Source organism: Pseudomonas sp. SZ40 (assembly GCF_052958135.1).
The window spans coordinates 1-57143 of the sequence record NZ_JBQWIF010000021.1 but is presented as its reverse complement, the minus strand read 5'-3'; the positions used below and the strand labels follow the sequence as shown (position 1 = coordinate 57143).

Below are 57143 nucleotides of genomic sequence, written 5' to 3'. Positions count from 1 at the left end.
AGTTGGCCATCATCCACCACAGGCAGGTGACGAAGGCGGCCACTGGTCATCAGCTCCATGCAGCGTCGGCTGTCTTCCCCGCTGGTCACGGTGATCACCTTGCTGGTCATGATGTCACTGACCTTGAGATTGTTCGGCGAACGCTCCTGCACGGCCACCTTGCGCACATAGTCGCGCTCGCTGACGATACCGGCCAGGCGCTCGCCCTCGAGCACCACGAGGGCACCGATCCCCTTCTCGGCCATCAGCTTCACCGCTACGAATACACTGCTGTCTGGGGCGACGCTGTATACGTTGGAAATGGGTTTGCTTTTCAGCACTTCGGCCACGGTCTTTTTCATGCGCGTTCTTCCTGTCCCGGTCGATTGGCGATCCGTTTCAGAATAGCCAAAGCGCAGGCTTCTGTGCGAGGGGCATATCGGGCGCGTCGCCGCCAGCATCGTCGGCGTCGTTGCAACGGGCTCAGCGCGCGAAGCGCACACTCACTTCCACGCCATCGGCGACATTGGCGATACTCAGCGTCGCGTCATGCAGATCGACCACTTCCTGCACGAAGTTGAGCCCCAGGCCGGTGCTCTTGCGTCCGGTAGCTGGCCGCGCCAGGGAGTAGAAGCGCTCGGTCAGGCGCGGCAGCGCGTAGTCGGGAATCGCCGGCCCCTGATTGAACAGACGCAGCAACAGGTGGTTATCATCGCTTTCGCTGAAAAAGCGGATCAACCCGCCCACCGGTGTGAAGTCCAGGGCATTGTCGAGCAGATTGGCCAACGCCTGACGCAGCAGGAAACGCTCGCCCAGCACCGCGTGGCTGGTCGCCACAAGGTTATCCACACGCAGGGCGCTGCGTTCCACACGCGCCATCTGCGCCTGCACGAGACTGTCGATCAGCGGCTGCAGCGGTACCGCCACGCGCTCCTCCAGGCCCTGGCGCTGTTCGACCTGAGCCAGATGCAGCAGGCGCTCGATGAGGTTCTGCAACCGCTCGCTTTCCTCCGCGATATTGGCCACGAAACGCTGACGCTGGGCTTCGGGCATATCGGCCTCCAGCAACTCGGCGGCCCCGCGAATCGCCGCCAGGGGGCTTTTCAGCTCATGGGTAAGGGTGTGCACGTAGCGCTCGACGTAGGCCTTGCCCTCCAGCTCGGTGCGCATGCGCTCGACCGCCTGGGCCAACTGCCCGAGCTCACCGCCACTAACCTGGGGCAGCTCCGCTCTCTGCCCCTCGCTGACAGCCTGTGCATAACGGGTCAGGCGCCGCAGCGAGCCGCTGAGCCACCAGCTGAGCAGACCGCCGATCAGCAAACCCAGGCCGATCAGCCCCGCGCCCAGCCAGCCAAGGCGCCGCTGCGAGCGCTCGATATAGGGCTGCAGCGTGCGATTCGGCTTGGCCACCGACACCACGCCGAGAATACGTCCGCCGTCGATGATGGGCGCCGCCACATACATCACCGAAGAATCCGGATCGCTGGGGTCTTCACGGGTCGAGCGCACGCCGTAGCGCCCCTGCAGCGTCAGGTAGACGTCGTTCCAGCGCGAGTAGTCCTGGCCCACTGCCAAGGCGCTGGAGTCGAGCAGCACGACACCGCGATCGTCGGTGACGTAGATGCGATGGTTGACCTGGTTCTTCGGCACCCCCCAGATCTGCGCCTGGGGCTGACGCAGTCCATAGGCCTTGAGCAGTTCGGGCAGTCGCCCCTGGGTCAGATGACCTGATTTGACATCCTCGCGGAGGATCTCGGCCAGCAGGTGCGCGGTATCGACCAGGGTTTCCTCGGTGGACTGACGCACACCCGGACGGATTTCCTCCATCACCGTGCTCAGCACGAACCAGCCGGACAAACCCACGAACAGGAAATACACCAGGAAGATACGTACCCCGAGCGGCATCAGCGAAACTCCTGAGAGATGAGCATCGGCCTACTCCAGCTTCAGGCTGTAGCCCAGGCCACGGTGGGTCTGGATCGGCTCGGCCTGGGGCGCGACCTGGCGCAGCTTGGCACGCAGGCTCTTGATGTGGCTGTCGATATTGCGCTCGTAACCGACATCCGCCGCGACGCCCAGGGCATCGAGCAACTGCTCGCGGCTAAAGACGCGTTCCGGTTGACCGAGCAGGCATTGCAGCAGCTGAAACTCCAAACGGGTCAGACTCAGGGTATGGCCGTGATAATCGATGCGCACCCGCTCGCTGTCGAGTCGGAACGGCCCATCGACGGCTCTGCCGGCGACCTCGCGAGGGCCGACACGTTTGAGGATGGCTTTGACACGGGCCGCCACTTCACGGGGGCTGAAGGGCTTGACCACATAATCGTCCGCGCCGATTTCCAGGCCCACCACGCGGTCGATCTCATCGTTGCGCGCGGTGAGGAACATCACCGGCACTTCGGAAAAGCGCCGCAGTCGTTTGCAGGCTTCGAAACCGCTGATATCCGGTAGCCCAACATCGAGAATCACCAGATCGAAGGCTTCACGCTCCAACAGCGTCAGCGCTTCATCGGCCAGGGTCGACCAGCGTGTAGCGAAACCCTCGGCTTGCAGGGCGTACACCAGGGTATCGGCAATCGCGGCTTCATCTTCGACGATCAGGATGGTCGCCATGGTGGCATCCTTGCAGCACTCGGGCTGCGGAGCCTGCGCGAGGCCACCGCCCTCGTCAATAGTCAGCACCTCCAACGGCTATGCACAAAAGACGTGGATCAATCTGTGGATAAGCTCGGCATGAAGCGCTGAAGCCCTCGGATACCGGGCGCCACGGCCAAGCGATCATTATTTGATCAATGACTTACCCACAGACCTGATTCTGCCAAACCTTTGTAAACAAAGCATTTTAGTCAACAGATTAATGCATCTTCGGCATCATGGATCGGTGCACAATTTACGTGGACGAAGCTGTGGATAATCTTTGTATGAACAGCGCGACACCAAGTGATACGTGGCCTGCCAGGCATCGTACATTTTATGACCAGCCCCGGTAAGCCCATGAAAATGGTTGAAAAATCCGAACGACAGGTTCGCGTGGCGTCAACAGATGCCAAAGCATGATTCATCTATGCACAGTTGTGGTGGAGTAATCTGTGGATAAGCTCGGGATGACAGGTGGCAGGGCTAGCCGGGTGGGGCCTGCAGAGAGCTGTGCAATTTTCGAACAGGCTTTCCAAAAGCCTTTGAATTCGGTGTATTCGCTTGACATGAGGTGTTCGAACAGGGGTCGAAACTGCGGCTGACCAGGCTGTTCTCTGTACACAGTTACCGTGGAAGAACCTGTGGACAACCCTGGGAATAGTCGCTGCAGGCCATGCGTGGCATGGCCTGCAGAGAACCGCTCACTTTTTGAGCGGCGCGGCCGCGATGCGATCAATCCACCCGGAAACGCCCGGTGTTCTGCGCCAGGCTTTCACTGCCCCGGCGCAGTTGCTCGCTGGCGTTACTGACCATGCGCGCCCCGTCGAGCAGAGCGGTAGCCGCGTGGTCGACCTGTTGGATGTTGTGGCTGACCTCATCCGCGGTAGCGGCCTGCTGCTCGGCAGCCGTAGCGATCTGCGCCAAACGATCACTGACCCGCTGCACCGACTCGACGATGCCATCGAGATCCGCGCTCATCGCCAGTACGTTGCCCACATCGCCTTCGGCCTGTTGCATGGCCTGCTCCATTTCGGTGACCGACTGGCCGACCACCTTGTGCAGATCACCCACCGTCTGAGCGATTTCCGCCGTGGAATTCTGCGTCCGTTGCGACAATGAACGAACCTCATCGGCGACCACGGCAAAGCCACGCCCCTGCTCACCCGCCCGCGCCGCCTCGATGGCGGCGTTGAGCGCCAGCAGGTTGGTCTGCTCGGCGATGCCCTTGATCACGTCGACCACCCGAGTGATCTGCTCGGTCTGCTTGCGCAGTTGCTGCAGGGTCGTGGCGCTGCCCGCCAGACGGCCACTGAGCTCACGCATGCTGGCGCTGGTGCGGGCACTGCGCAGGTTGCTCTGGTTGGCGATCTCACGGGTCTGACCGGCTTCCTGAGCGGCCTGTTCGCAACTCTGCGCCACACTCTGGGCGGTAGCTGCCATCTGCGTGGCCGCCGTGGCGATCTGGCTCATCTGCGCCTGCTGCTGTTCGACCGCTGCCAGGGAGCTGCTGGCCTGGTTGCCGAGGCCCTGAACCGTCTGGTCAAGCTGCTGACCTTCGCGGCCAACGCCCTGCATGGAGTCGCGCAACTGGGCGACCGCACTATTGAGCGCCGTGGAGATCGCCGCCAGATCGTCGGCGCCGTGTACCTGCATGCGAACCCGCAGATCACCGTCGCGCAGACCCTCGGTAGCCTGGATGATGCCGGTGGTGCTGCGGCGGATCGAGGCGTTCAGGCACAGCAGCAGATACAGCGCCAGAATGGTCAGCGCGGCGAAGATCAGCACGGTTTGCAGCATGTCCTGCCGGGCCTGGTCTCGGTAATCGCCAAGGCTGGCGTTGAACTGTTCGAACACCGCCTGACGCAGCCCCAGCAGTTGTTCCTGCAACGTCTGCACGTGCTGCACGAACTGAGCAGGCTGCATCACCATGGGGCTGGCCTCGAACATGTCACGGTCGACCTCGCCGAGGAAGCCCTGCAGGCCCTGTTCGGCTTGCGCGAAAGGCTGTTGCAGGCGGACCATGGCGGCTGCCGAGGTGCGCTCCAACGCGGTGCGCGCCTTGGCCATCTGCGCACCAGATTGTTCCAGCGAGCGGCGCAGGTCACGCACGGCTACCCGGTTCTGCAAGGTGAAATGCTGGGCGACCAGCGACCCGTAGCCCTGACTGGCGAAACTGCCGAGGTTCTCCGCCAGGCGTGGAAGCGTTAGCGTCAGTTGCTCCATCATCAGATAGGTATCGAGGTACGGATCGAGTATCAAGCCGCTATCGGTAGCGACCAGCTCACGTAGCACCACCAGGCGCGAGAGGGTGTTCTGGTAACGCTCCAGCGCGTCGAGCAGTGCCATTTTACCCAGCACGGCCAGATCCAACTCACCAAGCGATACCCGCAACGCATCGAGCTGGCGCTCGGTTTCGTCGCTCAGAGGAGTCAGTTTCAGTTGCTCGGTGGCTGCAGCCAGCGCCTCGCCGAGCTTGCTGCCGCGCTCACGCAGCAGGCCTTCGGCAGCCTTTTCGTTGCCCTTCCAGCGGGCCAGCAGAAAGCGCTGTTCGAGCAGCTCCTGCTCCACGGCACCCAGAGCGTGAACGCCCTGCATACCGTCAAACTCGCGGTTCAGGATCTCGATACGCTCCAGATTGCTGCTCAGCATTACCCAGAGCGCATAGCCCAGGGGAATGACGAACAGCACGAACAGCAACTGGAACTTGCGGGCGAAACTGACGCGTTCCAGCACGCGCACACCCGGCTTGAGCAATCCCCACATAACCCACCTCGAAACAGGTACCACAGACACACAACGCCGTGGCAATGTGCCATTTCGAGGCAAGAATCACACCGGATAGCCAATATTGGAAGTGCAGACTAGCGATTCAGCACTTGGGCCGCTCGACGGTATAGCGGCTGGCAGGATCGATGGCAGCGTCCAGCTTGCGAATGGCACTCGCGCCGATCAGCAGTGGATAGTCGAAGTGGCTGCGATCGGTCAGGTTGACCTCGATGGTGCGCCGCTCTTCGCCCAGGCAGATATCCATGTCGACCACGGGCCGCGCGGAGTAGGAAGGCTCATCGGAACTGCCCTCTTCTGCGCGATTCTTGATTTCGGTGACGCGGGCCAGGGGCTTCTCGAAGACCTGATCATTGGCATCGTCGATGGCCAGGCGGAAACGCACCCAGTCTTCGCCATCACGCTGGAACTGCTCGATATCGCGAGCCGACAATGAGGCGGTCATCGCCCCGGTGTCCATCTTGGCCTTGAGAGTCTGGCCGATCTGCGGCAGTTGGATGTATTCGTAGCGACCGTACAGGGTCGGCTGATTGGCCATTGCCGGCAGAGTAATGACAGCAGCCAGCAGGGCTAGAACGGTTTTCACGCCAGAGAGTCCTTATGCTGAATGGAGAGCATTGGGACTGGTTCAGGAGCGGATGGTTCTAAAAACCTGACAGACAATCATTGCCCAAAACGGTGCCCAAGGCCCGCGACGAGGCGATAGCGGACTCTCGATCTGGTGGGCTGAAGCCCACCCTACAGCCCCAGACAATCGTTGTACGGTAGCGGCGCCGTGGGGCCGGAACATGGCGATAGCGGACCTTCGATTTGGTGGGCTAAAGCCCACCCTACAGCTAGATGCGCGGCTGTAGGGTGGGCTTTAGCCCACCAATTGGCCCCCGACTACGAACGGCTGCTTTCGCCTTAAAACGCCCCTGCCCGTCGCGCTACAGCACCTGACGCAAAAAAGCCTGCGCGCGTGGGTCCTTCGGTTGTGCGAAGAACTCTACGGGCGGTGCGTCTTCCAGCAATTTGCCGTGATCGAAGAACAGCACGCGGTCCGCCACTTCACGGGCGAAGCCCATTTCGTGGGTGACGCAGACCATGGTCATGCCTTCGACGGCCAGTTGCTTCATCACGTCGAGCACCTCACCGACCATTTCCGGGTCGAGGGCCGAGGTTGGCTCGTCGAACAGCATCACCTTGGGGTCCATGCACAGGGCCCGGGCGATGGCCACACGTTGCTGCTGACCGCCGGACAGCCGCGACGGAAACTCGCCAGCCTTCTGGCCGATACCCACCTTGTCCAGCAACGCACGGGCCTTGGCCTCGCGCTCGGCCTTGCCGCGCTTGCGTACCACTTTCTGCGCCAGGCAGAGGTTTTCCAGTACGGTCATGTGCGGGAACAGGTTGAAGTGCTGGAACACCATGCCGACTTCCCGGCGGTAGGCGTTGATATCGGTTTTCGGGTTGGCCAGGTCGAGGCCGTCGATACTCACCGAACCGTCGTCGAGCTCCTCCAGGCCGTTGAGGCAGCGCAGGAAAGTCGACTTGCCGGAGCCGGACGGGCCAATCACCACCAGCACTTCACCGCGCGCCACCTGGGTGGTCACACCGTCGACGGCGCGAACCTGTTGACCGCGGGCGTCGAATACCTTGATCAGATCACGGACTTCAATCACTTTGCGCGAGCCTCCGTTCCAGGCGATTGGCGATCTGCGACAACGGCAGGTTGATCACCAGATAGAGTGCGGCCACGCAGAACCAGATCTCGAACGTGGAGAACGAGGTGGTAATGGCTTCTCGACCGCTCTTGGTCAGTTCGGTAATGGCAATCACCGAGACCAGCGAGGTGTCCTTGACCAGGCTGATGAACTGCCCGGCCAGTGGTGGCAGCACCCGTTTGAAGGCCTGCGGCAGGATCACGTGGCGCATCGATTGCGCCGCGCTCAGCCCGAGAGAGCGTGCCGCCTCGTCCTGACCGCGAACGATGGACTGCACGCCGGCACGCACGATCTCGCCCACGTAGGCGCCGGTGAACAGCGCCAGCGCCGCTACCCCGGCGAATTCGCGAGACAGGTTGAGTACCGTGCCGATGAAGAAATAGAAGATGAAAATCTGCACCAGCAGCGGCGTTCCGCGTACCAGCTCGACGTAGACCGTCGACAGGTGACGCAGCGTCGGGTTGGCCGAGAGTCGGCACAGGCCGGTGACCAGCCCGATCAACAGGCCAAACACGCCCGCCGCCACGGATATCCACAGCGTCGTCCAGAGGCCCCAGAGCAAGGGGCCGGCGGCCCAGTGACGATTGACGCCGATGACATCGCCCTCGGCGACATCGTCACCTTCACTGAACTGCAGGCTGTCGCTTGCCACGCTCAGTTGCTGCTGCTCACCGCTTTCGCCAAGCAGCGTGACCAGTGCCTCGTCACCCTGCCGGCTGACGCTCTCGACGCGGCTGTAGTCAGCCGCCCGTTGCGCCTCTTCAGCGTGATAGGCGAAGTACTGGGGAACGCGATTCCAGCGCCACTCATAGGAAATCAGCGAGGTGGAATACCAGATAAGCACGGCGCCCACGACCAGGATCAGACCGGTCAGCAGGTGCCAGGGCCACTGGGCTTTCTTCTGTTTAGCCACGGCGAGTGTCTACCCATTGAGTTGCAAACATGACAGCGCGCGGACGAGCCGCGCGCTGGGTACAGCGGAGCAGAGCGGTAGGCCCTATTCCATATCCTTGAGCCAGTTGGTGCTCTTGAACCACTTGGCATGGATACGATCGTAGGTGCCGTCTTCGCGGATCTGGTGCAGCCAGTTGTTGATCCAGTTGATGCTGTCGTAGTCACCCTTCTTCAGGCCGAAGGCCAGAGGCTCGAAGGTGAAGGGCTCGTCGAGGAACACCAGCTTGCCAGCGCCGGCCTTGTTCACCGCGACGACGTTGTACGGCGCGTCGTAGATGAAGGCATCGGCCTTGCCGTTGACCACGTCCATCACCGCTTCCTGCTCGTTGTCGAAACCGCTGTACTTGGCCTGGGCGATCAGCTTCTTGGCGACCATCTCACCGGTGGTACCGATCTTCGAGGTGATGCGGTAGTCGGCGCTGTTCAGGTCCTTGTAGCTCTTGACCTTGTCTGCCAGCTCCTTGCGAATCAGCAGGGTCTGACCGACCACGATGAAGGGCTCGGAGAAGTTGATGCGCAGGTTGCGCTCCTGAGTCAGGGTCATGCCCGAGCCGATCATGTCGAACTTGTCGGTCAGCAGTGCCGGGATGATGCCGTCATAGGAGGTCGACACCAGCTCAAGCTTGACGCCCATGGCCTTGGTCATGGCCTTGAGCAGGTCGACTTCGAAGCCGATGATCTCGCCACGCTTGTTGGTCATTTCGAAGGGCATGTAGGTCGGGTCCATACCGACGCGCAGGGTTCCGCGCTTGACCGCGTCATCGATGACGCCAGCCTGGGCGAGGCCGGTGAAGGCGCAGACGGATAACAACAGTGAGGCGACAAGCTTTTTCATTCTTGCTCCTGAGGGGCAGACAGTCATGAGCGCCCGAATAGCATCACGCACCGTGCTGGTGCAGGTGCAGGTGATAGGCCATGGGCGGAAAGGCGGCGCGGCATGCTAACCGTGATCGAAGCAGATAGCGAGATATCAACGCCTGATCAGCGACAAACAGTACCAGCCAGAGGCGTACGGGAGAGCAAGAAGCAGGCCAGGCGTCAGGTTTCCAGCAGAAAGGTCACTGGCCCATCGTTGATCAGATGCACCTGCATGTCCGCGCCGAAACGCCCGCTGGCGACCTGAGGATGCTGCGCGCGGGCCTGCTCGAGCAGATGAGCGAACAGCGCCTCACCCTGGGCAGGTGGCGCGGCGGTGGAAAAGCCCGGGCGCAGTCCGCTGCGGGTATCGGCAGCCAGGGTGAACTGTGACACCAGCAGCAGACCGCCACCGACATCCTTGAGCGACAGGTTCATCTTGCCCGCTTCGTCGCTGAACACCCGGTAGTTGAGCAACTTGTGCAGCAGCTTGGCGCAACTGGCCTCGCTGTCCTGCGGCTCGACGCCAACCAGCACCAGCAGGCCCTGATCGATGGCACCGACGGTGTCTCCGGCGACGTCGACCCTGGCGCTGACGACGCGCTGCAGCAGCGCCTTCACGCTTCGTCCGGTGCCAGGTCGAGCAGGCGATGAGCGATTTCGTCGGCGGCGCGCACCAGTGCATCGGCGATGCCCGGCTCGGCAGCGGCATGGCCTGCCTCGCGGATGATCTGCAGCTCGCTGTTGGGCCACGCCTGGTGCAGCGCCCAGGCGTTGTCCAGGGGGCAGATCACGTCATAACGGCCATGCACGATGATGCCCGGCAGGTGGGCGATCTTCGGCATGTCGCGCAGCAACTGGTTGGGTTCGAGGAAGGCATCGTTGACGAAATAGTGGCATTCGATCCGTGCGATCGACAGCGCACGCAGGCTTTCGGCGAAACGGTCGACCACCTGCGGGTTGGGCCGCAGCGTGGCGGTGCGCCCTTCCCAGCACGACCAGGCCTTGGCCGCGTGCATCTGCGCGATCTGGTCGGCGCCGGTCAGGCGTTTGTAGAACGCCTGCATGAGGTCGCCCTGCTCTTCGGCTGGAATCGGCGCCAGGTAATCCTGCCAGTAATCGGGGAACAGCCGGCTGGCGCCCTCCTGGTAGAACCATTTGAACTCTTGCGGCCGGCACAGGAAGATGCCCCGCAGGATCAGCGCGTGTACGCGGTCCGGGTGGGTCTGGGCATAGGCCAGCGACAGGGTCGAGCCCCAGGAACCGCCGAACAGCACCCATTTGTCGATGCCCAGGTGCTCACGGATACGCTCCATGTCGGCCACCAGATCCCAGGTGGTGTTGTTTTCCAGGCTGGCGTGGGGCGTCGAGCGGCCACAGCCGCGCTGATCGAAGGTGACGATGCGATACAGGTTGGGATCGAAGTAGCAGCGGCTCGCCGCATCGCAACCGGCGCCAGGGCCGCCATGCACGAACAGCACCGGCAGACCATCCGCCGAGCCGCTCTCATCGACATAGAGAACGTGCGGGGCGTCTACCGCCAACTCGTGACGGGCGTACGGTTTGATCTCCGGATACAGCGTCTGCATGGTGCGCTCCTGAGGAAGATTTGAGATAGGCTCGGGCCGCCCGCACGTCGAATGGGCTGTTGCGCTCGTCCGGGCATCATAACCATGAAAAAGGAATTCAGCATGTCGATCCGGAAATTTGCCCTGCCCCTGCTGTTCGCCATCCTGTTGGCGGGGTGCCGCGAGGACGATGACCCGCAGGCAGCGCTCGAGGCGGCCGTGCAGCAGTTGCAGGACAATCTGCAGGCGAAGAAGACCGCTGCCGTACTCGATCAACTGCACGGCGAGTTTCTCGCCCAGCAGGTCAATGATCGCGACTGGGCAAAACGCACCATGACGCTGCTGTTCCTGCGCCATAACAACGTCAAGGTAATCGCCCTGGGCAAGGACAGCCGAGTCGACGCTACCTACCGCGACAAGGGCTACACCGACGCGCAGGTGGCACTGACCGGCGCCGAGGGCCTGATTCCCGACAGCGCACGGCATTTCAGCGTGAAGCTCGAATGGTGGCAGGACGATGGAGAATGGAAGCTGGCACGGCTGGAATGGGATTGAGGCGTCGTCGGCATATAAGCCGAGATCGTTTGGAGGGCGAGGCAACGCTCTACAACTGCGCGGCCTGACAGGCCAATGCACGGCGCCGCTTCACCCACCCTGCAGTGACGGCGCACGACCGATTGATGCGTCGCGCCGCCGGCGCAGGGTGGGTCAAGGCGTGATCGATCTGGTGGGATCGCTCGATACACATCGCCGCGGCCCACCCTCTGCGGATGAACGACCTCTCAACGTGCCGGTTTGGCACCTTCGCGCCAGATCAGCTCGTCGGTGTCGTACCCCTGGGCGCGGGCCACCGAAAGGATTTCATCGCGAACTTCATCGGAGATTTTCGGGGTGCGCGAGAGCAGCCACAGGTACTTGCGGTTCGGATGGCCGACCAGCGCGGTCTGGTACTCGTCATCCAGATCCAGCACCCAATACTCGCCCTTGCTCACGCCCGGCAGCAGACGGCTGAACCAGTTGTCGAAGGTGACCCAGAGCTTGTCGGTCTTGCCCTCGACCTGAGGTACGGCGCGACCTTCGACCTGCTGCCACTCACCATCGGCATTGCGGCAACGGTTGGTCACCGACACGCTGCCATCATCCTGCAGGCCGTAGCGCGCTTCGGACTCCACGCAATTGCGCTGGAAGAACATCGGCAGGCGCGCCACCTCGTACCAGGTGCCCTGATAACGCTCGAGATCGACCGACTCGACGGTTTTCGGTGGCGCCACGCCAGTGCCGGAATTGGCACAGCCGACCAACAATGCGGCGCCCAGCGCCAGGCAACTCATCGCAAGCTTGTTCATCACTTCAACCCTTTGGCAGAGAACATCATCACCTTGTCACCGGCGTACTGAACGCTGATGAAGCTCACCTGGTCGCCCCAGGTGCAGCTGGACATGCCGAGCGCGCCGGAACACTCCGTGGCGGTACCGAGCAGGTCTTCGACTTCTGCCTTGGTCATGCCCGAGTAGAGTTTGGCGTAATTGTCCTGATTGACCTTGCCGCAGGCCGCCAGAACGACGCAGGTCGCCAGCAGCACGAGAGAACGCAAGCGCATGAGGGGTAACTCCAGTAGTCCAGTTGTCACATGCCGGTTCGACGTCAGAAGCTCGAGCCCGGTTCCAGCAGAAAGCGCAACTCGGCATCGGTACTGCTGCGCCCGAGGGTTTCGTTGCGATGGGGGAAGCGCCCGAAGCGCTCGATGATGCGCAGATGCCGTTCAGCGTAGTCGAGAAAGCCGGCGAACAGCTCACGCTCGGCGTCCGCTGCAGACTCGCTCAGTTCGCCGAACAGTTGCATGGCGCGCAGCTGCTGAGGAACGCTTTCGGCATGTTCGAACACCAGGTAGATGAATACCCGCTGGATCGCCGGCAACTGCCGATCCCAGCCGAGGGTGACGCCTTCTTCGACCAGCGGTTGCGCCAGCGCATCGCCGGCAAAGGCCAGAGGCGTGTCGCGATAGATCATGCGTGGCAGCTGGTCGAGCAACAGTACCTTGGCCAGCCAACCGCGAGGATCGGCCGACCACTCCTGCAGCCCGCCAGCGAGCGCCTGTTCGACCAAGGCGCCAAAGCGCTCACGCGCCTCGGCATCCTGCTCGTCACGCTTGCCGAACCACAGCCCGTCGCGTGCGGCGGCAGCTTCCACAGCCGAAGTGGAAGAGCCGAACCACCAGTCCAGCAAGGACTCCCAGGGCTGCATCTGCATCGATCAGCCCTTGTGGTAGCCGGTGACGCGCTCGACTTCTTCCTTGGAACCCAGGAAGACCGGCACCCGCTGGTGCAGGGACGTCGGCTGGATGTCGAGGATGCGTTGTACGCCATCGGTGGAGGCACCACCGGCCTGTTCGATGATGAAGGACATCGGGTTGGCTTCGTACATCAGGCGCAGCTTGCCGGCCTTGCCAGGCTCGCGGTCATCGCGCGGGTACATGAACAGGCCGCCGCGGGTCAGGATGCGGTGCACGTCGGCAACCATCGAGGCGATCCAGCGCATGTTGTAGTTCTTGTTCAGCGGGCCTTCCTTGCCAGCCAGCAGTTCGTCCACATAACGCTGTACCGGGGCTTCCCAGTGACGCTGGTTGGACATGTTGATGGCGAATTCGGCAGTGGTTTCCGGCACGCTGATGTTGTCGTGGGTGAGCACGAAGCTGCCCAGTTCGCGATCCAGGGTGAAGCCTTTCACGCCGTTGCCCAGGGTCAGGATCAGCATGGTCTGCGGGCCATAGATGGCGTAACCGGCAGCGACCTGCTGAGTGCCCGGCTGGTGGAAGGCCTTTTCGTCGAGGCTTTCGTTCTGGCTCAGGTATTCGTTCGGGCAACGCAGTACCGAGAAGATGGTGCCGACCGACACGTTGACGTCGATGTTCGATGAACCATCCAGCGGGTCGAACACCAGCAGGTAGGCACCTTTCGGGTACTTGCCGGGGATCTGATAGGCGTTGTCCATTTCCTCGGAAGCCATGCCGGCCAGGTGGCCGCCCCACTCGTTGGCTTCGAGCAGAATGTCGTTGGAGATCACGTCGAGCTTCTTCTGCACTTCGCCCTGTACGTTTTCGGTGCCCATGCTGCCGAGCACGCCGCCGAGGGCGCCCTTGGAGACCGCATGGCTGATTTCCTTGCACGCACGCGCCACTACTTCGATCAGGAAGCGCAGATCGGCCGGGGTATTTTGACTACGGGTCTGCTCGATGAGGTAGCGACTGAGGGTAACGCGGGACATGAAGGACTCCGAGATGGAAGGTAATCGGAAGGAGTTTAACCCTTTCCAGGAACGGGCGCCTCAGCAGCTGGCGACACGGCGCGCGGCAGCAGGCTGCATACACGGTTACGCCCACCACGTTTGGCTTCGTACAGGGCGGCATCGGCGGCCCGCAGCAAATCGTCGAGCACCAGGCCCTGATCGGGCCACAGCGCAAGACCGGCCGACAGGGTTACCTGACGCACGCCACTACGGGTTTCGATCGGCTTTTGTGCCAGCCCCTGGCAGATGGCTTCGAGGCGTTTGCTCGCTTCGAGCGCATCGGCACCGGGGAGAATCAGCAGGAACTCTTCGCCGCCGATACGAAAGACCGTATCGGAACTGCGCAAGTTCACCAGCAGATGCTGCGCCACGCTCTTGAGCACATCGTCGCCGTCGAGATGGCCGTGCTCGTCGTTGAGCTGCTTGAAGTGATCCAGATCGATCAGCGCCAGCGACAAGGGACCGTTTTCGCGTCTGACGCGGGCCAGCTCGCGGCCGAACAGCTCATCCAGATAGCGTCGGTTGTAGAGGCCGGTCAGCGGGTCGCAGAGCGCCTGCTCACGCAACTGCTCGTGCAGGCTGGTGATGGTACGCAGGCGCTCCTCGCTGAGCGCCAGCGCCTCGGCCAGGCTCAGCTTGCTGAGCTGGCGCTGGGTGACGTCACGCAAATAGAGCATCTGCCCCAGCACCAGGGTGCCCTGGCGAGTGAGCCGCTCGATCGCGCGCATGCGCACCTCGAAATAGCGCTCGGAGCTGGTGAGCATGAGCAGTTGATCCTGCTGGGTGTCCTGCTCCAGCAGCAGAGCCTGCAGCTCACTGCCGAACACGGGCCATTCCTGCAGCCTACGGCCCTGCCAATCGGGGTCGAAGCCACCCAGCTTCAGGGCGGCCTGGTTCGCCTCAAGCACCCGCCACTGGGTATCGACCACCAGCACCGGGTCGGGCAGCGCCTCCAGTAGCAGGTGCCGCGCCACTGGCAGCAGATCGAACAGGCGCACGCCGAGAATCAACCAGGAGAACGCCACCAGCGTGAAGACGAAACTGAATGGCGTGGGATCGACGCCGAACACCACCAGGCCAAAGCCCACGTAGGCGATGTTCGCCGACCAGGGCACTGCGGTAACCAGCACGAAGGCCAGGTAGTGGCGCCTGTGCACGCCATGGCTGGTGAGCGCCGCGCGCAGCACCACGCCAAGGCTGAAGCTCATGAACAAGTAGACGTACACCGCCGTGGCATAGAACAGCGGGCCATGCTGATAACGAATCGGCGCGCCCGGTTCGGCAGATATCGGCCCGGTTTCAGCGCCATAGAAGAGGCCGTGCCACGGGTTGCTGAGCACCACCAACCAGATCAGCACCGGCGCGACGATCAGACCAAGCACCGAGCGCCGAGGCAGCGGCTTGCGCACGCTGCTCACGTACTGCCAGAGAAATACCGCCCAGAAGGTTGGCACCGAGACGATCCCCGGCCAGGACATGGTGGCCCAGAACAGTTTGCAATCGGACGCCGCTGCAGCGACCTCGAGGCCAGCCATGGCCATCCACCACATGCTCGCCAGGTGCATCAGGATGAACGTGTCGCGGCCTGGGAAATCCCGTTGATGGATCACCCAGCGGGCGAGCAGCACACCGCCGATACAGACCACCAGCGTGAGCAGCACGGCAGCGTCGAATTGCCAGGCGGACTTGATACAGGCGTTCATGCCTTGCCCCCGCCTGCCACGCAGGGGCGAACGACGATTCGAAACGAAGGGCCTGGGCGGCGCGATAGGGGGGCAAGCAAGGAAGACGTTTCCATTCCAACACGGCTCGGGATAGAGGCCAGCGCACAGGGCCTGACGCCGCGCCGCCGATCCGAAAGGCGAGCCTCTGGGGCGGCAGATCGGTACGGCGGAACGCGCGCGCTAAGATACTGCAAATCACCTGCTTTTCAGGAGGTTTTTATCGCCTTGCCCACCTGAAAATGTGCGCATGGACTCACCAGCCGGCGGATGCCTGTTCACAAATTCGCCAACATCGTTATTATCGCGCGCCGCCAACCACGCGAAACCTCCCGAGATGAAAAGCAATCTGATCGCCGCTGCGGAAATAGACCGCCTCGATACCTGGGCGCGCTATACCGCCGACATGTGCCACAGCTGCATTTCCAGCTGCTGTCAGTTGCCGGTCGAGGTACGCATCGCCGACCTGATCCGCATTGGCGTGGTCGACGAATTCGAGCGCGGCGATCCGCCGAAGAACATCGCCAAGCGCCTGCAGAAGGACGGTCTGGTCGAGCGTTTCAGCCAGAAGACCGGGATCTTCACCCTGACGCGCATGAGCAACAACGATTGCTACTACCTGGACCGCAAGAGCCGGCTGTGCACCATCTACGAACGCCGTCCGGATACCTGCCGCAATCACCCGAAGATCGGCCCGCGCCCGGGCTACTGCGCGTGGCGACCGAAGTAGGCCTGCAACTTCCGGTTACCCGCCTGCTTGAACACCCCGGCGCACTGGCGCCTCGAATCCTCCACAGCCGGCTCGCACCGCCACCCGGAGGATTCGCATGCACCACCGCCCACTCCTATATCCCGCGCTCGTCACCCTTGCCCTGCTGACCAGCCCTGCGTCGGCCGACGGCCAGCGACCCGGCTGGCAAGAGCCGCTACTGGAGCGCTTGCAGACGGTGGCGGCCAAGCAGGACGGCGAACTCGGCGTTTACGTGAAGGATCTGCACAGCAACCTCGCCGTGACGCTGCATGCCGAAGAACTCTGGTACATGGCCTCGGGCATCAAGGTGCCGGTGGCCATTGCCGTGCTGAGGGGCGTGGAACGTGGCGACTGGAACCTCGACAGCCGCCTGGCACTCGCCGCCGATGACTTCGTCGACGGCGCCGGCAGCACCAATCAGTACGGACCAGGCGAACGCCTGAGCGTAGGCTTTCTGCTCGAGCAGATGATCATTTACAGCGACAACACCGCCACCGACCGCCTGATTCGTCTGGCTGGCCTGGATGCGGTGAACGCACTGGTCGGCGAACTGGTGTCCGAGGGCTTCGAGCCCATCACCACGCTGGGCGATGTGCGTCGGCATATCTACCGCGAGTTGCACCCTTCAGCGGAGCACCTTGGCGGTCGCGACCTGCTGCGCCTGCGCCAGGCCCGCAAGGATGGCGAGCGACTGGACAGGCTAGCGTCGCTGCTCGGCGTGCCACGCAAGGAGCTGGCGCCCATCAGCCTGAGTACCGCCTACGCCAACTACTACCGCAGCAACCTCAATGCCGCGCGGCTCAGCGCCTATGGCGAGTTGCTCGAGCGATTGGCCGACGGCCAGGCATTGGGTGCCGAACAAACCAGGTACCTGCTCGGCGTCATGGGTCGGGTGAAGACCGGCAGCAAACGCATCGTCGCCGGCCTGCCGGACGATGCCCGTTTCGCTCACAAGACCGGCACCCAGCGCGAGCGCATCTGCGATTCAGGGTTGATCGAGACGCCCGCTCGCGGTTCGGCCCAACCGGTGTTGATCGTCGCCTGCGTACAAGGCGAACCCTCCCTGGCCAAGGCCGAGCGCAGCTTGCGCCAGGTTGGCGAAGCGCTGACCGCGTCCGGCGTGCTGCAACGTGACGCACTCAATTGAGGATATTCCCGTGAAGGTATGGCTGGCTGGTACTGCTCTGCTCGGTTGCGCGGCCGTTTCCCTGTGGCTGTGGGCCGCCCCGCAACACGACGAACGCTTCGACGCGCTGCAGCAGCGCCTCGGCGAGCTCGACGAGGCCTCCCCCGGGCGGCTCGGCGTCTACCTGTTACGCCCTGCCGATGGTAGCCAGCTGAACTACCATGCCGATCGCGCCTGGTACCTGGCTTCGGCCACCAAGGCTGCGATAGCCATTGCCGTGCTGCAGGAAGTCGATGCGGGAAACCTGCAGCTCGACCAGCAGATAACCCTGGAAGAAAGTGACCGCGTGGATGGTTCCGGCGGCCTGGTCTGGGAGGATGCGGGTGCCCGCTACAGCGTGCGCGAGCTGATCCGCGAAATGCTTCAGGAAAGCGACAATACCGCCGCGGACATGTTGATTCGGGTGATCGGCGAGGACCTGCTCAACCGTCGCATCAACGACGCGTCGGGCGGTGATTTCGGCCAGATCACCACGCTGCTGCGGGTACGCCACGAACTGTACGGACAACTGCACCCGGACGCCCGCTCACTGGAAAACCGCAAGATCGTCGAAATCGCCGCGGCACCGTTAGGCCCCCAGCGCGTCCAGGCGGTAGCCAATGTGCTAGACCTGCAAACCGATCAGCTCGAGATCAGTGACCTCGATGAAGCCTATAGCCGCTACTACGATAGCGGCCTGAACAGCGCCACCCTGGTCGCCTACGGTCAGTTGCTGGGCAAGCTGGCGACAGGCGACCTGCTGAACGGCGACAGTTCGGCGCTGCTGTACGACATCATGGGGCTGGGTGGTTACGACGCCTACCGCCTGGAGGCTGGCCTGAACGAGGACCTGCCCTTCATACAGAAAACCGGCACCCAGCAGCACCGCGCGTGCCACATGGGCATCGCCAATCCGCAGGATGAAAGGGCTCTGGTCATCGTCGCCTGCGCCGAGGATCTCGACGAGAACGACGAGGCCGGCACGCTGTTCGAGCAGGTCGGAGAGGCGATTGATGAACTGCTGCTGAACGCCGCGCCAGCCCGAGCCTGAGCACCGCGCCCCACAGGGCGCAAGCCATCCTGCCTTGCGCTCCTGGTATGCCGGTCAGGAGCGCTTTGCGGGCGCGCGCAACAGGCTGGACGCCATGAGCACCAGCACGCCGACGCCAACCAGCAACACAGCCCACAGGCCGATGCGCTTCCAGTCGACCCCTGGCTTCGCCGGGGCGGCTGCGGGCGCTACCTCGACGTCCGCGATCGCGCCGCTGATGGTGGCCTGGCCCATGCCCTCCAGGCGCTGCGAGTCGAAACCGGGTACCAGGGTGGTGACCGGCAGGCTGCCGGCCTGGGCATCCACCCGGCCAAGGGCCAACTGATAGGGTGGATTGCCACGGGCCAGAAACAGCAGCTCGGTAGCGCGCATGGCCACGCTCAGACGCGGCTCGCTTTGCCCCAGGCCACCGCCGCGGCTGTCGACCTGCAAGCGCAACTGGCTGACCGGCAATTGCGGCAACTCGACCTGATCCTGCACCACCTCGTGACCATCGATGGGCAAACGGTAAAGAACCGAGCGGGCCAGCGGCGTCCATGGCGCAGCGCTGTCCCTGCGCCCCTGCAGCGACACTGGAGCCAGGCTGTTGGCCTGCTCGACCTCGATACGCAGACGCTCGAGGGGCAAGGCCAGCGGCAATGTCCAGGTAACGCCCTGCTCACCCGCCTGCCCTTGCAGCGCTGCGGACCAGATCAGCGTTGCCGGTTCGGCAGTGCTGCGCGTGCCGCTGACGCTGGCAGCGCCGAGGCTCACCGCCTGCTCCGGCGCCAGCCAGAGCAGGCGCAGGTAGCGCGCCCGGGTGGGCGGCAATTCCACTTCGCTCTTGTCGATGCGTTCGCCATTGAAACTCAGCTGGGCGATCTGCCCCTCTCCCAGTGGCCGCCAGTGGTCCAGATCATCGCTGGCCTCGATGCTGAAGCGCTGAAAACCTTCGCTCTCGGCACTCCACTGCAGATGCAGGCGCTGCAGCGGAAAGTCCGTGGCACTGGCATCCAGCAACCAGCCTCGCAATACCTCGGCAGTGGCAGAGGACTCGGCGCCCGCGTTGAGCTCGATGATCGAGCCATCATCGCCACGCTGCACGCGCAACGTCGGCACGGCGTCGCGGCGCCCTGCCGGACCATGCAGCGGAAACAGGCGCAGATCGGCACGCTGCTGGCTCTCGGCGAAGCGCTGCGCACCGGGAATCAGGCTGTAGGCCAGACGCTCACCTGCGCCATTGAACACGCGCAGGTCGCGAAAGTCGGCATACCTGGCGGCGAAATGAGCCTCCATCGGCAACTGCACCCGATACCAGGGCCCCTCTCCGCTCAGGGTAAGTGGCACGGTCACGGCATAATCGCCGGGGGTTTCTCTGACCTCGGCGGCCACTGCAGCCAGGCTCAGGCTCAGCGCGAGCAGCGCAACTGCGCGACGCAGGCTCATGCCGACACCTCCGCTGCACGCTGCTGGCGGGGCGGCAGCGGGGCGAAATAGCCCACCACCAACAACAGTACGCCGACGCCGATGAAGGAGATGATCCGCTCCAGGCTGCCGCTGTTGCCCAGATCGACGAAGAACAGCTTCACGACCACCACCGCGATCAGCGCCGCTCCCGTCATCCACAGATCACGACGAGCGCGCAGGTGTCCGAAGATGGTCAGGCTCAGGGCGATCAGTGTCCAGACGATGGACAGGCCGGCCTGCACCAGGCGCGAATCGATCAAGGCATCCATCTGGAACGGCACCTGCCCCCAATGGAATGCGGTGCGACAGACCATCATGGTCAACAGCGCGAACAACGAGGCGCCGATCACCGCCTGGGCCGCCAATTGCATCTGCCGCGAGTCGACAGGCAACGCGGCCAACCCGTCCCGGGCCCAACGCTGTACGGCGAAGAGCACGAACAGCATGCCCATTTCCAGGGGGTTGAGCAGCGGCACGTAGGGCAGCGGTTCCGCAGAACCGTCACTGAGCAGATTGACCAGCCAGTACCAGCCCAGCAGAAGGACTGCCACCGGTATGGCCGCATAGCTGCGGTACTCCTGTGGATAAGCCGCTACCGGCCAGGGCAACGCGCGGCGCAGGCTCATCAGCATCAGGAAGGCACAGGGCACCAGTACCCAGCCCAGCCAGCGCCAGGCGTTGTAGTGTTCGGCCAGGGCAGAGAACAGGAAGCGCAGTTCCAGCGCCAGTATGCCCAGCAACAACCAGCAACCGAGCACGTGGCCGATCCGGATCAATGCCTCCGGAGCCAGCCCCTGAACGCGGCGCAGCATCAGGAAATGCAGGGCGAACAGCGCTGGCCAGGCAAGCCAGCCGAGCGCCGCCAACGGGTGATAGCCAAGGTGCCAGGAGAGCAGCACGACACCGAATCCCAACGGCACCAGCGCCAGGCTGAACACCGCCAGTGCTGGCCAGCGCTGACGCACGGCGAACAGGGCGGTAACGGCCAGGCTGACCACGGCAACCAGCAGGAATCCGTGCCCCTGCAGGTCGTCCGGTACGAAACGCGAAACTTCGCTCAGCGCTGCCATTAACCACCAGGCCGCGCACCAGAGCAACGCCACGTGCGACAACTCCTGCAAGTCCAGCGGCAGAAGATCGGAGCGGATCACACGCGCCGCGAGGTGCAGGCGCCAGGCGCAGAACAGGCCCGCCAAGGCCAGCAGCGCAGGCGCCCAGAACGTCAAATGGGGCAGCGGTCGCAGGGCCTCGGCGACCACGCTCTGACCGAGGCCGTCACTGAAGGTCAGGTAGACAATCCCACCAAGCACCTGCACGACGAAGGCACTGATCAGCACGCTGCGCGCCCCCAGATACAGCCCGGCGAGCAGCGTCGCCACGCCCGCCACGGCCCAGGCGGCGGCAGTGCCGTAGGGGCCGAAGCACAGAGGCCCCATCAGGTAGAGAAATGCCAGACCGACGCAGGCCAGCACCGGTTGCAGCTGACGCTCGCGATCCGCCAGCCGATCGCCTGCACCACGCACCTGCAGGAAGCTGAACAGCAGGGCCACACCGAGCATCAGCGCGCCAAGTGCCGAGCCTTCGAGCAAGGTCTCATCGCCGAAGCGCAGGCCCCACAGGTACGCCACTGCAGCGCCCACCTGCAGCAGCAGGGCGAACAGACGCGCGAACAGCCGTTGCTGACGCACTGCCAGCCAGTACAGGCCAGCGCCCTCGACCGCCCAGGCCGCGGACGTCCAGCGCGCATCCAGACCCAGTGGAATGGCCAGGGTGGCGAAGATCACGCCCAGCGCCAGGCAGGTTTCCATCAACAGCACGGCACGCCCTGGCGCACGCGCAACCAGTACCCGGGCCAGCAGCATGTACAGCAGGCCCATGGCCAGGGCGCTGAAAGCAGGACCGAAAGGCAGGTGCTGAACCACCGCGTATTGCAGACCGAAGCCCACCAGCGGCGTACCGAACAGCACGCTGCCATCGACGTAACCGGCCTGACACGCCGACCACTTGAGCAGCGCCTCGCGGGAGTCGTTTTCCGGCTCGGTCGGTGCCTCGAGCAGGCACCGCCGGGCGAACAGCAGGCCGATGGCGACGTACATCAGGAAGAACAGCAGCAGGAACGCCTGGGTGCTGGGCCACAGGTCCGTGGTGTAGGAGCGCAGGCCCCAGGCCAGGCCGATACCGAAGGTGCCGACGAAACCGATCAGATTGAGCTCGCGCCAGGCCTTGAACCAGGCGATGGCGAAGATCCCGGCGTTGAGCAGGGCGAAATAGCTGAACAGGGCGACGTGACTACCACCACCACTGGAGGCCAGGATCGGTGCGGCGAAACCGCCCAGCGCCGCCGCCGCGGCCAGGCCACGGGCGTCCTGCAGGATGGCCAGCACGGCCGAGCAGAGGGTCACCACCACCAGCAGCACCATGGCCACCTGCGGGGAAAGCAGAGGATGCAAACGCATGGCCGCGAATACCGTCAGGTACAACACGGCGATCCCCCCGCCCTGCATCAGCAAGGCATAGGCAGGTCGCCGCTGACGCAACCACCAGCCCAGTGCCAGCAGCGCGATCGCCGCCAGCGCCACTGCTGCGTAGCGCAACTCGATGGCCACCACCACCCGCTCCGAGGCGTAGCGCAGCAGGAAAGCCAGGCCCAGGAACAGCAGCACCAGCCCCACGCGCAATACGGTGTTGCCGCCGAGCAGCCAGTCTCGCGCCGCAGTGATGCCACGTTCGAGCCAGGTCGGCGCCGGCGGCTCGGCGCCCTGCCCGGCAGCCGGTAGAGGCGTCGCGACAAGTAGCTCCAAGGTGGGCTGCGGGCTCACCTGTGCAGGTGGTGCAGCCGGCTTGGCAGCATGCAGTACCAGGTCGAGTTCCCACTCACGCTCGACGGTCGGCGCGACAGGCGCCGCAGCGGCAGACTCCACAGGAGTCCGGACTGGCGCTACGTCGGGCTGTTCGGGCAGCGTATCGGTGCGCGGCTGCGCAGCGCCCTGCTCCAGGCGCAGGAGGCGCTCGTGCAGGTCGCCGGTGCCATGGTTGAAGCGGGCAATCAGCTCCGCCAGAGATTTACGCAGCGCCTCATGCTGAAGCTTCAGCGCATGCAGCGCGAGCGCCTGCCCTGCCGCCAGCCCAAGCAGGGCACCCAGCGCCGCCCCGGCCATCGCTTCGCCATTCGTCGCGCCCAGCAACAGCGCGCCGAGCACCAGTCCGACCAGCATGAAAATCCACTGCATGCACTCGCATCCTTGAAGAGAAAACCATCCATGCCGGGCGCAGGCCTGACAGACCCCGCAGTATATGGGCTTCACACGTTCAGATGATGGCGTCGCTCACAATTGTGGACGACGGCAATGGAACGGCAAAACCCGGCAATTTTTCGCACCGATACTGACAACGTGAAAGGTGACTTGTCATGGCAGCGGGCAAGATTTCCGGGTGCGCCTGCCGTTTCCAGCGCGATCACCGCCCACAAAAAAGCCCCCGCAGGCTCACGCCGGCGGGGGCTCTCTAGTCAGCTAGAACCGGATCAGTTCTTGGCTTTCTTGGCAGCGCGGGTACGCTCGCCTTCGTCGAGGATCTTCTTGCGAAGACGGATCGACTTCGGCGTCACTTCGCACAGCTCGTCGTCCTGGATGAATTCCAGAGCCTGCTCCAGAGTGAAGCGGACCGGCGGAACCAGAGCGATGGTTTCGTCCTTACCCGAAGCACGCATGTTGTCGAGCTTCTTGCCTTTGGTTGGGTTGACGCCCAGGTCGTTGTCGCGGCTGTTCAGACCGATGATCTGACCGTTGTAGATCTCCTGGCCGTGCTCGACGAACAGCTTGCCGCGCGCCTGCAGGGTTTCCAGGGAGTAGGTCAGCGCCTTGCCGGTATCGATCGACACCAGTACGCCGTTCTGACGGCCGGACATGTGGCCCGACTTCATCACGTCGTAACGGTCGAAGATCGAGGTCAGGATGCCTGCACCGTTGGTCAGGGTCAGGAAGGCGTTACGGAAGCCGATCAGACCACGCGCCGGGATGTTGTATTCCAGACGTACGCGACCTTTGCCATCCGGCACCATGTTGCTCAGGTCGCCTTTACGCAGACCCATTTCTTCCATGACCTTGCCCTGGGATTCTTCCGGGATGTCGATGGTGACGTTTTCGTACGGCTCGTGCTTGGCACCGTCGACTTCACGGATGATCACTTCCGGACGACCAACGCCCATTTCGAAGCCTTCGCGGCGCATGTTCTCGATCAGTACCGACAGGTGCAGTTCACCACGGCCGGAGACCTTGAATTTGTCGGCCGAGTCGCCTTCTTCAACGCGCAGGGCAACGTTGTACAGCAGCTCCTTGTCCAGGCGCTCCTTGATGTTACGGCTGGTGACGAACTTGCCTTCCTTGCCGCAGAACGGCGAATCGTTGACCTGGAAGGTCATGGATACGGTCGGCTCGTCGACGGTCAGCGGGGTCATCGCTTCGACGTTGTTCTGGTCGCACAGGGTGTCGGAGATGAACAGCTCGTCCATGCCGCTGACGCAGACGATGTCGCCGGCGGTGGCCTCTTCGACGTCCACACGGTGCAGACCGTGGTGGCCCATCAGCTTGAGGATACGGCCGTTACGCTTCTTGCCGTTGACGTCGATGGCGGTAACCGGAGTGTTCGGCTTGACGCGACCACGGGCGATACGGCCAACACCGATGATGCCCAGGAAGCTGTTGTAGTCCAGTGCCGAGATCTGCATCTGGAACGGACCGTCGATGTCGACGTTCGGCGCGGGAACGTGGTCGACGATGGCCTGGTACAGCGGGGCCAGGTCTTCAGCCATGTCGGTGTGATCCAGACCGGCGATGCCGTTCAGGGCCGAGGCGTAGACAACCTGGAAGTCCAGCTGTTCTTCGGTGGCACCGAGGTTGTCGAACAGGTCGAAGATCTGGTCCATGACCCAATCCGGACGCGCGCCCGGACGGTCGATCTTGTTGATCACCACGATCGGACGCAGGCCGGCTTCGAAGGCCTTCTTGGTCACGAAACGGGTTTGCGGCATCGGGCCGTCCTGGGCGTCAACGACCAGCAGCACGGAGTCGACCATCGACATCACGCGCTCTACTTCACCGCCGAAGTCGGCGTGGCCGGGGGTGTCGACGATGTTGATGCGGTAGTTGTTCCACTTGATGGCGGTGTTCTTGGCCAGAATGGTAATGCCGCGCTCTTTCTCCTGGTCGTTGCTGTCCATCACGCGCTCGTCGTTGAGCTCGCTGCGCTCCAGGGTGCCGGACTGACGCAGCAGGGCGTCAACCAGGGTGGTCTTACCATGGTCAACGTGGGCGATGATGGCGATGTTGCGTAGATTCTCGATCACAGTAGTGGTCTCGTAGGTTGGGTCGGGCTACCCAGCAGTTGCATTCAGCGGCCCAACGCGAAAAATCGGGATTAAGGATAAAGGCAGTCTGTTAACGATGTGTGGCGACAAACTCGTCGCCAATCGGGTCGGGAGGGCGATGGCGGATGCTGCCGCCATTGAGCCCGGGCGTCTTATGCCGGACGATAAACGCGCACATTGGCATGTCCCTCGCTCAGCAGGTGGTGGGCATGCAGGCGACTCATCACCCCTCGGTCGCAATACAGGAGGTACTGGCGGCTAGCGTCCAGTTCCTTGAAACGGTTGTTGATGGCATAGAACGGCATGGCCTGCAGGTCGATACCGGCGAGCTCGAGCGGCTCGTCCTCGACCTGATCGGGGTGACGAATATCGATCACCACGTGGCCCGGCAACGCCTCGGCGACTTCCTCGACCTGCACGTCCTGGCCCAGCTCTTCGATCACCCGATCGATGGCGATCAGGCGTGCCCGCTCGAGCGCGCGCTCGAGCACGGCCATGTCGAACTGCTCTTCTTCATAAACGACGCGATTGGGCTTGGCTTTGGTGGTCGGGTTCACCGAAATCACGCCGCAGTATTCTGGCATGTGCCGGGCGAACTCGGCGGTGCCGATAGCCTCGGCGGTATCGATGATGTCCTGTTTATGGCTGGTGATCAGCGGGCGCAGTACCAGCTTGTCGGTGACCGAATCGATCACCGAGAGGTTCGGCAGGGTCTGGCTTGATACCTGGCTGATCGCTTCACCGGTGACCAGCGCATCGATCTGCAGGCGATCGGCCAGACGGCTGGCGACGCGCAGCATCATACGCTTGAGGGTCACGCCCATGTAGCTGTTGTCGACCTTGCCGAGAATCTCGCCGAGCACTTCCTCGAACGGCACGCTGATGAACAGCACGCGTTGCGAGCGACCGTACTTCTGCCACAGATAGTGGGCGACTTCCATCACGCCCAGTTCGTGGGCACGACCACCGAGATTGAAGAAACAGAAATGGGTCATCAGGCCGCGGCGCATGATCTGGTAAGCGGCGACGGTAGAGTCGAAACCACCGGACATCAGCACCAGAGTCTGCTCCAGCGAGCCCAGCGGATAACCGCCCATGCCCGGATGCTGGTGATGAATGACGAACAGGCGCTGATCGCGGATCTCGATGCGCACCTCGATCTCGGGCTTCTTCAGGTCGATACCTGCAGCGCCGCATTGCTGGCGCAACTGGCTGCCGACATGACGCTCGACATCGATGGAGGAGAAAGAATGCCGGCCACCGCGCTTGCAGCGCACCGAAAAGATCTTGCCCGGCAGAAGGTCGCCGTAATGAAGCTTGCACTTTTCGACGATATCGTCGAAGTCGCCCAGCGGGTATTCGTCGATCTGCAGAAAATGCACGATGCCCGGCACGCAGCTCAGGCGCTCCACGAGCTCGTGCAGAAGCCTGGCCTCGGTGACCTCGGTCTTCACTTCCAGATTGTCCCAGACACCGGTCACCTGCAGTTGCGGATCGAGATCACGCGTGACTGCACGGATGTTCTTGGCCAACTGCCGGATGAAGTTCTTGCGAACCGGCGGGCTCTTGATGGTGATTTCCGGAAAGACTTTGACGATCAGTTTCATGGGAGCAAATGTCGGGCACCAGGGCCTGAAAAACAGGGGCGCGGATTATAGCGGAAATTGCTCAAGCTTTGACCAAAAATCCTCAAACATTCCGACATCGCACCAATATCGAGCACGATGTTAAATATTCGCACCAATAAGGAGCCACGCCAATGCACGTTGATGAGAGGATACCCGCGCCAGCGCTGGTTTTCAGGGCATGAGCCCATCACGGGGCACTGGCATGCAAATTGCTCCCTTGTGAGGCAGGGTGTCTTGGCAGACCATCTTGCCCGGCGTCACGAACTCAAAGAAGGGTCAATAGAAGACCCTATCCACCTGGAGGACAACATGTCTAAGGCTGTTCAACTGATCAAAGAACACGACGTGAAGTGGGTTGACCTGCGCTTCACCGACACCAAGGGCAAGCAGCACCACGTGACCATGCCGGCCCGTGATGCCCTGGACGACGAATTCTTCGAAGTCGGCAAGATGTTCGACGGTTCCTCCATCCATGGCTGGAAAGGCATCGAAGCCTCCGACATGATCCTGCTGCCGGATGACAGCACTGCCGTTCTCGACCCGTTCACCGAAGAGCCGACCCTGATCCTGGTCTGCGACATCATCGAGCCGAGCACCATGCAAGGCTACGATCGTGACCCGCGCTCCATCGCTCGTCGCGCCGAGGAATACCTGAAAACCACCGGTATCGGTGACACCGTATTCGTAGGCCCGGAGCCAGAGTTCTTCATCTTCGACGAAGTGAAGTTCAAGTCCGACATCTCCGGCTCCATGTTCAAGATCTACTCCGAACAAGGCTCCTGGAACACCGACGCCGACATCGAAGGCGGCAACAAGGGCCACCGCCCAGCCGTCAAAGGTGGTTACTTCCCGGTTCCGCCGTGCGACCACGACCACGAAATCCGTACTGCCATGTGTAATGCCATGGAAGAAATGGGCCTGGTCATCGAAGTTCACCACCACGAAGTGGCGACTGCCGGTCAGAACGAAATCGGCGTGAAGTTCAACACCCTGGTGGCCAAGGCCGACGAAACCCAGACCCTGAAGTACTGCGTGCACAACGTGGCCGATGCCTACGGCAAAACCGCTACCTTCATGCCGAAGCCGCTGTATGGCGACAACGGTTCGGGCATGCACGTACACATCTCGGTCTCCAAAGACGGCAAGAACACCTTCGCCGGTGAAGGCTATGCCGGCCTGTCGGAAACCGCGCTGTACTTCATCGGCGGCATCATCAAGCACGGTAAGGCCCTGAACGGCTTCACCAACCCGTCGACCAACTCCTACAAGCGTCTGGTTCCAGGCTTCGAAGCGCCGGTCATGCTGGCCTACTCGGCTCGCAACCGTTCCGCCTCGATCCGTATCCCATACGTTTCCAGCCCGAAAGCCCGCCGCATCGAAGCGCGCTTCCCGGATCCGGCTGCCAACCCCTACCTGGCCTTCGCAGCACTGCTGATGGCCGGCCTGGACGGCATCCAGAACAAGATCCACCCTGGCGACGCTGCGGACAAGAACCTGTACGACCTGCCGCCGGAAGAAGGCAAGCTGATCCCGCAGGTTTGCGGCAGCCTGAAAGAAGCCCTGGAAGAGCTGGACAAGGGCCGCGCATTCCTGACCAAGGGCGGCGTGTTCTCCGACGACTTCATCGATGCCTACATCGAGCTGAAATCGGAAGAAGAAATCAAGGTGCGCACTTTCGTGCACCCGCTGGAATACGACCTGTACTACAGCGTCTAAACCAGCCTCGCTGCACATAGCGGCGTGACAGAAACCTCCCCAGCTCTGCCGGGGAGGTTTTTTTATGCCTGCCATTTCATGGGCGCAGTGCAAATCCTTGGCGTCGCACGCTTGCCAGCGCGCCGCCGCGGTGCAAGGCTACTCACATCATCCAGATCGGAGACCGGCCCCATGCGCCGCACGCTCGCTTGCCTGTTGCTGATACTGGCCCTGCCGGTCAGCGCACAGATCTACAAGTACACCGATGCCAACGGCAACACGGTGTTCACCAATCAGCCCCCCGAGGGCACCAAGGCCGAGAGTGTCGAGCTGAAGCCGATCAATACCACGGAGCCGGCGGCCGCGCCCGCGCAGCCGGCCACGCCCCGACTGAGCGAGATGCCTCAGAACCCTTATCAGATACTGGCGCTGCGCGACCTGCCCAGTGACGAAGCGCTACGCGCCAACAACGGCACCTTCTCGGTAGGCGTCACCATCGAGCCCCGCCTGGGTCCCGGCCACAGCCTGCGCCTGATACTGGATGGAAAACCCTATGGCTCGCCCAGTAACGTGCCGCGCCTGCAGGTGAATCAGATTGACCGTGGCGAGCACAGCCTGGCGGTTGCCGTCATGCAGGGCGAGCAGATCGTCCAGCAGAGCGAAACGCGCACCTTCACGGTGCAACGCACCAGCACCAACAGCCCGGCCCGAGGTAAGTGATCACCATGCGCGCCCTGCTTTTCGGCCTTTTGCTGATCGCCCTGCCCTGCCTCGCCCAGGTTTATACCTATGTGGATGCAGAGGGTAATCGCGTGTTCACCGATAAACCGCGAGACGGCAACGCCCAGCAGGTGCAGATGGCACCATCCAACCGCATCGAGCCTGCGCAACCGCGCAGCACGCCCCCTACCGCACCAGTCGCACCCCAGCCGGTGCTTGGCTACGAGCTACTGAGAATCACCATTCCGCAACCGGACGCGACCATCAACGACAACGCCGGCAACCTGATCGTCACCGTCAACAGCGACCCGGCTCTGCACCCGGGCCATAGCTATCGCCTGCTACTGGACGGCCAACCGGTCGGCAGCGCCGGGCGTAGTCCGGTATTCCCGCTCGAGAACGTCGACCGAGGCACTCACCAGATTGCCGTGGAAATCATCACCGAGGGCGGCATCATCGTCGAGCGCACGCCCAGCCAGCCTTTCCACATGAAGCGGGTAACCCTGGCCCAGAAGCGCAAGGTTCGCCCCTGCGAGAAAACCGACTACGGCGTGCGTCCGGAATGCCCGCTCAAGGACAAGCCGAAAGAGGAAGACAAGGGCATCATCAGCATCCTGCCTTTCCTGTAATACCCGCCGCGGCGACACGACCGGCGCCGCAAGACACTCCGCCTCAAATCACTTCGCACCAATAAGGTGCGCATCAACGCACCTATTTCTATACTCGTCCCAAATTGGCACACGACGATTTTCATCGTTGCGCCGAAAAGTTGCCAAATCCGGCCCATTGCGCCTTTGCGCGCGTCTTTAGAGGGCTTTGGTTTGCTTCTTGCATTTTCTCCCGCACTGCCGGATGGCCCGAGGTGCGCCTCGCCCGCCATACCCTCCGGCCCTTCTGCTGCAAACCGCACGAGGAACGAATTTTGGCTGGCCCACACCCGCAACGAGACACGCCAAGCTGCGCCACGTTGCCAGACAACGGCCATCGCCTTGTCCAGACATCCCCTGCTGGCGGATGCACTGCGGGCAAGCCCTTGGAGCTTGCCCGATGATCATCAATGAAGCCCTGCACCGCCTGCTGCTCGACAACCTGACCACAGCCACGCTGCTGCTCAATGCCGACCTGCGCCTGGAATACATGAACCCTGCCGCCGAAATGCTTCTGGCCGTCAGCGGTCAACGCAGCCACGGCCAGTTCATTAGCGAACTGTTCACCGAAACCCGCGAAGCCCTGGGCGCTCTGCGCCAGGCGGTCGCCGAGGCGCATCCGTTCAACAAACGCGAGGCCGTGCTGACCACCCAGACCGGCCAGAGCCTGACCGTCGACTACGCCGTCACGCCCGTACTCAGCCGCGGCGAAACCATGCTGCTGCTCGAGGTGCATCCTCGTGATCGCCTGCTGCGCATCACCAAGGAAGAAGCCCAGCTCTCCAAGCAGGAGACCACCAAACTGCTGGTCCGCGGCCTGGCCCACGAAATCAAGAACCCGCTGGGCGGCATTCGCGGCGCGGCCCAGTTGCTGGCCCGCGAGCTGCCGGAGGAAAGCCTCAAGGATTACACCAACGTCATCATCGAAGAGTCAGACCGCCTGCGCAATCTGGTCGATCGCATGCTCGGCTCCAACAAGCTGCCATCGCTGGCGGTCACCAATGTGCACGAAGTACTGGAACGCGTCGCCAGCCTGGTCGAAGCCGAGAGCCAGGGCAGCATCGTGCTGGTGCGCGACTATGACCCGAGCATCCCGGACCTGATCATCGACCGCGAACAGATGATCCAGGCCGTACTCAACATCGTACGCAATGCCATGCAGGCGATAGGCTCCAAGCCCGACCTGCGCCCTGGGCGCATCACTTTGCGCACGCGCACCTTGCGGCAGTTCACCATTGGCTACATTCGCCATCGCCTGGTGACCAAGATCGAAATCATCGACAACGGTCCGGGTATCGCGCCTGAACTGCAGGAAACCATCTTCTATCCCATGGTCAGCGGGCGTGCCGACGGCACCGGGCTGGGCCTGGCGATTACCCAGAACATCATCAGTCAGCATCAAGGCCTGATCGAATGCGAGAGCCATCCTGGCAACACCGTGTTCTCGATCTTTCTGCCGCTGGAACAAGGAGCAACTCCGACATGAGCCGCAGTGAAACCGTATGGATCGTTGACGACGACCGCTCCATCCGCTGGGTCCTGGAAAAGGCCCTGCAGCAGGAGGGCATGAGCACCCAGAGCTTCGACAGCGCCGATGGCGTGCTCGGTCGCCTGACCCGTCAGCAGCCGGACGTGATCATCTCCGACATTCGCATGCCTGGCTCCAGCGGCCTGGAGCTGCTGGCCAGAATCCGCGAGATGCACCCGCGCCTGCCGGTGATCATCATGACCGCCCATTCGGATCTGGACAGCGCCGTAGCGTCCTATCAGGGTGGCGCCTTCGAGTACCTGCCCAAACCCTTCGATGTCGACGAAGCGGTATCGCTGGTCAAGCGTGCCAATCAGCATGCCCAGGAGCAGCAGGGCCTTCACGTGCCGGTCGTACAGGCGCGCACCCCGGAAATCATCGGTGAAGCGCCGGCGATGCAGGAGGTATTCCGGGCCATCGGCCGGCTGTCGCACTCCAATATCACCGTACTGATCAATGGCGAGTCCGGTACCGGCAAGGAGCTCGTCGCTCATGCCCTGCACCGTCACAGCCCGCGGGCAGCATCGCCGTTCATTGCCCTCAACATGGCGGCGATCCCCAAGGACCTGATGGAGTCCGAGCTCTTCGGCCATGAAAAAGGCGCCTTCACCGGCGCGGCCAACCAGCGGCGCGGGCGCTTCGAGCAGGCCGATGGTGGCACCCTGTTTCTCGATGAGATCGGCGACATGCCGGCCGACACCCAGACCCGCCTGCTGCGCGTGCTGGCCGATGGCGAGTTCTACCGGGTCGGCGGGCACACGCCGGTCAAGGTGGATGTACGCATCATCGCCGCTACCCACCAGAACCTGGAAAGCCTGGTCACGGCCGGCAAGTTTCGCGAAGACCTGTTCCACCGCCTCAATGTGATCCGCATCCACATCCCGCGCCTGTCCGATCGCCGCGAAGACATTCCGACCCTGGCCAGGCACTTCCTCAGCCGTGCCGCCACGGAGCTCGCGGTCGAGCCCAAGCTGCTGAAGAGCGAAACCGAGGATTACCTGCAGCAGCTGGCGTGGCCGGGCAACGTGCGCCAGTTGGAGAACACCTGCCGCTGGATCACGGTGATGGCCTCGGGGCGTGAAGTGCATGTCGACGACCTGCCGCCGGAGTTGCTCGTCCAGCCCCAGGACAATGCACCGGTCAGCAACTGGGAACAGGCACTGCGCCAGTGGGCCGATCAGGCCCTGGGCCGTGGCCAGTCGAACCTCCTCGACAGCGCCGTACCGGCGTTCGAGCGGATCATGATCGAGACGGCCCTCAAGCACACGGCAGGGCGCCGCCGTGACGCGGCCATCCTGCTCGGCTGGGGCCGCAACACCCTGACCCGCAAGATCAAGGAGCTGGGCATGAACGTGGACGGCTCCGAAGAAGACGACAGCGACGACAACTGAGCCGCGCTCGCAACGACAGGAACGCCGCGTCCCGACCAGGGCGCGGCGTTTTTTATGAGCACCTGAAAAGCCCGAGCGGCGCTCCAGCGTGGCAGCGGGCCATGCCCGCGATCTCGCGACACCCGCATGAATCGGTCGCCCCGTTGATTCATCGAAACCGATAGCGTGCTCGCGGGCGCGCTTGCGCTTTTGCCCAGCAGCGAGCACGGCGAATGCACGCCATCAGCGCACGAAAACCACACCCGTGCACCACCTGCGCCCAGGCTCTACGCTCGCCGATACCGCCTTGATCGACCACACGCCAGCAACCACGGGGCCTACAGGTGAAAAACGAAAACTGGCACGCCATCTGCAATGGTATGGATAACCCAGTTTCGGGGACCTTGGTACAGGCAGGCCGGGGATTCCCCTCTTTCTTTGGGAGCCTCGGTACAGGCAGGCCGGGAACTCCCTTCTTTCTTCCTTCGGGGACTCTGATACAGGCAGATCAGATACTCCCCATTTTCTTCGGGGGCCTTGGTACAGGCAGGCCGGGTGTCCCCCTCTTTTATCCGCTACTGCGGCGCCAGACGAACCGTCAGGCGCCAGCGACCATCGACCTCCTCGGCAGTCAACTCACCACGCAAGGGGCGAGCCGCCAGGACACGCACCTCCAGCTCTCTCCCTTCACGAACCACACGCCAGTTGGCCGTGCGCCCGGCGATCTGCAGTTGGCCCTGCCGCTCGCGGCCCAGCCCCTCGAAACGCAGCAGGAACGTGCCCTGAAAATCGCTCACCTGCACCTGCGGCTCGACGTTGAACCACAGCACCAGTCGCTCATCGCCCGCCTCCACGTCCTTCAGATGCATCGCATCGGGATGGAACAGGCGGCCGATCATCAAGCCGACCAGAAAGCCGAAGATCGCCAACGAACCGATCACACGCAACCACGGACGCGGTCTTGGCCGCTTATCGGGCGTAGAATGTCTGCCGTCTTCTGGCTCGGAGCCGTGCATGTTTCATGTAATCCTTTTTCAACCGGAAATTCCGCCCAACACCGGCAACATTATCAGGCTCTGTGCCAACAGCGGCTGCCACCTGCACCTGATCGAGCCCCTTGGCTTCGAACTGGATGACAAGCGTCTGCGCCGCGCCGGGCTGGACTATCACGAGTACGCGCCCGTACAGCGCCACGCCAGCCTCGAGGCCTGCCTGGAAAGCCTCGGCCAGCCGCGCGTGTTCGCCTTCACCACCAAGGGCTCGCAGCCATTTCACGAAGTGCGCTACCAGCCAGGCGACGCCTTTCTGTTCGGCCCGGAAAGCCGCGGTCTGCCTCAGGAAGTCCGCGACGCCCTGCCGGAACAGCAACGTGTGCGCCTGCCGATGCGCGAGGGGTGCCGCAGCCTCAATCTGTCCAACACGGTGGCGGTGGCCGTTTACGAAGCCTGGCGCCAGCACGGCTTCAGCATGGGCTGAGAGACCTCGGCAGATCAGTGCTGGATGCGCAGCCAAACCCGGTAACGGTATCCCTGGGTATCGCTGCGCTCGACGGCAGGCTACGGCCTTGCGGATATCTGGGTAAGCCATAAAAAAACGCCCCGAAGGGCGTTTTTTCATACAAGGACCGATGACTCAGTTGGCCGCTTGCTGGCGCTGCAGTTCCTGAGCGTACAGGGCATCGAAGTTCACCGGCGCCAGCATCAGGGCAGGGAACGAACCGCGAACGACCAGGTTGTCCAGCGCTTCGCGTGCGTACGGGAACAGGATGTTCGGGCAGAACGCGCCCAGGGTGTGGCTCATGGAGCCGGCATCCAGACCCTTGATCAGGAAGATACCTGCCTGCTGCACTTCAGCGATGAAGGCGGTTTCTTCACCGTTCTTCACGGTCACCGACAGCGTCAGCACCACTTCGTGGAAGTCGCCTTCCAGGGCTTTCTGGCGGGTGTTGAGGTCCATCGCGACGCTCGGGGTCCACTCCTGACGGAAGATCTCAGGGCTCTTCGGCGCTTCGAAGGACAGGTCACGCACGTAGATGCGCTGCAGGGAGAACTGAGGATTCTGGTCGCCTTGGGCGGCACCGGTAACTTGTTCGGTCATGGGCAAAGCCTTCTGCTGTATGGACTTAAAGAAAGGTTCTGGGTCTATCAGGCACGGAGCAGTGCATCGAGCTTGCCTGCCCGTTCCAGGGCAAACAGGTCGTCGCAGCCACCCACGTGGGTATCACCGATCCATATCTGCGGCACCGAAGTGCGACCGGCCTTGCGGGTCATCTCTGCCCGCAGGTCCGGTTTGCCGTCGACGCGGATCTCGTCGAACGCCACGCTTTTGTTGGTCAACAGCTGCTTGGCGCGGATGCAGTAAGGGCACCAGTCGCTGGAATAGACGACGACCTTGGCCATCTCACTTCACCACGGGCAGGTTGTCGCTGCGCCAGGTGGCGATACCACCGCCCAGACGCGCTGCGGTGAAACCGGCCTTTTTCAGATCGCGAGCAGCGGTGCCGGCCTGCTGGCCCAGGGCATCGACGATGATCAGGGTCTTGGCCTTGTGCTTCTCGAGCTCGGCGATACGCGAGGCCAGCTTGTCGAGGGGAATGTTCAGCGCGCCGACGATGTGGCCGGTGGCGAAGTCCTTCTTGTTGCGGATGTCGATCACTACGCCTTCGTCGCGGTTGATCAGCGCGGTGACTTCGCGACTGCTCAGGCTCTGACCACCCTTTTGCAGCTCAGTGAAGATCAGCAGCGAGAGGATGATGACGAACAGGCCGCTGAGGATGAAGTGGGTGGTAGCGAATTCAATCAGGTTGGCAAGCATCACGCGGTTCCGGGGACGGTAAAATGCCGGCCAGTATACACAGCCACGAGAGTCCCACCAAAGGCCGTACGGCGGTGACGGGATCTTTCCTTGGTCGTAGAATGTCAGATCTTTTTTATGCGTCCCTCAAGCAGAGCGAGCCCAGTATGAGCGCAACGCCCAAACCCTTGGTTCTGGTCATTCTCGACGGCTTCGGCCACAGCGACACGCCCGAGCACAATGCCATCTTCGCCGCCAACACGCCGGTCTACGACCGTTTGCGTGCCACCCAGCCCCATGGGCTGATTTCCGGCAGCGGCATGGATGTCGGTCTACCGGACGGCCAGATGGGCAACTCCGAGGTCGGCCACATGAACCTGGGGGCCGGCCGTGTGGTGTACCAGGACTTCACTCGAGTGACCAAGGCGATCCGCGATGGCGAGTTCTTCGAGAACCCTGCCATTACCGGTGCCGTGGATAAAGCCGTTGGCGCAGGCAAGGCCGTGCACATCCTCGGCCTGCTGTCCGATGGCGGTGTGCACAGCCATCAGGACCATCTGGTGGCGATGGCCGAACTGGCTGCCCGCCGCGGTGCCGAGAAAATCTACCTGCACGCGTTCCTCGATGGCCGTGACACCGCGCCGAAAAGCGCCCAGGCCTCTCTCGAGCTGCTCGACGCGACCTTCACCAGGCTCGGCAAAGGCCGCACCGCTTCGCTGATCGGCCGCTACTTCGCCATGGACCGCGACAACCGCTGGGATCGCGTCGCCCAGGCCTACAACCTGATTGCCGCCGGGCAGAGCCAGTTCAGCGCAGACACCGCCGTGGCTGGCCTGGAAGCCGCCTACGCGCGTGGCGAGAGCGACGAGTTCGTCAAGGCCACCAGCATCGGCGAAGCGGTCAGCGTCGAAGACGGCGACGCCGTGGTGTTCATGAACTTCCGTGCCGACCGTGCCCGCGAACTGACTCGCGCCTTCGTCGAGCCGGGCTTCGATGCCTTCGAACGTGCCCGCGTGCCGCAGACCGCCGGCTTCATCATGCTCACGCAGTACGCAGCGAGCATCGACACACCGAGCGCCTACAAGCCCGAGCCGCTGGTCAACGTGTTTGGCGAGTACCTGGCCAACAACGGCAAGACCCAGCTGCGCATCGCCGAGACCGAGAAGTACGCCCACGTGACCTTCTTCTTCTCCGGTGGCCGTGAAGAACCCTTCCCCGGCGAAGAACGCATCCTCATTCCGTCGCCGAACGTCGCCACCTACGACCTGCAGCCGCAGATGAATGCGCCCGAAGTCACCGACAAGATCGTCGATGCCATCGAGAACCAGCGTTACGACGTGATCGTGGTCAACTACGCCAACGGTGACATGGTCGGCCACACCGGTGTCTTCGAGGCCGCCGTGGCCGCCGTGGAGTGCCTGGACACTTGCGTAGGGCGCATCGTCGAAGCACTCGACAAGGTCGGTGGCGAAGCGCTGGTCACCGCGGATCACGGCAACGTCGAGCAGATGCAGGACGAGTGCACCGGTCAGGCGCACACCGCCCACACCTGCGAGCCGGTGCCGTTCATCTATGTCGGCAAGCGCGACGTGAGCATCCGCGAAGGCGGCGTGCTGGCCGACGTGGCACCGACCCTGCTGACGCTGATGGGCATGCCGATCCCCAAGGAAATGACCGGCACCAGCATCGTCACCTTCAACTGAACCACATCGGCCATCGGTCGACAGCGGCACGCCTTGGGTCGCAATCCGCGATCCGGGGCGTTCTTTTTAACCCGCGCCAAGGGCATACTAGGCGCGTTCCCCGCCAGGTACCGCCTGCCCCATGTTTCGTGCCCTCATCCTCGTTCTCCTGACCAGCCTGCTGGTGCCTGCTTTCGCCGACCAGAAAGCGGAAACGCAAAAGCAGTTGGAGGCCGCACGCTCCGACGTCGCCGAGCTGAAGAAGCTGCTCGAGCAACTGCAGCAGGAGAAATCCGGCGTGCAGAAGCAGCTCAAGTCCACCGAAACCGAAATGGGCGATCTGGAAAACCAGGTCAAGAGCCTGCGTGACGAGTTGCAGGAGAGCGAAGAGGAACTCAAGCGCCTCGACCAGGAGAAAAAAAAACTCCAGGACGCGCGCATTGAACAGCAGCGGCTGATCGGCATTCAGGCGCGCGCCGCCTATCAGGGGGGGCGTCAGGAATACATCAAGCTGCTGCTCAACCAGCAGAATCCGGAAAAGTTCTCCCGTACCCTGACCTACTACGATTACCTCGCTGAAGCCCGCATGGAGCAACTGACGGCCTTCAACGAAACGCTGCGCCAACTGGCCAACGTCGAGAAAGACATCGGCCATCACCAGGCTCAGCTGCAGGAACAGAAAAGCCAGCTGGACACGCGCAGCAACGAGCTGGCGGCCGTACGCAAGGAACGCCAGATCGCCCTGGCCAAGCTGAACAAGGACTACGCCGCCCGCGGTGAGCGCCTCAAGGCCCGCGAGCAGGAACAGGCCGAGCTCGGCCGCGTACTCAAGACCATCGAGGAAACCCTCGCCCGCCAGGCCCGTGAAGCCGAGCAGGAACGTCAGCGTGCCCTCGCCGCGGCCCGTGAAAAGCCCGCGACGCCTGCTGCCAGAAAACCTGCGGATGGCCCGCTGGTGAGCTCCGGGGCCACCTATGGCGGCCCTTTCGCCAATGCCAAGGGCAAGCTGCCGTGGCCGGTGAACGGACGTCTGGTGGCGAGATATGGAACCCCTCGCGGCGAAGACGCTCGGACTAAGTGGGACGGCGTACTGATCGGCGCCGCCGCCGGTAGTCAGGTACGCGCTGTGCATGGTGGTCGAGTGGTCTTCGCAGACTGGTTGCGCGGATCCGGGCTTCTGGTCATCCTCGACCATGGCAACGGTTATCTGACCCTGTACGGGCACAACCAGAGCCTGCTCAAGGACGCCGGAGACATCGTCAAGGCCGGCGACCCCATCGCCACCGTTGGTACCAGCGGCGGGCAGGACACGCCGGCCCTGTATTTCGCGATTCGCCAGCAGGGCCGCGCCAGCGATCCGGCCCAATGGTGTCGGGCGCAAGGATAAGCGCCATCTCATTGTCGTAGGAGTTAGTTCGAATGCCGCAACTGTCTCGCCTCACCTCCCTGGCCCTGGCGATTGCCCTGCTCGGTGGCGCACCTGTGCTGCATGCCGACCAGGCTCCAATCACGCCTCCGCCGGCCGCCGACCAGAGCGCAGCGCCACTGCCGCTCGAGGAGCTGCGCACCTTCGCCGAGGTGATGGACCGCATCAAGGCCGCCTACGTAGAGCCGGTTACCGACAAGGAACTGCTGGAGAACGCCATCAAGGGCATGCTCAGCAACCTCGACCCGCACTCGGCGTACCTCGACCCGAAAGCCTTTGCCGAGCTGCAGGAAAGCACCAGCGGCGAATTCGGCGGCCTGGGCATCGAAGTTGGTACGGAAGACGGTTTCATCAAGGTGGTCTCCCCCATCGATGACACACCCGCCTCCAAGGCCGGCATCCACCCCGGCGACCTGATCGTCAAGATCGACGGCAAGCCGACCAAGGGCCTGTCGATGATGGAAGCCGTGGACAGGATGCGTGGCAAGGCCGGCAGCAAGATTCTGCTCACCCTGGTACGCGAAGGCGGCAAGCCGTTCGACGTGGAACTGACCCGCGCGGTGATCAAGGTCACCAGCGTGCGTAGCCAGTTGATCGACCCGGGCTACGGCTACATCCGCGTCACCCAGTTCCAGGTCAACACCGGCGAAGAAGTCGGCAAGGCGCTGAACAAGCTGCGCAAGGAAAACGGCAAGAAGCTCAGCGGCCTGGTCCTCGACCTGCGCAACAACCCGGGCGGCGTGCTGCAGTCGGCCGTGGAAGTGGCGGATCACTTCCTCAAGAAGGGCCTGATCGTCTACACCAAGGGCCGCATCCCCAACTCGGAGCTGCGCTTCTCGGCCGACCCGCTCGACGCCAGCGAAGGCGTCCCGCTGGTGGTGCTGATCAACGGTGGCAGTGCCTCGGCATCGGAAATCGTCGCCGGCGCCCTGCAGGATCACAAACGCGGCGTGGTGATGGGCACCGACAGCTTCGGCAAGGGCTCGGTACAGACCGTGCTGCCGCTGAACAACGACCGCGCCCTGAAGATCACCACCGCGCTGTACTTCACCCCCAATGGCCGCTCCATCCAGGCTCAGGGCATCGTTCCGGACGTGGAGGTGGCACGCGCCAAGCTGACTCGCGAGAGCGACGACCCGACCCTCAAGGAAGCCGATCTGCAAGGTCACCTGGGCAACGGCAACGGCGGCGCCGACCGTCCGAGCCAGGGCGGTGCTGGCAGGGCGGCTCGTCCGCAGGATGACGATTACCAGTTGAGCCAGGCACTGAACCTGCTCAAGGGCCTGAACGTCACCCGCGCCGACTAAGCGCCAGCGGTAACGAAAAGCCCCATTGCAGGCGACTGCAATGGGGCTTTTTCTTGGCGATGAATGGGTGACACATGACCCTGTAGCAGCCCCGCCCCCGGGGCGGAACGGTTACTGCCATCCCGCAAAACGGAGTGCGTAGGCTTACCCCCGTAGGAGCCCGCTTGCGGGCGAAGCGATGCTGGTCATTGCGCGATTGCACGTCAAGGCCGCCATTCACCGCGGCGCGCTCTTGCGTATCAACCATCTCGTAGGAGCCCCACCCCCGGGGCGAAACGCTTACAACCGTCCCGCAAAACGGAGTGCATAAGCCTGCACCCGTAGGAGCCCGCTTGCGGGCGAAGCGATGCTGGTCATTGCGCGATTGCACGTCAGGGCCGCCATTCGCCGCGGGGCGCTCTTGCGTATCAACCATCTTGTAGGAGCCCCGCCCCCGGGGCGAAACGGTTACAGCCGCCCTGCAAAACTGAGTGCATAAGCCTGCACCCGTAGGAGCCCGCTTGCGGGCGAAGCGATGCTGGTCATTGCGCAATTGCGCGTCAGGGCCGCCATTCGCCGCGGGGCGCTCTTGCGTATCAACCATCTCGTAGGAGCCCCGCCCCCGGGGCGAATCGGTTACTGCCATCCTGCAAAACGGAGTTCGTAGGCCTGCAAAGGTCCGTGTTACCGCACCTGCGCAGGCGACCTGCTGATCGGCATTGGCCCATACCGATTTCTGGCGACGCTCTTACAGATAGTTGTTGGTCATCTGCTCGATGAAGCCTTCGTTGCGCAACTCGTCCAGGGCCTTCTGCAGGCGCTGCACCACTTCGTCCGGCGTGTCCTTGTTCAGCGCCAGATACAGCTCGGCTTCGTTGAAACGCAGTACCGTGGTCAGGCCACTGACGCCTTCCTGCTTGGCCAGGTAGCGGCCGACCGGATCGGTGGTGGCCCACAGGTCGATCTTGCCGCCGGTGAGCTTTTTCACGTTTTCCTGATCACGCAGGGCGTTGACCGGGGCCAGCCCCTGACTTTCCAGGTGCTGGCTGACCGCATCGTTCTTGTAGGCGCCGATGGTGTACTGGCTGGCCTCCTTCAGGCTGTTGACGGTCAGGTTGTTGCCGGGAGCCGCCAGCAACACCCAGCTGGTCTTGGCCAGCGGGCCGACCCACTTGAACAGTGGCTGACGCTCGGGGGTGAAGGTGGTGGAGAACAGGCCGTAGTTGGGCTTGTCGAGGGTCAGCTTGTAGAGGCGATCCCAGGGGAAACGCAGCGTCAGGGTGTAATTGATCTGTGCGCGCTTGAACATCTCACGGACCACTTCGGCGCTGATGCCGTCGATGGCGTCTTCGCGGGCGAAGTTCTTGTCGTCCACCGCCATGTTGAACGGCGGGAAGTTCTCGGTCAGCAGCACCATCTTGTAGTCAGGTGGCAGCTCGGCCCTGGCGGTGCAAGCCGCGAAAGTGAGCAACAGCCCAAGCGCTTTCAAAGTGTTCAACATCAGTCGTCCCCGCCGCGTGGTTATGATTATGGTTGGCGGCTTCCTGCCGAATCCCCGCACCATCACCTTCCATGGCAATGACTACCGCATGCCGAAGGCACGCTGCATTGCAGCATGAACGCCAGTTCTTGACCACGCGAGCGCCCCCTCGGTAGCGCTCGCGACGTGCAGCTAAATGACCTTCATGCCTAAAGATAACTGTTGAGGATTTTGTCGACGTAACCCTCAGCGCGCATCTTGTCCAATTCCGACTGCAGCTTCTGTACCACCTCGTCCGGCACGTCCTTGTTAAGGGCCAGATAGAGCTGTGCACTGTTGAAACGCAGAACGGTTTTCAAGCCACTGACACCTTCCTGACGTGCCAGATAACGGCCAGCAGGATCACCGGTGGCCCACAGGTCGATCTGACCGCTCTCGAGCTTCTTGGCATTTTCCTGATCGCGTAACGAAGTAATCGGCTTCAGCCCCTGCTTCTCCAGGTGCTCGGCGATGGCATCGCCCTTGTAAGCGCCGATCCGGTACTGCTTGGCCTGCTGCAGGTTGTTGACCACCAGGGTGCTGTCGCCACGGGCGAGCAGTATCCAGTCGTCCGGGCCGATCGGCCCGACCCATTTGAACAGTTCCTCGCGCTCAGGCAGACGCGCGGTCACGAACACGCCGTAGCCGGGCTTTTCCAGTGCGAGTTTATAGATGCGGTCCCAGGGGAAGCGCAGAGTGAGGCTGTAGGACACGCCGGCACGCTTGAACATCTCGCGCACCACATCGACGGCGATCCCGTCGATATTGTCTTCCTGCGCGAAGTTCTTGCCATTGATCGCCATGTTGTACGGCGGGAAGTTTTCCGTCAGCAACACCACGTTGTAGTTCGGATCGATTTCGGCGCGCGCCGCCGATGTCATCAAAAGCAGGGCACCCGCCGCTGCCAACCACAGACGTTTCCACATGTACTCGACTACCTGTCAATTCAGAGCGTTGACGGACGGCCGGAAAGGTCACGCCCGGTGCGACCAGGCGATTCGCTCATACTACCGGGCTAGACGCCCTGGCTCGAGACCAATCCCTGTCACACGAGTGCTAGCTTAGCGCCATTAGCGGGCATCCAAAAGCGCAAATGCACCAAGTTGGACGTGTGGCACATCCAACCCGCACAGGAGGTGCTCAACGCACCACGATACCGCGGCTGGCCATGTAGGCCTTGGCTTCCGGCACGGTGTATTCACCGAAGTGGAAGATGCTCGCAGCTAGCACCGCCGCCGCCTTGCCTTCGATGATGCCATCGGCCAGATGCTGCAGGTTGCCGACACCACCGGAAGCGATCACCGGAATGCCGACGGCCTCGCTGATGGCCCGGGTCACGCCGAGGTCGTAACCACTCTTGACGCCGTCCTGATCCATGCTGGTCAGAAGGATTTCGCCTGCGCCCAGGCCCTCCATCTTCTGCGCCCAGGCCACGGCATCGAGGCCGGTGGGCTTGCGCCCGCCGTGGGTGAAGATTTCCCAGCGCGGCGTTTCACCCGGGCCGGAGACCCTCTTGGCATCGATGGCGACGACGATGCACTGCGAACCGAAGCGCGAAGCCGCCTCGCCGACGAACTCGGGGGTGAACACTGCGGCGGTGTTGATCGAGACCTTGTCGGCACCGGCGTTGAGCAGGTTGCGAATGTCCATCACGGTACGCACGCCGCCGCCCACGGTCAGCGGGATGAAGACCTGGCTGGCCATGCGCTCGACGGTGTGCAGCGTGGTATCGCGACCATCGACGCTGGCGGTGATGTCGAGAAAGGTAATCTCGTCGGCGCCCTGCTCGTCGTATCGGCGAGCGATCTCCACCGGGTCGCCGGCGTCGCGGATGTTCTCGAACTTGACGCCCTTGACCACACGGCCGTTGTCCACGTCGAGGCAAGGAATGATGCGTTTGGCCAATGCCATGGTGTTTCTCCGAAATACGGCGTCAGGCGGATGCTCAGCCCTTGAAGTTGTCGCAGAAAGCCTGCGCTTCAGCGACATCCAGGGTGCCTTCGTAGATGGCACGGCCAGTGATGGCGCCGATGATGCCGGGCGAACGGGCCAGCAGCAGCTTCTCGACATCGCCCAGGTTGTGGATACCGCCCGAGGCGATCACCGGAATACGGCTGGCGGCCGCCAGGGCCGCCGTGGCCTCGACGTTGCAGCCCTGCATCATGCCGTCCTTGGCGATGTCGGTGTAGACGATCGCCGAGACGCCATCGGCCTCGAAGCGCTTGGCCAGGTCGGTGGCCTGCACGGTGCTGACTTCAGCCCAGCCGTCGGTGGCGACGAAACCGTCCTTGGCGTCCAGACCGACGATCACCTTGCCTGGGAAGGCCTTGCAGGCATCGGTCACGAACTGCGGATCTTTCACCGCCTTGGTGCCGATGATCACGTAGCTGACGCCTGCCTTGACGTAATGCTCGATGGTTTCCAGAGAGCGGATACCGCCGCCGATCTGGATCGGCAGGTTCGGATAGCGTTTGGCGATGGCAGTGACCACGTCGCCGTTGACAGGCTTGCCTTCGAACGCACCGTTGAGGTCGACCAGATGCAGACGACGGCAACCGCCTTCGACCCACTTGGCAGCCATGCTCACCGGGTCATCGGAAAACACCGTGGAGTCTTCCATACGGCCCTGACGCAGACGCACACAGGCGCCGTCCTTGAGGTCGATAGCGGGGATAATCAGCATCTGTACACCTTGTTCAGTTCAATCAGCGTGGCTGGAATCAATCTTTCTCGAGCGCCCACAGGTCGACTTCGAGGCTTTCGAAGCGTTCGCGCAGCAGACCGTGCGCATCGTTGACCGCCCGGTTGTAGTAATGCGGCGCCACTTCACGGCCAAACAGTTCGAGCAGCTCCAGCACCTCGAAGGAACCCAGCTCCAGCTCGTAACGGTCGGCCAGGAAGCGCTGCAGCTTGTGCACCGCATCGCTTTCCTGCTCGGGCGTGAGCGTGAGGATCGGGCTCTTGAGCCTGGCCATTACCAGCGGCCATCCCAGGCGGCGAAGTTCTGCAGCAGTTGCAGGCCGTGGGTGTGGCTCTTTTCGGGGTGAAACTGCACGGCGAAGCGCGAACCATCGGCCAGGGCAGCGGCGAAATCCTTGCCGTAATGCCCACGGCCAACGACCTGCTGCGCCTTGCCGGCCTCGATGTAATAGCTGTGCACGAAGTAGAAGCGCGCCTGATCCGGAATGCTGTGCCACAGCGGGTGATTGACCGCCTGGCTCACTTCGTTCCAGCCCATATGCGGCACCTTGAGTGGCTCGCCGTCCTCGACCATGCTCTTGCCGAAGAAACGCACCTGGCCGGGGAACAGGCCGATGCAGTCGACGCCGTCGTTCTCCTCGCTGCGCTCGAGCAGCGCCTGCATGCCGACGCAGATGCCGAGGAACGGACGGTCCTGGCTGACTTCACGCACCAGCTCATCGAAGCCCAGGCGGCGGATCTCGGCCATGCAATCACGGATCGCACCGACACCGGGAAACACCACGCGGTCGGCTTCGCGGATTACCTGAGCGTCACTGGTCACCAGCACCCGGCCGGCACCAACGTGCTCCAGCGCCTTGGCCACCGAGTGCAGGTTGCCCATGCCATAGTCGATGACTGCAACCGTCTGCATCAGAGCACGCCCTTGGTCGATGGCATCTGCCCGGCCATGCGCGGGTCAAGCTCCACGGCCATGCGCAACGCGCGGCCGAAGGCCTTGAACACGGTTTCGATCTGGTGGTGGGTATTCACGCCACGCAGGTTGTCGATGTGCAGGCTGACCTGAGCGTGGTTGACGAAACCCTGGAAGAACTCCTGGAACAGGTCGACATCGAAGCCGCCGACTACCGCACGGGTGAACGGCACGTGCATCTGCAGGCCCGGACGCCCCGAGAAATCGATGACCACGCGCGACAGCGCTTCATCCAGCGGCACATAGGAATGGCCGTAACGGGTCATGCCCTTCTTGTCGCCGACCGCTTTGGCAAACGCCTGGCCGAGGGTGATACCGACATCCTCGACGGTGTGGTGGTCGTCGATCTCAAGGTCGCCCTTGCAGAAAATGTCGAGGTCGATCAGGCCATGGCGGGCGATCTGGTCGAGCATGTGCTCGAAAAACGGCACACCGGTATCGAACTTGGACTTGCCGGTACCATCCAGATTGATCGAGACCTTGATCTGGGTCTCCAGGGTATTGCGCTCGACGGATGCCGTACGTTCGGCCATCACCTGCTCCACAAAATCGTTGGGCGAAAGGGCCGCCATTATAGGCTGATAAGCAGCGAACCTATAAAGCCACACGGCAAAAATGGACGAAAAACGCGTGAGGCCTGGCCGGAAAAAGTGACACCCACAAAAAATCCCGCGGGTGCACAGGGCACCGGCGGGATTTTTACCAACGACGAACCGTTACTGGAACAGCACGACGGTCTTCTGCAGGGTCACCCACACACCCCAGGCCAGCGGGATACCCACGGCCAGCCAGGCAGCGATGACCAGCGGCTTGCTCGACGGATCGGCAGCCCACTCCAGTTCACTGGCACTCGGTGCGGATTTTTCGCCGTGAGCACGCTCAGCGGCCAGTTGTTCTTCGGTCATGAAGTACTTCGGATCCACCGGGCGAACCAGCAGGTTGCAGATGAAGCCCAGAACCAGCAGGCCAGCGAGAATGTACAGGGTGATGTCGTAGGCAGCAGCGCGCTCGACACCGATGCTCAGCTGATATTCACGCAGGTAGTTCACCAGTACCGGACCCAGCACGCCAGCGAACGCCCAGGCGGTCAGCAGGCGACCGTGGATGGCGCCAACCATCTGAGTACCAAACAGGTCCGCCAGGTAGGCCGGAACGGTTGCGAAACCACCACCGTACATGGACAGGATCAGGCAGAAAGCGAACACGAACAGCGCGATGCTGCCCAGGTGACCGGTCCACGGAACCAGCGCGTACAGGGCGAAACCCAGCGCGAAGAACACGAAGTAGGTCGCTTTACGGCCGATCAGGTCGGAGAACGATGCCCAGAAGAAACGGCCACCGATGTTGAACAGGCTCAGCAGGCCGGTGAAGCCGGCAGCGATTGCGGCGATCTGCAGCAACTGATCCTTGCTCAGCTCACTGAACGGCACGTTCACGCCGATCAGCTTGCCACCGAACACTTCCTGCAGCATGGGCGAAGCCATGCCGATGATGCCGATACCAGCGGATACGTTCAGGCACAGAACGGCCCAGACCAGCCAGAATTGCGGGGTCTTCCACGCGGTGTTCACGTGTACGTGGCCCTTGGTGATCATGGCGTTGTTGGCCTTGGCTGCCGGGGCGACCCAGCCTGCCGGCTTCCAGCCAGTCGGCGGAACGCGGTAGGACAGTGCGCCACCGACCATGAAGACGAAGTAGATCACCGCCATGACCACGAAGCTCTGCCATACACCGACGTCAGTTTCGCTGGAGAAGTGACCCATCAGTGCTGCAGCCAGGGGAGCACCGACCATCGCGCCGCCACCGAAGCCCATGATGGCCATACCGGTCGCCATGCCGCGCTTGTCCGGGAACCACTTGATCAGGGTCGATACCGGGGAGATGTAGCCCAGGCCCAGACCGATACCGCCGATCACGCCGGACCCCACCCACATCAACCAGATCTGGTGCGTGTAGATACCGAGCGCGGAGATCAGCAGACCACCACACCAGCAAACGGCGGAAACCAGGCCGGCCTTGCGCGGACCAGCGTGCTCCAGCCAACCGCCCCACACGGCAGCCGCACAACCCAGGAATACGAAGAACAGCGTGTAGATCCAGCCCAGCATGGAGATCTGCCAATCGCAGTTGCTGGCGAAGATCTGCTCGAAGAAGCCGATGTCCGGCGCACAGGCGACGGCAGCATCGATACCGATGGCTTTCGACAACGGCAGCCAGAATACGGAAAATCCGTAGGCCATGCCGATGCACAGGTGGATGGCGAGGGCAGCTGGCGGAACCAGCCAGCGGTTGAAACCGGGCTTAGCGATGATGCGCGCCTTGGAAAGGAACGCAGGGGTCGCTGAAGCACCGTTTTGCACGATGGCGTCAGTCATTTTTTCTTCTCTGAGTTTAAGTTGGCAAACAAGACGATTACTTGCGAGGCCCGAAATAGAGACCTCACTACACAGCACATATATTTCAGCGAATCATTCGCAGCTAGCATGACGCTAGAGTTCCCGCGTCATTGTGTCACATAGCCATAGCGGTTGTGCAGCCACCAAAACGGCACTTTTCAGCGTCTGAGACGCCTTTCTCAGGCTTCCCGACAGCCGACAGCCCCCTAGAGCTGTCAGCTGACTGGAAATCAGATGGCGATCTGACCTTCGACGGACTGGAGCTTGCGACGCGCCAGCGCCAGATTCGCCTTGGAACGGTCCAGTACGTAGTACATGAATAACTCCTGAGTGCTGGTCAGCGGGCGGATCAGGTGGTATTGGGTGCCCAGGGTGATCAGGATGTCCTCGATGTTTTCATTGAGGCCCAGCATCTTCATGGTTTTCAGCTTGGCGCGTACCACTTCGGTGTTGCCGCCGGCGGCGATATCCAGGTCGATGCCCTGGCCGACCGAACCGAGCAGCATGCCGCTGGAGTAGTCCACGACGGCAGCAGCCAATGCACCATCGACTTCGAGCAACTGGTTGAGGTTTTCAGTAATGCTGGTCACAGATCATTCCTTTACGCTGGTGAGTGTAGGTGCGACGCCAACTTCGATGGACGTCTGCAGTGAAGTGGCCATGGCTCTGGCCGCGTTCTTGATTGCCCAGAGGGCGTGTCCGTAAGTCACGTCCTTGCTCATGACCATGAGCAGGACCAGGTTGCGCTTGGGTGTGTGCACCTGCCGGCAGAGCACCAGCCCCAACTCGCATTCCAGTACCGTGCCCTCCAGGCCACCCTGGGAAAACTCCTTGGCGATCGACTTGCTCAGGCCATCCAGTGCAGCGGCCATGGCGGTCGCCTTGCGCCCCAGTTGGGGCTCTGCGCCAAGCAGCGCGATGGGGAAACCGTCGGCTGAAGACACCGCCGCCATTACCAGATGCTCGGTGCCATCCTTCAGCTCCTGAAGATGCTGCAGACAGAGGCTGCGCAGCGTGGGCATGGCCTGAGACATGGTCAGAAGTTCTCCATCAGTTGATTGACTTCGGCATTGGCGATCAGCGATTCGATGAGCAGCAGGACATTGGAGCGCTCACGCACGTCGGTGATGAACAGCGGCAGTGCGAGGCCACGCTGACGCAGCAACTGCTGGTAAGGCCCCAGCACTTCGGCTGCCGGCAAACGGGTGTGACCGATGCCGATGACCAGCGCGCCGCGCCCGGCCAATTCGGCGAAGGCGTCGAGGTAGACGGCCAGCTGGCCACAGGCATCCTGGTCACCGTGGTCGAGCAGCAACACCGCCCCCATGGCCCCTTCGGCGAGGATCGTCCACATGAAATCGAAACGCGCCTGCCCGGGAATGCCATACAGCGCGACGGTTTCGCCATCGCTCAGGTGAATCTCGCCGTAGTCCATGGCAACGGTGGTGGTCGCCTTGGCATTGACCTCGAGGTCATTGTTCTCGGCCTCGGTGGAAACCGTGGCGATATCGCTGACCGCATTGATGGCAGTGGTCTTGCCCGAGCCCATGGGGCCGATAAAAAGGATCTTCATGCCTGTTTCGACTTCCCATAGCCCAGCCCGAGGCGCATGCGCAGGCGTTGCAACAATGTTTTTTCCGCCGGCGCCGCCACGGCAACGTCCTGGCGCTCCACCCGGGCGTCGAGGCCCATGCCGCAACATTTGCAGGCGAACAGGAATGCCTGCACCTGCTCCCGGCTCGCCCCCGAGAACGCGACACCGCGCTCGATGCTCGCGAACTGCCGGGTATACAGCGCCGCCAGACGCAACAGGGGCGGCGAACTCTGCCATTCGCTCAACAGTGGCCAGGCACCGAGCCGGAAGGTCGCATCGTGAGCGCGAAAATCACCGCCGACCTGCTCACCACGCACCAATGCCAACGACCAGAGCAGACTCTTGAAGGAAAAACGCTGAGGAAACTGGGAGAGCTCGCCAAGCGGGACCAGTGCCAGGGGCTCCGGGTCGCCGCCAACCGCAGCGAGACACTGCAGGGCCGAAGCGAAGTCAGGCTGCCGAGTCAGCACCAGGTCATCCCTGGGCACGATGATCAGATCATCGCCAACGCGGTAGAGACGCTCGGCGGACAAAGCCGCCAACCGCTCACAGAGCTCGGCAACCGCAACCTCGCCCGGTTGCGGCTGCTTTTCGTAATCGACCAGCAACTCGAGAAGGCCGAACAGCCGCAACGGCCACTCGATAGCATGCGCCGGCTGCAGCTGCGCGCCAATGCGCCGCTGCACCTGCGCACGTTCGTCGTGTTCATCACGGCCACGCAGGATCAGCAGCTCTGCGTGATCGCTTTCCCCCACGTAGACCCACGACTGTGCCGTACGCCCCTTGAGCATCTTCAGTTGCTGAGTAAGCAGTCCCTGCTCGTGAGAGGTCAGCCCTTTACAGGCAATTCGCAGTACAGCGGACATGGAGATTTATCTGAAAAGGTGGTGAAGGCCGGCAACTCGCGCTACACCCAGTGACGTAGCGAAAAGAAATGCAGACCAAAAGAGAAATATTAAATGGCCATCACACAACAACCTTGATCAAAACATGACGATGGCAATTTGGAACCGAGTTCTCTGCCCGCCAATCAATAGTGCGCTAAATATTGCCCACCACTGCGGAGTGCCTTCCCAGCCGCCTGACGACCTGAGCCGTATAGATGTCTATTGCCACGACTTGCACGCCTGAAAGAATCGGACTGACCGTCGCCATGAATGGCGATGCCTGCCTGCATGGCACGCCGCTGCAGCTGCCCCCCAAGGAATGCGGAGTACTGCGCCTGCTGCTGCGCAGCTGGCCTGCGCAGGTTTCCAAACAGGACTTCGACCTGCATCTCTGGCATGGCGGCATGACCGACGAGGGCCTGGCCAGGGCCGTGGCCAACCTGCGCCGCCTGCTGAGCCCGATCCCGGGGCTGGCCATACGCTCCGTCTACGGTCGCGGCTATCAACTGGTGATTCAGGCGCGGGCATCGAACGCGAAGCACCAGACGGGTGCTAACGTCGCCCTGCTGGAAACGCTCGATTACGCCCACCAACGCATGCAACTGGGCAGCGAAGCTTCGCTGAACAAGGCCAACGGGCTGATTCGAGAGGTGATGCAGAACGCCCCCAGCCTGCTGGAAGCCAAGGTCGCCCACGCACAGTGCCTGGCTGACATGGTCGCGAGCGGCCGTGACCTGTCGCCAGAGGAGCTGGATCGGGCCATCGAACTGCTCGACGAGGTTGGCCGCGAAGCACCCGGCCTGACCGGCATCGATACCCTCAAGGCGCACCTGCTCGACTGTGCCTGGCGATTCGACGAAGCCCGCCCCCTGCACCTGCTGGCCGTGCAAAAAGACCCTGAGAATGCCAAAGGCCACTTTCACCACGGCTGGCACCTGATTGCCTGCGGCGCAGTCGAGACGGCCATACAGGTACTGCAACACGCTCAGACGCTGGCGCCCTACTCCCTGCCGATCACCCTGCTGCTCGCACACGCCAGCCTGATCGCCGACGATCAGCCACAGTTCAGCCGCTGGGTGGACAAAGCGCATCATGACCACCCGGAAAACCCCAAGGCCGCCATCTGGCGCCTTAGCCGCGACGCCATCCAGACACCCCACGAGGGGCTGCTGGCGCGCGCCCGCCAGATAACGCCGGACGAGCAAGCCTGGACCTTCACGACCGCCTCCCTGACCTTCGTGCTGGCCCGCTGCGGCGCCGATGACGAAGCGCGGCGCCTGATCGAGCGTCACGCCCCCACGGACCGCAGCCAGCAGGCCCTGCTGGCGTCGACCTACTTGTTGCTCGACGAACCCGACCAGGCCATGTCCGTGGTGCAGCAGGCCGCCCATGCGAACTGCGGCTTTTTGCCGATACTGCTGCGCACGCCGACGCTTGCAGGCCTGTACGGCTTGCCCGAATACCCGGCATTGCAACAACGTGTCTTCGCCAGGCTGCCGTGAGGGCCAACGCTCACGGCCTCTTGCTACGCTCTGCACTCACCCCACCGGAAGGCAGCCATGGACAGCATCGACACCTTGATAATCGGCGCTGGCGCGCTTGGCCTGGCCTGCGCGGCACGCCTGGCGGAGCCTGGACGCAGCACGCTGATCGTCGAACAGGAAACCTTGGTAGGCAGCCATACCTCCAGCCGCAACTCGGAAGTCATCCACGCCGGCATCTACTACCCACCGGGCTCATTGAAAGCCGAACTGTGCCTGGAAGGCCGCGAACGCCTGTACGCCTGGTGCGAACGATGGCAGGTGCCGCACCGGCGCCTGGGCAAGCTGTTGGTGGCGGTGAGCGACGAAGAGCGCGGCAAGCTCGATGCGCTGGCCAACAATGCCCTGGCCAGTGGCGTGGACGCGCTGCAGCCCATCGACAGTGCTCGCCTCCGCGCTCTGGAGCCCGCAGTGCGTGGCATTGCCGCCCTGCTCTCGCCCAACACCGGCATCATCGACAGCCACGCCTTCCTGCAGTCACTCCTGGCCTGCGCCGAACGCCAGGGCGCCGAACTGGTATTGCAGACCTGCGTCGACAGCCTCAGCCATGACGGTGATGGCTGGATCGCCAGCGGTACCAGCGCAGGCGAGCCGTTCAGCCTGAAAGCCCAGCGCGTGATCAACGCTGCGGGGCTGTTCGCCCAGCGGTTGGCCCAGCGCACCGATGGCCTTGCGGCGCAGCGCGTTCCACCGCTGCACATGTGCCAGGGCAACTACTTCAACTACAACGGCAAATCGCCGTTCAGCCATCTGGTCTACCCGATGCCCGAGGCCAACACCAGCGGCCTGGGCGTGCATGCCACGCTGGACCTGGCCGGCCAACTGCGCTTCGGCCCCGATACCCGCTACCTCGACAGCATCGACTACCGCGTCGATGAGACCCTGCGCGAAGCCTTCGCCAGCGCCATCCGCCGCTATTTCCCGGCGCTCGACAGCACCCGCCTGGCGCCGGGCTATGCCGGCATTCGGCCAAAACTCAGCGGCCCCGGCGAAGCGGCGGAAGATTTTATGCTGCAAATGCCGGCTGACCATGGTCTATCAGGACTGGTGAATCTGTTCGGTATCGAATCGCCCGGCCTCACGGCCAGCCTGGCCATCGCCGAGCGCATCGCCCACAGGCTTTAGCCGCGGGCGCGCCGTCGGCGTTATACTCGCGGATTCAAATTTCTCGTCACTGCATAGGACTCGTCCATGAAAGCGCTCGGCAAAATCCTGGGTCTGTTCTTCCTCGGACTACTGCTGATCATCGTGGCGTTGGGCTTTGCCCTGACTCACCTCTTCGATCCCAACGACTACAAAGATGAAATCCGCCAACTGGCGCGGGACAAGGCCAACCTCGAGTTGACCCTCAACGGCGACATCGGCTGGAGCCTGTTCCCCTGGCTGGGCCTGGAGCTGACCGACGCCACGCTGGCCAGCGCCAGCACGCCGGACAAACCCTTCGCCAACCTGCGCCTGCTCGGCCTCTCGGTGCGCGTGCTGCCGCTGCTGCGCAAGGAAGTGCAGATGAGCGACATCCGCGTCGATGGCCTCAACCTCGACCTGCAGCGCGACGAGAATGGCCACGGCAACTGGGAAGACGTCGGCCGCCCTGCCGCCAAGCCAGGCGCAACACCGGCCGAGCAGACCGCAGCCGGTGAGCCGCAGCAGCCGCAATCCGAACCTGCCCAGGACAGCGGCGCGCCAATCAAGCTGGACATCGACAGCCTGATCGTCAACGGCGCCCGCGTGGACTACCGCGATGCCCAGAAGGGCCAGCAATTCAGCGCCGAAAGCATCCAGCTCACCACCGGCGCGATTCGCGAAGGCGCCGGGGTGCCGATCAAGCTCAGTGCTTTCTTCGGCAGCAACCAGCCAGTGATGCGCGCACGTACCGAACTGCAGGGCGAACTGCGTTTCGACCGCGTACTCAAGCGCTATCAGCTCGAAGACGCACGCCTGTCCGGCGAGGCGTCCGGCGAGCCGTTCAATGGCCAAACCCTCACCTACGCCGCCCAGGGCCAACTGCTGGTCGACCTGGCTGCCCAAGTGGCCGAGTGGAACGGCCTGAAGCTCTCGGCCAATCAGTTGCGCGCCCTGGGCGAGTTGAAGATTCGCGATCTGCAGAGCGAACCCAAGCTGTCCGGCGGCCTGTCCGTCGCCCCGGTCAACCTGCGCGAATTCCTCGCCAGCCTCGGCCAGAAACTGCCGCCGATGAGCGATGAGAAGACCCTGTCGCAGTTCGAACTGGTGACCAAGCTCGGCGGCACGCCGAGCAGCCTGGCGCTGGACGAGCTGACCCTCAAGCTCGACGAAAGCACCTTCACGGGCAAGATCGCCGTCGCCGATTTCGCCAAGCAGGCGCTGCGCGTGCAGCTCAAGGGCGACAAGCTGAACCTCGACCGCTACCTGCCACCGGCGAGCAAGGACAAGAAGGACAGCGATACCGCTCGCAAGGCCGAAGTGCGTGAAACCGTCGCCAACGCCGGGCAGGCCGGCAGCACGCCGGTGCCCAACGCGCCGACCCAGCAGGCCTGGAGCTCGAGCGAAGTGCTGCCGATCCCCACGCTGCGCAAACTCGACCTGCAAGCCACCCTCAACCTCGAGCAACTGACGGTGCACAAGCAGGCCATCGACAAGTTCAGCGTCAAGGCTCGGAGTCAGGGCGGCACGCTGAATCTGGAAGAGCTGCGTGGCAACCTCGGCGGCGGCAATTTCACCATCAAGGCCGACGCCGACGTGCGCCCGGCCGTGCCCGTGCTCAGCTTGCACACGCAACTGAACGGCATCCCGGTCGAGCCCTTCCTCAAGGACGAACAGCGCCCCTCGCCGCTCAAGGGGCTGCTCGACCTGAAGAGCGACCTGACCACCAGCGGCAATAGCCAGAAGGCCTGGATCGACGCACTCAACGGCACCGCCAGCTTCCTGCTCAACAACGGTGTGCTGGTCGACGCCAACCTCGAACAACAGCTGTGCCGAGGCATCGCCACCCTCAACCGGAAATCGCTGAGCAGCGACCCGCGCAGCAAGGACACCCCGTTCGAGCGCCTGCAGGGCAGCCTCAACATCCGCAACGGCGTGGCCAGCAACCCGGATTTGCAAGCGCGCATCCCCGGCCTCGCCGTGACCGGCGACGGCGACCTCGACTTGCGCGTGCTGGGCCTGGACTACCGCGTCGGCATCACCATCGAAGGCGACCAGCGCGAAATGCCGGACCCTGCCTGCGAGGTCAACCGTCGCTACGCTGGCGTGGCCTGGCCGCTGCATTGCCGCGGCCCGCTGGAGCTGGGCGCCAAGGCCTGCCGCCTGGACCAGGAAGGCATGGGCAAGGTAGCCGCCAAACTGGCAGGCGATCGCATCAACGAAAAACTCGAAGAGAAGCTCGGTGACAAGGTCAGCCCCGAACTGAAAGACGCACTCAAGGGCCTGTTCAACCGATGACACCCGAGCAATTCTCCAGCGCGGTACTGCGCTGGTACGACACCCACGGACGCAAGGACCTGCCCTGGCAGCAGGACATCACGCCCTACCGCGTGTGGGTGTCGGAAATCATGCTGCAGCAGACCCAGGTCAGCACCGTGCTCGGCTACTTCGACCGGTTCATGAGCGCGCTGCCCACGGTGCGTGACCTGGCCGAAGCCCCGGAAGACGAAGTGCTGCACCTGTGGACCGGCCTGGGCTACTACACCCGCGCCCGCAACCTGCAGAAGACCGCACAGATCGTAATGCGTGAACACGGCGGCGAATTCCCCCGCGATGTCGAGGCGCTTACCGAACTGCCCGGCATCGGCCGCTCCACCGCTGGCGCCATCGCCAGCCTGAGCATGGGCCTGCGGGCGCCGATTCTCGACGGCAACGTCAAACGCGTGCTGGCCCGCTACGTGGCTCAGGAAGGCTACCCAGGCGAGCCCAAGGTGGCCAGACAGCTGTGGGCCGTGGCCGAGCGTTTTTTACCCGAAGAACGCGTCAACCACTACACCCAGGCGATGATGGATCTGGGCGCCACGCTGTGCACCCGCAGCAAGCCTACCTGCCTGCTCTGCCCGGTGCAGAGCGGCTGCGAAGCGCACCTGCTGGGCCTGGAGATCCGCTACCCGATCGCCAAGCCGCGCAAGGAGCTGCCACAGAAACGCACCCTGATGCCGATCCTGGCCAGCCGCGATGGCGCCATCCTGCTCTATCGCCGACCGTCGACCGGCCTCTGGGGCGGCTTGTGGAGCCTTCCCGAACTCGAAGACCTCGAGGCCCTGGCTGCACTTGCCGATCAGCACCAGTTAAGCCTCGGTGAACGTCGCCAGCTCGACGGCCTGACCCACACCTTCAGCCACTTCCAGTTGGCCATCGAACCCTGGCTGATCGAAGTCGACGGCGTTCCCGGTTACGTGGCCGAGGCCGACTGGCTCTGGTATAACCTCGCCACCCCGCCGCGCCTGGGCCTCGCCGCTCCGGTGAAGAAACTGCTCAAACGCGCGGCCGACGCACTGCATACAGGAGAAATGGCATGACCCGCACCGTGATGTGCCGCAAGCACAAACAAGAACTGCCCGGCCTGGATCGCGCGCCCTACCCTGGCGCCAAAGGCGAAGACATCTACCAGAACGTCTCCAAGCAGGCCTTGGAAGAATGGCAGAAGCACCAGACCCTGCTGATCAACGAGCGTCGCCTGAACATGATGAACGCCGAAGATCGCAAATTCCTGCAGGCCGAGATGGACAAGTTCCTGTCCGGCGAAGACTACGCACAAGCGGAAGGCTACGTTCCACCCAGCGAATAAGGCCTGAAGACGTAAGCGCCCGGAATATTTAAATATTTTCCAAAAAACGTTTGACAGCAAAAGGTGAAAACCGTCTAATACGCCCCGTTGCCCAGGTAGCTCAGTCGGTAGAGCAGGGGATTGAAAATCCCCGTGTCGGCGGTTCGATTCCGTCCCTGGGCACCACCTTTCTTCTCAGGTGGTGCCAGCATCACATGAGAAAATAGAGAACCGGCCTTGAGCCGGTTTTTTATTGCCTGCGAAAAAGTACCGTCCAGCCGACAGCCTGAACACGCCTGCGCAACACCTCCTCCAAATGCACGGACCTCGCGCTTTCATGCCGAGCCTCATCGCAGCCGGAGCCAGCCATGCATATCCAAATTGCCCTGAATGCCGCCAACGACCCGAAGCTTCCTGCGGTCGATCCCCACGAAGAGCCGATCAACGATCCGGGTAACGAAGACCCGGGCTCCATCGTCGATGACCCGGATAGTCCGTTCAGCCCGCAGCGGCCCATCCAGGAGCCCGGGAAGCCTGCTCCGGAAAAGCGCTGAATGTCCGGCCGCCAGGGTTGAGCGTTGCGATACCCGGGAAAGCAGGTATTCACACAGGGTGAGGGGTGGACCGTCAACGCAGCGGTCTGGGTTTGTGGGAACGGGCGGGAAACCTGATTCATGCCCGGGATTTTCGCGCGCATGGCGCGCTCCCACACGAAGATCTGCGCAGGGCATCAGGTCGGGAGTGCCTTCAACTAAGCTG

The 57143-nt window shown here is 62.8% G+C and carries 54 protein-coding genes and 1 tRNA gene (1 of these 55 running past the window's edge); 20 read left to right on the top strand and 35 right to left on the bottom strand.

What is annotated here, in order from left to right; all coding sequences use genetic code 11:
- From ACT9T4_RS16860 to pip, 10 genes are all read right to left on the bottom strand, one after another.
- Positions 1-341: the 5' portion of a CBS domain-containing protein gene (locus ACT9T4_RS16860; protein ID WP_499118051.1), read on the bottom strand. 97 nt of this gene lie to the left of the window's left edge; 341 of the gene's 438 nt are visible here — the first part of the coding sequence; the start codon lies at positions 339-341; its stop codon lies off the left edge, out of view.
- Positions 342-462: 121 nt separating this feature from the next.
- The gene (gene creC, locus ACT9T4_RS16855) at positions 463-1884 is read right to left on the bottom strand and encodes a two-component system sensor histidine kinase CreC (protein WP_499118049.1); all 1422 of its coding nucleotides are present in this window, start codon (positions 1882-1884) and stop codon (positions 463-465) included.
- Positions 1885-1914: 30 nt separating this feature from the next.
- Positions 1915-2592 (bottom strand): two-component system response regulator CreB, encoded by a 678-nt coding sequence (gene creB, locus ACT9T4_RS16850; RefSeq protein ID WP_042554340.1) that lies wholly within the window; start codon positions 2590-2592, stop codon positions 1915-1917.
- A 756-nt stretch (positions 2593-3348) separates the two neighbouring features.
- On the bottom strand, positions 3349-5379 hold the full coding sequence (locus ACT9T4_RS16845) for a methyl-accepting chemotaxis protein (protein ID WP_042554292.1): 2031 nt from the start codon (positions 5377-5379) through the stop codon (positions 3349-3351).
- 106 nt (positions 5380-5485) lie between these two features.
- Positions 5486-5986 (bottom strand): retropepsin-like aspartic peptidase RloA2, encoded by a 501-nt coding sequence (rloA2, locus tag ACT9T4_RS16840; RefSeq protein ID WP_042554291.1) that lies wholly within the window; start codon positions 5984-5986, stop codon positions 5486-5488.
- 343 nt (positions 5987-6329) lie between these two features.
- Positions 6330-7064, bottom strand: coding sequence for an amino acid ABC transporter ATP-binding protein (locus ACT9T4_RS16835; RefSeq protein ID WP_499118046.1), 735 nt, complete (start codon positions 7062-7064; stop codon positions 6330-6332).
- Positions 7057-8019, bottom strand: a complete 963-nt coding sequence (locus tag ACT9T4_RS16830) for an amino acid ABC transporter permease (RefSeq protein WP_042554289.1) — start codon at positions 8017-8019, stop codon at positions 7057-7059. The genes ACT9T4_RS16835 and ACT9T4_RS16830 overlap by 8 nt, the downstream gene beginning before the upstream one ends.
- A gap of 84 nt (positions 8020-8103) precedes the next feature.
- The gene (locus ACT9T4_RS16825; protein WP_042554288.1) at positions 8104-8895 is read right to left on the bottom strand and encodes a transporter substrate-binding domain-containing protein; all 792 of its coding nucleotides are present in this window, start codon (positions 8893-8895) and stop codon (positions 8104-8106) included.
- Positions 8896-9098: 203 nt separating this feature from the next.
- Positions 9099-9536, bottom strand: a complete 438-nt coding sequence (dtd, locus tag ACT9T4_RS16820) for a D-aminoacyl-tRNA deacylase (protein ID WP_042554287.1) — start codon at positions 9534-9536, stop codon at positions 9099-9101.
- Positions 9533-10504, bottom strand: a complete 972-nt coding sequence (gene pip, locus ACT9T4_RS16815) for a prolyl aminopeptidase (RefSeq protein ID WP_042554286.1) — start codon at positions 10502-10504, stop codon at positions 9533-9535. The genes dtd and pip overlap by 4 nt, the downstream gene beginning before the upstream one ends.
- Before the next feature lie 102 nt (positions 10505-10606).
- Between pip and ACT9T4_RS16810 the strand changes: the two genes are divergently transcribed.
- Positions 10607-11038, top strand: coding sequence for a hypothetical protein (locus ACT9T4_RS16810; RefSeq protein WP_499118043.1), 432 nt, complete (start codon positions 10607-10609; stop codon positions 11036-11038).
- Between the two features lie 227 nt (positions 11039-11265).
- Here ACT9T4_RS16810 and ACT9T4_RS16805 read toward each other — a convergent pair whose 3' ends face one another.
- From ACT9T4_RS16805 to ACT9T4_RS16785, 5 genes are read right to left on the bottom strand one after another with little or no spacing between them, the layout of a single operon-like run.
- Complete coding sequence (locus tag ACT9T4_RS16805) at positions 11266-11829, bottom strand: lipocalin family protein (protein WP_179539180.1); 564 nt, start codon at positions 11827-11829, stop codon at positions 11266-11268.
- On the bottom strand, positions 11829-12083 hold the full coding sequence (locus ACT9T4_RS16800; protein WP_042554284.1) for a lipoprotein: 255 nt from the start codon (positions 12081-12083) through the stop codon (positions 11829-11831). The genes ACT9T4_RS16805 and ACT9T4_RS16800 overlap by 1 nt, the downstream gene beginning before the upstream one ends.
- Positions 12084-12127: 44 nt before the next feature.
- The gene (locus ACT9T4_RS16795) at positions 12128-12727 is read right to left on the bottom strand and encodes a DUF924 family protein (protein WP_499118079.1); all 600 of its coding nucleotides are present in this window, start codon (positions 12725-12727) and stop codon (positions 12128-12130) included.
- A gap of 9 nt (positions 12728-12736) precedes the next feature.
- On the bottom strand, positions 12737-13747 hold the full coding sequence (locus tag ACT9T4_RS16790) for a class 1 fructose-bisphosphatase (RefSeq protein ID WP_042554283.1): 1011 nt from the start codon (positions 13745-13747) through the stop codon (positions 12737-12739).
- A gap of 35 nt (positions 13748-13782) precedes the next feature.
- Positions 13783-15471 carry a histidine kinase N-terminal 7TM domain-containing diguanylate cyclase gene (locus ACT9T4_RS16785; RefSeq protein ID WP_499118040.1) on the bottom strand — a complete coding sequence of 563 codons (1689 nt, stop codon included), beginning with the start codon at positions 15469-15471 and terminating at the stop codon, positions 13783-13785.
- Positions 15472-15826: 355 nt separating this feature from the next.
- On the opposite strand from ACT9T4_RS16785, the gene ACT9T4_RS16780 reads away from it, so the two are divergent.
- From ACT9T4_RS16780 to ACT9T4_RS16770, 3 genes are all read left to right on the top strand, one after another.
- Entirely contained in the window at positions 15827-16219 is a 393-nt protein-coding gene (locus ACT9T4_RS16780; protein WP_042554281.1) for a YkgJ family cysteine cluster protein, read from the top strand.
- 97 nt (positions 16220-16316) lie between these two features.
- Entirely contained in the window at positions 16317-17387 is a 1071-nt protein-coding gene (locus ACT9T4_RS16775) for a serine hydrolase (protein WP_499118038.1), read from the top strand.
- A gap of 10 nt (positions 17388-17397) precedes the next feature.
- Positions 17398-18456: a serine hydrolase gene (locus ACT9T4_RS16770; protein WP_499118036.1), complete on the top strand. Its 1059-nt coding sequence runs from the start codon at positions 17398-17400 to the stop codon at positions 18454-18456.
- Between the two features lie 54 nt (positions 18457-18510).
- On the opposite strand, the gene ACT9T4_RS16765 is transcribed toward ACT9T4_RS16770, so the two are convergent.
- The 4 genes from ACT9T4_RS16765 to thiI all read right to left on the bottom strand — a co-directional run bounded on the left by ACT9T4_RS16765 (position 18511) and on the right by thiI (position 26874).
- Positions 18511-19881 (bottom strand): DUF3999 domain-containing protein, encoded by a 1371-nt coding sequence (locus ACT9T4_RS16765; protein WP_499118034.1) that lies wholly within the window; start codon positions 19879-19881, stop codon positions 18511-18513.
- Entirely contained in the window at positions 19878-23132 is a 3255-nt protein-coding gene (locus ACT9T4_RS16760) for a DUF2339 domain-containing protein (protein WP_499118032.1), read from the bottom strand. Before ACT9T4_RS16760 ends, ACT9T4_RS16765 begins: the two co-directional genes overlap by 4 nt.
- 293 nt (positions 23133-23425) lie before the next feature.
- On the bottom strand, positions 23426-25246 hold the full coding sequence (gene typA, locus ACT9T4_RS16755; RefSeq protein WP_042554278.1) for a translational GTPase TypA: 1821 nt from the start codon (positions 25244-25246) through the stop codon (positions 23426-23428).
- A gap of 173 nt (positions 25247-25419) precedes the next feature.
- Positions 25420-26874 carry a tRNA uracil 4-sulfurtransferase ThiI gene (gene thiI / locus ACT9T4_RS16750; RefSeq protein WP_042554277.1) on the bottom strand — a complete coding sequence of 485 codons (1455 nt, stop codon included), beginning with the start codon at positions 26872-26874 and terminating at the stop codon, positions 25420-25422.
- Between the two features lie 330 nt (positions 26875-27204).
- Between thiI and glnA the strand changes: the two genes are divergently transcribed.
- The 5 genes from glnA to ntrC all read left to right on the top strand — a co-directional run bounded on the left by glnA (position 27205) and on the right by ntrC (position 32876).
- A complete protein-coding gene (gene glnA, locus ACT9T4_RS16745) occupies positions 27205-28611 on the top strand; it encodes a glutamate--ammonia ligase (protein WP_042554276.1) in 1407 nt (468 codons plus the stop codon).
- 171 nt (positions 28612-28782) lie between these two features.
- Positions 28783-29310 carry a DUF4124 domain-containing protein gene (locus tag ACT9T4_RS16740; RefSeq protein ID WP_179539185.1) on the top strand — a complete coding sequence of 176 codons (528 nt, stop codon included), beginning with the start codon at positions 28783-28785 and terminating at the stop codon, positions 29308-29310.
- 5 nt (positions 29311-29315) lie between these two features.
- The gene (locus tag ACT9T4_RS16735; protein WP_179539186.1) at positions 29316-29939 is read left to right on the top strand and encodes a DUF4124 domain-containing protein; all 624 of its coding nucleotides are present in this window, start codon (positions 29316-29318) and stop codon (positions 29937-29939) included.
- Between the two features lie 418 nt (positions 29940-30357).
- Positions 30358-31443 carry a nitrogen regulation protein NR(II) gene (gene glnL, locus ACT9T4_RS16730; protein WP_042554274.1) on the top strand — a complete coding sequence of 362 codons (1086 nt, stop codon included), beginning with the start codon at positions 30358-30360 and terminating at the stop codon, positions 31441-31443.
- On the top strand, positions 31440-32876 hold the full coding sequence (ntrC, locus tag ACT9T4_RS16725) for a nitrogen regulation protein NR(I) (RefSeq protein WP_042554273.1): 1437 nt from the start codon (positions 31440-31442) through the stop codon (positions 32874-32876). Before glnL ends, ntrC begins: the two co-directional genes overlap by 4 nt.
- 554 nt (positions 32877-33430) lie before the next feature.
- Here the strand turns inward: ntrC and ACT9T4_RS16720 are convergent.
- On the bottom strand, positions 33431-33796 hold the full coding sequence (locus ACT9T4_RS16720) for a hypothetical protein (RefSeq protein WP_197077021.1): 366 nt from the start codon (positions 33794-33796) through the stop codon (positions 33431-33433).
- Positions 33797-33869: 73 nt separating this feature from the next.
- Between ACT9T4_RS16720 and trmL the strand changes: the two genes are divergently transcribed.
- The gene (gene trmL, locus ACT9T4_RS16715; RefSeq protein ID WP_042555449.1) at positions 33870-34331 is read left to right on the top strand and encodes a tRNA (uridine(34)/cytosine(34)/5-carboxymethylaminomethyluridine(34)-2'-O)-methyltransferase TrmL; all 462 of its coding nucleotides are present in this window, start codon (positions 33870-33872) and stop codon (positions 34329-34331) included.
- A 156-nt stretch (positions 34332-34487) separates the two neighbouring features.
- Here the strand turns inward: trmL and secB are convergent, their stop codons facing one another.
- From secB to ACT9T4_RS16700, 3 genes are read right to left on the bottom strand one after another with little or no spacing between them, the layout of a single operon-like run.
- Positions 34488-34952: a protein-export chaperone SecB gene (secB, locus tag ACT9T4_RS16710; protein ID WP_042555450.1), complete on the bottom strand. Its 465-nt coding sequence runs from the start codon at positions 34950-34952 to the stop codon at positions 34488-34490.
- 47 nt (positions 34953-34999) lie between these two features.
- Positions 35000-35254 carry a glutaredoxin 3 gene (gene grxC / locus ACT9T4_RS16705; RefSeq protein ID WP_042555451.1) on the bottom strand — a complete coding sequence of 85 codons (255 nt, stop codon included), beginning with the start codon at positions 35252-35254 and terminating at the stop codon, positions 35000-35002.
- 1 nt (position 35255) lies between these two features.
- A complete protein-coding gene (locus tag ACT9T4_RS16700; protein WP_499118027.1) occupies positions 35256-35669 on the bottom strand; it encodes a rhodanese-like domain-containing protein in 414 nt (137 codons plus the stop codon).
- A 146-nt stretch (positions 35670-35815) separates the two neighbouring features.
- Here ACT9T4_RS16700 and gpmI point away from each other — a divergent pair, with 146 nt between their 5' ends.
- From gpmI to ACT9T4_RS16685, 3 genes are all read left to right on the top strand, one after another.
- A complete protein-coding gene (gene gpmI / locus ACT9T4_RS16695) occupies positions 35816-37351 on the top strand; it encodes a 2,3-bisphosphoglycerate-independent phosphoglycerate mutase (RefSeq protein ID WP_499118025.1) in 1536 nt (511 codons plus the stop codon).
- A 121-nt stretch (positions 37352-37472) separates the two neighbouring features.
- Positions 37473-38717 (top strand): murein hydrolase activator EnvC family protein, encoded by a 1245-nt coding sequence (locus ACT9T4_RS16690; RefSeq protein ID WP_499118023.1) that lies wholly within the window; start codon positions 37473-37475, stop codon positions 38715-38717.
- 32 nt (positions 38718-38749) lie between these two features.
- Positions 38750-40063 (top strand): S41 family peptidase, encoded by a 1314-nt coding sequence (locus tag ACT9T4_RS16685; protein WP_042555455.1) that lies wholly within the window; start codon positions 38750-38752, stop codon positions 40061-40063.
- A gap of 727 nt (positions 40064-40790) precedes the next feature.
- Here ACT9T4_RS16685 and ACT9T4_RS16680 read toward each other — a convergent pair.
- From ACT9T4_RS16680 to ACT9T4_RS16625, 12 genes are all read right to left on the bottom strand, one after another.
- On the bottom strand, positions 40791-41543 hold the full coding sequence (locus ACT9T4_RS16680; RefSeq protein WP_042555456.1) for a substrate-binding periplasmic protein: 753 nt from the start codon (positions 41541-41543) through the stop codon (positions 40791-40793).
- A 188-nt stretch (positions 41544-41731) separates the two neighbouring features.
- On the bottom strand, positions 41732-42487 hold the full coding sequence (locus ACT9T4_RS16675) for a substrate-binding periplasmic protein (RefSeq protein ID WP_042555457.1): 756 nt from the start codon (positions 42485-42487) through the stop codon (positions 41732-41734).
- A 214-nt stretch (positions 42488-42701) separates the two neighbouring features.
- A complete protein-coding gene (gene hisF, locus ACT9T4_RS16670; protein ID WP_042555458.1) occupies positions 42702-43472 on the bottom strand; it encodes an imidazole glycerol phosphate synthase subunit HisF in 771 nt (256 codons plus the stop codon).
- 34 nt (positions 43473-43506) lie between these two features.
- On the bottom strand, positions 43507-44244 hold the full coding sequence (gene hisA, locus ACT9T4_RS16665; RefSeq protein ID WP_499118020.1) for a 1-(5-phosphoribosyl)-5-[(5-phosphoribosylamino)methylideneamino]imidazole-4-carboxamide isomerase: 738 nt from the start codon (positions 44242-44244) through the stop codon (positions 43507-43509).
- A gap of 37 nt (positions 44245-44281) precedes the next feature.
- Positions 44282-44536, bottom strand: coding sequence for a DUF2164 domain-containing protein (locus ACT9T4_RS16660; protein WP_042555460.1), 255 nt, complete (start codon positions 44534-44536; stop codon positions 44282-44284).
- A complete protein-coding gene (gene hisH / locus ACT9T4_RS16655) occupies positions 44536-45174 on the bottom strand; it encodes an imidazole glycerol phosphate synthase subunit HisH (RefSeq protein ID WP_042555461.1) in 639 nt (212 codons plus the stop codon). The genes ACT9T4_RS16660 and hisH overlap by 1 nt, the downstream gene beginning before the upstream one ends.
- On the bottom strand, positions 45174-45767 hold the full coding sequence (hisB, locus tag ACT9T4_RS16650; protein WP_042555462.1) for an imidazoleglycerol-phosphate dehydratase HisB: 594 nt from the start codon (positions 45765-45767) through the stop codon (positions 45174-45176). Before hisB ends, hisH begins: the two co-directional genes overlap by 1 nt.
- A 183-nt stretch (positions 45768-45950) precedes the next feature.
- Positions 45951-47609 (bottom strand): OFA family MFS transporter, encoded by a 1659-nt coding sequence (locus ACT9T4_RS16645; protein WP_042555463.1) that lies wholly within the window; start codon positions 47607-47609, stop codon positions 45951-45953.
- A gap of 251 nt (positions 47610-47860) precedes the next feature.
- Positions 47861-48220, bottom strand: coding sequence for a hypothetical protein (locus ACT9T4_RS16640; protein WP_042555464.1), 360 nt, complete (start codon positions 48218-48220; stop codon positions 47861-47863).
- Positions 48221-48223: 3 nt separating this feature from the next.
- Positions 48224-48664, bottom strand: a complete 441-nt coding sequence (locus tag ACT9T4_RS16635) for a roadblock/LC7 domain-containing protein (protein WP_499118018.1) — start codon at positions 48662-48664, stop codon at positions 48224-48226.
- A gap of 2 nt (positions 48665-48666) precedes the next feature.
- Entirely contained in the window at positions 48667-49203 is a 537-nt protein-coding gene (locus tag ACT9T4_RS16630) for a GTP-binding protein (RefSeq protein WP_042555466.1), read from the bottom strand.
- The gene (locus ACT9T4_RS16625) at positions 49200-50090 is read right to left on the bottom strand and encodes a hypothetical protein (protein WP_197077042.1); all 891 of its coding nucleotides are present in this window, start codon (positions 50088-50090) and stop codon (positions 49200-49202) included. Before ACT9T4_RS16625 ends, ACT9T4_RS16630 begins: the two co-directional genes overlap by 4 nt.
- 236 nt (positions 50091-50326) lie before the next feature.
- Here ACT9T4_RS16625 and ACT9T4_RS16620 point away from each other — a divergent pair, with 236 nt between their 5' ends.
- The 7 genes from ACT9T4_RS16620 to ACT9T4_RS16590 all read left to right on the top strand — a co-directional run bounded on the left by ACT9T4_RS16620 (position 50327) and on the right by ACT9T4_RS16590 (position 56938).
- Positions 50327-51613: a winged helix-turn-helix domain-containing protein gene (locus ACT9T4_RS16620; protein WP_499118016.1), complete on the top strand. Its 1287-nt coding sequence runs from the start codon at positions 50327-50329 to the stop codon at positions 51611-51613.
- 57 nt (positions 51614-51670) lie between these two features.
- On the top strand, positions 51671-52777 hold the full coding sequence (locus tag ACT9T4_RS16615) for an NAD(P)/FAD-dependent oxidoreductase (RefSeq protein WP_499118014.1): 1107 nt from the start codon (positions 51671-51673) through the stop codon (positions 52775-52777).
- Between the two features lie 66 nt (positions 52778-52843).
- Positions 52844-55072: an AsmA family protein gene (locus ACT9T4_RS16610; protein WP_042555469.1), complete on the top strand. Its 2229-nt coding sequence runs from the start codon at positions 52844-52846 to the stop codon at positions 55070-55072.
- A complete protein-coding gene (gene mutY / locus ACT9T4_RS16605) occupies positions 55069-56136 on the top strand; it encodes an A/G-specific adenine glycosylase (protein WP_499118012.1) in 1068 nt (355 codons plus the stop codon). Before ACT9T4_RS16610 ends, mutY begins: the two co-directional genes overlap by 4 nt.
- Positions 56133-56405, top strand: coding sequence for an oxidative damage protection protein (locus ACT9T4_RS16600; RefSeq protein WP_499118010.1), 273 nt, complete (start codon positions 56133-56135; stop codon positions 56403-56405). Before mutY ends, ACT9T4_RS16600 begins: the two co-directional genes overlap by 4 nt.
- An 89-nt stretch (positions 56406-56494) precedes the next feature.
- Positions 56495-56570, top strand: a tRNA-Phe gene (locus tag ACT9T4_RS16595).
- Positions 56571-56752: 182 nt separating this feature from the next.
- Positions 56753-56938, top strand: a complete 186-nt coding sequence (locus tag ACT9T4_RS16590) for a hypothetical protein (RefSeq protein ID WP_042555472.1) — start codon at positions 56753-56755, stop codon at positions 56936-56938.
- Positions 56939-57143: the final 205 nt, after the last annotated feature.

What these genes read in the sequence shown, in the direction of transcription:
- ACT9T4_RS16685 (WP_042555455.1), top strand. Translation starts at nt 38,750, where the DNA reads ATGCCGCAACTGTCTCGCCTCACCTCCCTGGCCCTGGCGATTGCCCTG.
- ACT9T4_RS16785 (WP_499118040.1), bottom strand. Translation starts at nt 15,471, where the DNA reads ATGAACGCCTGTATCAAGTCCGCCTGGCAATTCGACGCTGCCGTGCTG.
- ACT9T4_RS16600 (WP_499118010.1), top strand. Translation starts at nt 56,133, where the DNA reads ATGACCCGCACCGTGATGTGCCGCAAGCACAAACAAGAACTGCCCGGC.
- ACT9T4_RS16825 (WP_042554288.1), bottom strand. Translation starts at nt 8,895, where the DNA reads ATGAAAAAGCTTGTCGCCTCACTGTTGTTATCCGTCTGCGCCTTCACC.
- creB (WP_042554340.1), bottom strand. Translation starts at nt 2,592, where the DNA reads ATGGCGACCATCCTGATCGTCGAAGATGAAGCCGCGATTGCCGATACC.
- ACT9T4_RS16775 (WP_499118038.1), top strand. Translation starts at nt 16,317, where the DNA reads ATGCACCACCGCCCACTCCTATATCCCGCGCTCGTCACCCTTGCCCTG.
- trmL (WP_042555449.1), top strand. Translation starts at nt 33,870, where the DNA reads ATGTTTCATGTAATCCTTTTTCAACCGGAAATTCCGCCCAACACCGGC.
- ACT9T4_RS16800 (WP_042554284.1), bottom strand. Translation starts at nt 12,083, where the DNA reads ATGCGCTTGCGTTCTCTCGTGCTGCTGGCGACCTGCGTCGTTCTGGCG.
- creC (WP_499118049.1), bottom strand. Translation starts at nt 1,884, where the DNA reads ATGCCGCTCGGGGTACGTATCTTCCTGGTGTATTTCCTGTTCGTGGGT.
- grxC (WP_042555451.1), bottom strand. Translation starts at nt 35,254, where the DNA reads ATGGCCAAGGTCGTCGTCTATTCCAGCGACTGGTGCCCTTACTGCATC.
- ACT9T4_RS16795 (WP_499118079.1), bottom strand. Translation starts at nt 12,727, where the DNA reads ATGCAGCCCTGGGAGTCCTTGCTGGACTGGTGGTTCGGCTCTTCCACT.
- ACT9T4_RS16680 (WP_042555456.1), bottom strand. Translation starts at nt 41,543, where the DNA reads ATGTTGAACACTTTGAAAGCGCTTGGGCTGTTGCTCACTTTCGCGGCT.
- ACT9T4_RS16590 (WP_042555472.1), top strand. Translation starts at nt 56,753, where the DNA reads ATGCATATCCAAATTGCCCTGAATGCCGCCAACGACCCGAAGCTTCCT.
- secB (WP_042555450.1), bottom strand. Translation starts at nt 34,952, where the DNA reads ATGACCGAACAAGTTACCGGTGCCGCCCAAGGCGACCAGAATCCTCAG.
- ACT9T4_RS16660 (WP_042555460.1), bottom strand. Translation starts at nt 44,536, where the DNA reads ATGGCCAGGCTCAAGAGCCCGATCCTCACGCTCACGCCCGAGCAGGAA.
- hisB (WP_042555462.1), bottom strand. Translation starts at nt 45,767, where the DNA reads ATGGCCGAACGTACGGCATCCGTCGAGCGCAATACCCTGGAGACCCAG.
- ACT9T4_RS16790 (WP_042554283.1), bottom strand. Translation starts at nt 13,747, where the DNA reads ATGTCCCGCGTTACCCTCAGTCGCTACCTCATCGAGCAGACCCGTAGT.
- ACT9T4_RS16760 (WP_499118032.1), bottom strand. Translation starts at nt 23,132, where the DNA reads ATGCAGTGGATTTTCATGCTGGTCGGACTGGTGCTCGGCGCGCTGTTG.
- ACT9T4_RS16620 (WP_499118016.1), top strand. Translation starts at nt 50,327, where the DNA reads ATGTCTATTGCCACGACTTGCACGCCTGAAAGAATCGGACTGACCGTC.
- ACT9T4_RS16735 (WP_179539186.1), top strand. Translation starts at nt 29,316, where the DNA reads ATGCGCGCCCTGCTTTTCGGCCTTTTGCTGATCGCCCTGCCCTGCCTC.
- ACT9T4_RS16765 (WP_499118034.1), bottom strand. Translation starts at nt 19,881, where the DNA reads ATGAGCCTGCGTCGCGCAGTTGCGCTGCTCGCGCTGAGCCTGAGCCTG.
- ACT9T4_RS16610 (WP_042555469.1), top strand. Translation starts at nt 52,844, where the DNA reads ATGAAAGCGCTCGGCAAAATCCTGGGTCTGTTCTTCCTCGGACTACTG.
- glnL (WP_042554274.1), top strand. Translation starts at nt 30,358, where the DNA reads ATGATCATCAATGAAGCCCTGCACCGCCTGCTGCTCGACAACCTGACC.
- ACT9T4_RS16845 (WP_042554292.1), bottom strand. Translation starts at nt 5,379, where the DNA reads ATGTGGGGATTGCTCAAGCCGGGTGTGCGCGTGCTGGAACGCGTCAGT.
- ACT9T4_RS16645 (WP_042555463.1), bottom strand. Translation starts at nt 47,609, where the DNA reads ATGACTGACGCCATCGTGCAAAACGGTGCTTCAGCGACCCCTGCGTTC.
- ACT9T4_RS16810 (WP_499118043.1), top strand. Translation starts at nt 10,607, where the DNA reads ATGTCGATCCGGAAATTTGCCCTGCCCCTGCTGTTCGCCATCCTGTTG.
- gpmI (WP_499118025.1), top strand. Translation starts at nt 35,816, where the DNA reads ATGAGCGCAACGCCCAAACCCTTGGTTCTGGTCATTCTCGACGGCTTC.
- ACT9T4_RS16740 (WP_179539185.1), top strand. Translation starts at nt 28,783, where the DNA reads ATGCGCCGCACGCTCGCTTGCCTGTTGCTGATACTGGCCCTGCCGGTC.
- ACT9T4_RS16615 (WP_499118014.1), top strand. Translation starts at nt 51,671, where the DNA reads ATGGACAGCATCGACACCTTGATAATCGGCGCTGGCGCGCTTGGCCTG.
- ACT9T4_RS16700 (WP_499118027.1), bottom strand. Translation starts at nt 35,669, where the DNA reads ATGCTTGCCAACCTGATTGAATTCGCTACCACCCACTTCATCCTCAGC.
- hisF (WP_042555458.1), bottom strand. Translation starts at nt 43,472, where the DNA reads ATGGCATTGGCCAAACGCATCATTCCTTGCCTCGACGTGGACAACGGC.
- ACT9T4_RS16690 (WP_499118023.1), top strand. Translation starts at nt 37,473, where the DNA reads ATGTTTCGTGCCCTCATCCTCGTTCTCCTGACCAGCCTGCTGGTGCCT.
- ACT9T4_RS16625 (WP_197077042.1), bottom strand. Translation starts at nt 50,090, where the DNA reads ATGTCCGCTGTACTGCGAATTGCCTGTAAAGGGCTGACCTCTCACGAG.
- pip (WP_042554286.1), bottom strand. Translation starts at nt 10,504, where the DNA reads ATGCAGACGCTGTATCCGGAGATCAAACCGTACGCCCGTCACGAGTTG.
- ACT9T4_RS16780 (WP_042554281.1), top strand. Translation starts at nt 15,827, where the DNA reads ATGAAAAGCAATCTGATCGCCGCTGCGGAAATAGACCGCCTCGATACC.
- ACT9T4_RS16630 (WP_042555466.1), bottom strand. Translation starts at nt 49,203, where the DNA reads ATGAAGATCCTTTTTATCGGCCCCATGGGCTCGGGCAAGACCACTGCC.
- ACT9T4_RS16675 (WP_042555457.1), bottom strand. Translation starts at nt 42,487, where the DNA reads ATGTGGAAACGTCTGTGGTTGGCAGCGGCGGGTGCCCTGCTTTTGATG.
- hisH (WP_042555461.1), bottom strand. Translation starts at nt 45,174, where the DNA reads ATGCAGACGGTTGCAGTCATCGACTATGGCATGGGCAACCTGCACTCG.
- glnA (WP_042554276.1), top strand. Translation starts at nt 27,205, where the DNA reads ATGTCTAAGGCTGTTCAACTGATCAAAGAACACGACGTGAAGTGGGTT.
- ACT9T4_RS16635 (WP_499118018.1), bottom strand. Translation starts at nt 48,664, where the DNA reads ATGTCTCAGGCCATGCCCACGCTGCGCAGCCTCTGTCTGCAGCATCTT.
- ntrC (WP_042554273.1), top strand. Translation starts at nt 31,440, where the DNA reads ATGAGCCGCAGTGAAACCGTATGGATCGTTGACGACGACCGCTCCATC.
- ACT9T4_RS16805 (WP_179539180.1), bottom strand. Translation starts at nt 11,829, where the DNA reads ATGAACAAGCTTGCGATGAGTTGCCTGGCGCTGGGCGCCGCATTGTTG.
- mutY (WP_499118012.1), top strand. Translation starts at nt 55,069, where the DNA reads ATGACACCCGAGCAATTCTCCAGCGCGGTACTGCGCTGGTACGACACC.
- thiI (WP_042554277.1), bottom strand. Translation starts at nt 26,874, where the DNA reads ATGAAACTGATCGTCAAAGTCTTTCCGGAAATCACCATCAAGAGCCCG.
- hisA (WP_499118020.1), bottom strand. Translation starts at nt 44,244, where the DNA reads ATGCTGATTATCCCCGCTATCGACCTCAAGGACGGCGCCTGTGTGCGT.